At 67.2% G+C, this 41,966-nt stretch carries 42 protein-coding genes, 1 tRNA gene and 1 pseudogene; 29 read left to right on the top strand and 15 right to left on the bottom strand.

Translation table 11 applies throughout. From position 1 onward, the window contains the following. Window positions 1-404 precede the first annotated feature (404 nt). Entirely contained in the window at window positions 405-662 is a 258-nt protein-coding gene (gene rpsR / locus ACFWBU_RS17565) for a 30S ribosomal protein S18 (RefSeq protein WP_072699716.1), read from the bottom strand. Next, window positions 620-829 (bottom strand): annotated as a pseudogene (locus tag ACFWBU_RS17560) (hypothetical protein); the annotation flags it as partial. The pseudogene ACFWBU_RS17560 and the gene rpsR, both read right to left, overlap by 43 nt. Before the next feature lie 72 nt (window positions 830-901). On the opposite strand from ACFWBU_RS17560, the gene ACFWBU_RS17555 reads away from it, so the two are divergent. The 7 genes from ACFWBU_RS17555 (at window position 902) to ACFWBU_RS17525 (ending at window position 7,271) form a co-directional block, all read left to right on the top strand. Beyond that, a complete protein-coding gene (locus ACFWBU_RS17555) occupies window positions 902-1,591 on the top strand; it encodes a response regulator transcription factor (protein WP_169621450.1) in 690 nt (229 codons plus the stop codon). An 8-nt stretch (window positions 1,592-1,599) separates the two neighbouring features. Continuing rightward, window positions 1,600-3,000 (top strand): ATP-binding protein, encoded by a 1,401-nt coding sequence (locus ACFWBU_RS17550; RefSeq protein ID WP_378528843.1) that lies wholly within the window; start codon window positions 1,600-1,602, stop codon window positions 2,998-3,000. Between the two features lie 158 nt (window positions 3,001-3,158). Next, window positions 3,159-4,430, top strand: a complete 1,272-nt coding sequence (locus ACFWBU_RS17545; protein WP_169652579.1) for a trypsin-like peptidase domain-containing protein — start codon at window positions 3,159-3,161, stop codon at window positions 4,428-4,430. 85 nt (window positions 4,431-4,515) lie between these two features. Then, window positions 4,516-5,013, top strand: a complete 498-nt coding sequence (locus tag ACFWBU_RS17540) for a molybdenum cofactor biosynthesis protein B (RefSeq protein ID WP_206037042.1) — start codon at window positions 4,516-4,518, stop codon at window positions 5,011-5,013. A 4-nt stretch (window positions 5,014-5,017) separates the two neighbouring features. Beyond that, a complete protein-coding gene (locus ACFWBU_RS17535) occupies window positions 5,018-5,251 on the top strand; it encodes a hypothetical protein (protein ID WP_346765158.1) in 234 nt (77 codons plus the stop codon). Window positions 5,252-5,829: 578 nt separating this feature from the next. After that, complete coding sequence (locus tag ACFWBU_RS17530) at window positions 5,830-6,579, top strand: MspA family porin (protein ID WP_378528840.1); 750 nt, start codon at window positions 5,830-5,832, stop codon at window positions 6,577-6,579. Between the two features lie 53 nt (window positions 6,580-6,632). Beyond that, on the top strand, window positions 6,633-7,271 hold the full coding sequence (locus ACFWBU_RS17525) for an MspA family porin (RefSeq protein ID WP_378528839.1): 639 nt from the start codon (window positions 6,633-6,635) through the stop codon (window positions 7,269-7,271). Between the two features lie 85 nt (window positions 7,272-7,356). Here ACFWBU_RS17525 and mscL (ACFWBU_RS17520) read toward each other — a convergent pair whose 3' ends face one another. The 4 genes from mscL (ACFWBU_RS17520) to ACFWBU_RS17505 form a co-directional block, all read right to left on the bottom strand. Next, on the bottom strand, window positions 7,357-7,791 hold the full coding sequence (gene mscL, locus ACFWBU_RS17520) for a large conductance mechanosensitive channel protein MscL (RefSeq protein WP_378528838.1): 435 nt from the start codon (window positions 7,789-7,791) through the stop codon (window positions 7,357-7,359). A gap of 196 nt (window positions 7,792-7,987) precedes the next feature. Beyond that, entirely contained in the window at window positions 7,988-8,710 is a 723-nt protein-coding gene (locus ACFWBU_RS17515; protein ID WP_378528837.1) for an SAF domain-containing protein, read from the bottom strand. A gap of 95 nt (window positions 8,711-8,805) precedes the next feature. Further along, window positions 8,806-9,126, bottom strand: coding sequence for an FmdB family zinc ribbon protein (locus ACFWBU_RS17510; RefSeq protein WP_378528836.1), 321 nt, complete (start codon window positions 9,124-9,126; stop codon window positions 8,806-8,808). Window positions 9,127-9,210: 84 nt separating this feature from the next. Next, window positions 9,211-9,813: a 5-formyltetrahydrofolate cyclo-ligase gene (locus ACFWBU_RS17505; protein ID WP_169652555.1), complete on the bottom strand. Its 603-nt coding sequence runs from the start codon at window positions 9,811-9,813 to the stop codon at window positions 9,211-9,213. Window positions 9,814-9,873: 60 nt separating this feature from the next. Between ACFWBU_RS17505 and ACFWBU_RS17500 the strand changes: the two genes are divergently transcribed. From ACFWBU_RS17500 to ACFWBU_RS17480, 5 genes are all read left to right on the top strand, one after another. Beyond that, a complete protein-coding gene (locus ACFWBU_RS17500; protein WP_169621459.1) occupies window positions 9,874-10,785 on the top strand; it encodes a UTP--glucose-1-phosphate uridylyltransferase in 912 nt (303 codons plus the stop codon). A gap of 33 nt (window positions 10,786-10,818) precedes the next feature. After that, on the top strand, window positions 10,819-12,084 hold the full coding sequence (gene glp, locus ACFWBU_RS17495; RefSeq protein ID WP_378528835.1) for a gephyrin-like molybdotransferase Glp: 1,266 nt from the start codon (window positions 10,819-10,821) through the stop codon (window positions 12,082-12,084). Next, window positions 12,084-12,719 (top strand): GNAT family N-acetyltransferase, encoded by a 636-nt coding sequence (locus tag ACFWBU_RS17490; RefSeq protein WP_169621461.1) that lies wholly within the window; start codon window positions 12,084-12,086, stop codon window positions 12,717-12,719. The genes glp and ACFWBU_RS17490 overlap by 1 nt, the downstream gene beginning before the upstream one ends. 235 nt (window positions 12,720-12,954) lie before the next feature. Beyond that, a complete protein-coding gene (gene glpR / locus ACFWBU_RS17485; protein ID WP_169652553.1) occupies window positions 12,955-13,827 on the top strand; it encodes a gephyrin-like molybdotransferase receptor GlpR in 873 nt (290 codons plus the stop codon). A gap of 155 nt (window positions 13,828-13,982) precedes the next feature. Further along, window positions 13,983-14,058, top strand: a tRNA-Ala gene (locus ACFWBU_RS17480). A gap of 105 nt (window positions 14,059-14,163) precedes the next feature. On the opposite strand, the gene ACFWBU_RS17475 is transcribed toward ACFWBU_RS17480, so the two are convergent. Beyond that, window positions 14,164-14,745 (bottom strand): dihydrofolate reductase family protein, encoded by a 582-nt coding sequence (locus tag ACFWBU_RS17475; RefSeq protein ID WP_169652552.1) that lies wholly within the window; start codon window positions 14,743-14,745, stop codon window positions 14,164-14,166. Window positions 14,746-14,903: 158 nt separating this feature from the next. Between ACFWBU_RS17475 and ACFWBU_RS17470 the strand changes: the two genes are divergently transcribed. Together ACFWBU_RS17470 and ACFWBU_RS17465 are read left to right on the top strand one after the other, a co-directional pair. Continuing rightward, complete coding sequence (locus tag ACFWBU_RS17470) at window positions 14,904-15,047, top strand: hypothetical protein (protein ID WP_169621429.1); 144 nt, start codon at window positions 14,904-14,906, stop codon at window positions 15,045-15,047. Between the two features lie 46 nt (window positions 15,048-15,093). Further along, the gene (locus ACFWBU_RS17465) at window positions 15,094-15,969 is read left to right on the top strand and encodes an SDR family oxidoreductase (protein WP_169621463.1); all 876 of its coding nucleotides are present in this window, start codon (window positions 15,094-15,096) and stop codon (window positions 15,967-15,969) included. Here the strand turns inward: ACFWBU_RS17465 and ACFWBU_RS17460 are convergent. Further along, a complete protein-coding gene (locus ACFWBU_RS17460) occupies window positions 15,929-16,414 on the bottom strand; it encodes an FABP family protein (RefSeq protein WP_169621464.1) in 486 nt (161 codons plus the stop codon). The two genes, ACFWBU_RS17465 and ACFWBU_RS17460, sit on opposite strands and share 41 nt — an antisense overlap. A gap of 86 nt (window positions 16,415-16,500) precedes the next feature. Between ACFWBU_RS17460 and arcA the strand changes: the two genes are divergently transcribed. Next, a complete protein-coding gene (arcA, locus tag ACFWBU_RS17455; protein WP_169652549.1) occupies window positions 16,501-17,715 on the top strand; it encodes an arginine deiminase in 1,215 nt (404 codons plus the stop codon). Window positions 17,716-17,742: 27 nt separating this feature from the next. On the opposite strand, the gene arsC is transcribed toward arcA, so the two are convergent. After that, a complete protein-coding gene (gene arsC, locus ACFWBU_RS17450) occupies window positions 17,743-18,090 on the bottom strand; it encodes an arsenate reductase (glutaredoxin) (RefSeq protein WP_378528833.1) in 348 nt (115 codons plus the stop codon). 123 nt (window positions 18,091-18,213) lie between these two features. Between arsC and mscL (ACFWBU_RS17445) the strand changes: the two genes are divergently transcribed. The 4 genes from mscL (ACFWBU_RS17445) (at window position 18,214) to ACFWBU_RS17430 (ending at window position 21,781) form a co-directional block, all read left to right on the top strand. Beyond that, window positions 18,214-18,681: a large conductance mechanosensitive channel protein MscL gene (mscL, locus tag ACFWBU_RS17445; protein ID WP_378528832.1), complete on the top strand. Its 468-nt coding sequence runs from the start codon at window positions 18,214-18,216 to the stop codon at window positions 18,679-18,681. A gap of 48 nt (window positions 18,682-18,729) precedes the next feature. Then, window positions 18,730-19,092, top strand: coding sequence for a GntR family transcriptional regulator (locus ACFWBU_RS17440; RefSeq protein ID WP_169621468.1), 363 nt, complete (start codon window positions 18,730-18,732; stop codon window positions 19,090-19,092). A 130-nt stretch (window positions 19,093-19,222) separates the two neighbouring features. Further along, window positions 19,223-20,827 carry a BCCT family transporter gene (locus ACFWBU_RS17435; RefSeq protein WP_378528831.1) on the top strand — a complete coding sequence of 535 codons (1,605 nt, stop codon included), beginning with the start codon at window positions 19,223-19,225 and terminating at the stop codon, window positions 20,825-20,827. Window positions 20,828-20,971: 144 nt separating this feature from the next. Beyond that, window positions 20,972-21,781: a hypothetical protein gene (locus ACFWBU_RS17430; RefSeq protein WP_206037043.1), complete on the top strand. Its 810-nt coding sequence runs from the start codon at window positions 20,972-20,974 to the stop codon at window positions 21,779-21,781. Window positions 21,782-21,787: 6 nt separating this feature from the next. Here ACFWBU_RS17430 and ACFWBU_RS17425 read toward each other — a convergent pair whose 3' ends face one another. After that, the gene (locus ACFWBU_RS17425) at window positions 21,788-23,341 is read right to left on the bottom strand and encodes a dolichyl-phosphate-mannose--protein mannosyltransferase (RefSeq protein WP_378528830.1); all 1,554 of its coding nucleotides are present in this window, start codon (window positions 23,339-23,341) and stop codon (window positions 21,788-21,790) included. Between the two features lie 23 nt (window positions 23,342-23,364). On the opposite strand from ACFWBU_RS17425, the gene rsmI reads away from it, so the two are divergent. The 3 genes from rsmI to ACFWBU_RS17410 all read left to right on the top strand — a co-directional run bounded on the left by rsmI (window position 23,365) and on the right by ACFWBU_RS17410 (window position 29,929). Then, complete coding sequence (gene rsmI / locus ACFWBU_RS17420) at window positions 23,365-24,231, top strand: 16S rRNA (cytidine(1402)-2'-O)-methyltransferase (protein ID WP_378528829.1); 867 nt, start codon at window positions 23,365-23,367, stop codon at window positions 24,229-24,231. Window positions 24,232-24,294: 63 nt separating this feature from the next. Next, window positions 24,295-25,695, top strand: a complete 1,401-nt coding sequence (locus tag ACFWBU_RS17415) for a sodium:alanine symporter family protein (protein WP_169621472.1) — start codon at window positions 24,295-24,297, stop codon at window positions 25,693-25,695. A gap of 262 nt (window positions 25,696-25,957) precedes the next feature. Continuing rightward, entirely contained in the window at window positions 25,958-29,929 is a 3,972-nt protein-coding gene (locus ACFWBU_RS17410) for a WD40 repeat domain-containing protein (RefSeq protein WP_378528828.1), read from the top strand. Here the strand turns inward: ACFWBU_RS17410 and ACFWBU_RS17405 are convergent. From ACFWBU_RS17405 to metG, 5 genes are all read right to left on the bottom strand, one after another. Next, window positions 29,874-31,160, bottom strand: a complete 1,287-nt coding sequence (locus ACFWBU_RS17405) for an aminodeoxychorismate synthase component I (RefSeq protein ID WP_378528827.1) — start codon at window positions 31,158-31,160, stop codon at window positions 29,874-29,876. The two genes, ACFWBU_RS17410 and ACFWBU_RS17405, sit on opposite strands and share 56 nt — an antisense overlap. A 12-nt stretch (window positions 31,161-31,172) precedes the next feature. Then, window positions 31,173-32,054 (bottom strand): RNA polymerase sigma-70 factor, encoded by an 882-nt coding sequence (locus ACFWBU_RS17400; RefSeq protein ID WP_378528826.1) that lies wholly within the window; start codon window positions 32,052-32,054, stop codon window positions 31,173-31,175. After that, window positions 32,051-33,205, bottom strand: a complete 1,155-nt coding sequence (locus tag ACFWBU_RS17395; protein WP_378528825.1) for an NAD(P)/FAD-dependent oxidoreductase — start codon at window positions 33,203-33,205, stop codon at window positions 32,051-32,053. Before ACFWBU_RS17395 ends, ACFWBU_RS17400 begins: the two co-directional genes overlap by 4 nt. Before the next feature lie 113 nt (window positions 33,206-33,318). Continuing rightward, window positions 33,319-34,461, bottom strand: coding sequence for a DUF2786 domain-containing protein (locus ACFWBU_RS17390; protein ID WP_378528824.1), 1,143 nt, complete (start codon window positions 34,459-34,461; stop codon window positions 33,319-33,321). 64 nt (window positions 34,462-34,525) lie between these two features. Next, the gene (gene metG / locus ACFWBU_RS17385; protein WP_169621477.1) at window positions 34,526-36,082 is read right to left on the bottom strand and encodes a methionine--tRNA ligase; all 1,557 of its coding nucleotides are present in this window, start codon (window positions 36,080-36,082) and stop codon (window positions 34,526-34,528) included. Between the two features lie 21 nt (window positions 36,083-36,103). On the opposite strand from metG, the gene ACFWBU_RS17380 reads away from it, so the two are divergent. From ACFWBU_RS17380 to ACFWBU_RS17350, 7 genes are all read left to right on the top strand, one after another. Next, window positions 36,104-36,934 (top strand): TatD family hydrolase, encoded by an 831-nt coding sequence (locus ACFWBU_RS17380; RefSeq protein WP_378528823.1) that lies wholly within the window; start codon window positions 36,104-36,106, stop codon window positions 36,932-36,934. A gap of 43 nt (window positions 36,935-36,977) precedes the next feature. Continuing rightward, window positions 36,978-38,036 carry a maleylacetate reductase gene (locus ACFWBU_RS17375; protein WP_378528822.1) on the top strand — a complete coding sequence of 353 codons (1,059 nt, stop codon included), beginning with the start codon at window positions 36,978-36,980 and terminating at the stop codon, window positions 38,034-38,036. Between the two features lie 113 nt (window positions 38,037-38,149). Further along, window positions 38,150-38,578: a DoxX family protein gene (locus ACFWBU_RS17370; RefSeq protein ID WP_169621480.1), complete on the top strand. Its 429-nt coding sequence runs from the start codon at window positions 38,150-38,152 to the stop codon at window positions 38,576-38,578. Window positions 38,579-38,893: 315 nt separating this feature from the next. Further along, entirely contained in the window at window positions 38,894-40,039 is a 1,146-nt protein-coding gene (locus tag ACFWBU_RS17365) for a resuscitation-promoting factor (RefSeq protein ID WP_169652538.1), read from the top strand. 59 nt (window positions 40,040-40,098) lie between these two features. Further along, window positions 40,099-40,995 carry a 16S rRNA (adenine(1518)-N(6)/adenine(1519)-N(6))-dimethyltransferase RsmA gene (rsmA, locus tag ACFWBU_RS17360; RefSeq protein ID WP_378528821.1) on the top strand — a complete coding sequence of 299 codons (897 nt, stop codon included), beginning with the start codon at window positions 40,099-40,101 and terminating at the stop codon, window positions 40,993-40,995. Between the two features lie 233 nt (window positions 40,996-41,228). Beyond that, window positions 41,229-41,435 carry a cold-shock protein gene (locus ACFWBU_RS17355; RefSeq protein WP_169621483.1) on the top strand — a complete coding sequence of 69 codons (207 nt, stop codon included), beginning with the start codon at window positions 41,229-41,231 and terminating at the stop codon, window positions 41,433-41,435. A gap of 367 nt (window positions 41,436-41,802) precedes the next feature. Then, on the top strand, window positions 41,803-41,966 hold a 164-nt coding region (locus ACFWBU_RS17350; RefSeq protein ID WP_378528842.1), incomplete at its 3' end, for a cold-shock protein.

The following is a 41,966-nucleotide window of genomic DNA, read 5'->3' as shown; positions in this document are numbered from 1 at the left end:
GCGTGAGCCCGCCGTCGGCGGGGTGTCCCCGACAGCCTGCCCCCAGTGGGGCAGCGGACGGGGTGAATGCCCCCGGTCGTCATGCGCGGGAAGGCTCGGTGTCGGTGGGGACTGGTGAGCCGTCGCGCTATAGGGGGCACTCCGCTGAAACGATCCTCTGTCCTCCCCGGCAGTGCGATTCGTTCCAGCGAACAAAAACCTATCCGGGAATCGGGCCAGGTGCCAACAGGAGTTCCCGAAATTTGGGCGAAATGCAGGCGGTTTACCCGTGTGGCGATGATAATGCCCAGTTTGCCCGATTCACCGCTCGGACGTGGGGTCGGCGCCGAGCACCGTCCGCGCATACGACGACCGCCCCTCCCGTGACTACGGAAGGGGCGGTCGTCGGAATCTGCGGCGTGCGCCTACTTGCTGCTGATGTAGGGGAGGAGAGCCATCTCGCGCGCGTTCTTCACCGCGATGGCCACCTGGCGCTGCTGCTGCGGGGTCAGGCCGGTCACGCGACGGCTGCGGATCTTGCCGCGGTCGGAGATGAACGTGCGGAGCAGGTTCACATCCTTGTAGTCGACGTAATCGATCTTTGCCGCGAAGAGGGGATTCTTCTTGGGCTTGCGTCCCTCTACGGCACGCGACTTCTTGGACGGTCCTCGCTTGACTGCCATATCTCGCTCCTCACCAGCTCGACTTTGTGGACGCCGGGTATTTCCCCGCGGTGGGCGACTTCACGTACGCGCCCTCGTGAGAGCCCGAACTTCCGCAGGTGGCCGCGCGGGCGGCCGTCCGCAGCGTCTCGATTGAGCAATCTTACCGGACGCGACGAGCAGGGCAGACCGCAGTACGATTCCGGCCGCACGGCACGCCCCTCAGTCAATTCTCAGCGGTCCGGTCCACACTGAGAACCATGCGCATCTTGGTGGTCGACGACGACCGGGCAGTGCGGGAATCGCTGCGCCGCTCTCTCAGCTTCAACGGATACACCGTCGACCTCGCGTCGGACGGACAGGAGGCGCTCGAACACGTCGTGGCGTCACGGCCCGACGCCATGGTGCTGGACGTGATGATGCCGCGCGTCGACGGCCTGGAGGTGTGCAGGCGGCTGCGCAGCACCGGCGACGACTTGCCGATCCTCGTCCTCACCGCCCGCGATTCCGTCTCCGAACGGGTGGCGGGACTCGACGCCGGAGCAGACGACTACCTTCCCAAGCCGTTCGCACTCGAGGAACTGCTCGCCCGCCTGCGGGCACTGCTCCGCCGCGCCACCCCGGACCCCGATGCGTCCGCCGAAGAGACGATGCGGTTCGAGGACCTCACACTCAACGCCGCGACCCGCGAGGTCACCCGGGGCGACCGCCGGATCAGTCTCACCCGCACGGAGTTCGCCCTGATGGAAATGCTGATGGCGAACCCGCGACGAGTGTTGTCGCGCAGCCGGATTCTCGAGGAGGTGTGGGGATACGACTTTCCCACCTCGGGTAATGCTCTCGAGGTCTACGTCGGCTACCTGCGCCGGAAAACCGAGGCCGGGGGTGAACCCCGCCTGATCCACACCGTGCGCGGTGTCGGGTACGTGTTGCGCGAGACCGCACCGTGAAGTCGAAGATGCGGCCGCCGATGCTGCTGACGCGGTCGGTGCCCCTGCGCACCCGCGTCACACTGCTCGCGGCAGGCGCTGTCGCCCTCGCCGTGGCGGTCACCTCGATCGCCGCATATGCCGTCGTGGCCCGCGCGCTGTATTCCGACGTCGATCAGCAGCTACGTGCCCGCGCCGAGGCGCTGGTCGAGTCGAGCACGCTCATCACCTACGACCCGCGATACATCGGTGGCGCGCAGCTCTACAGTTCCGACATCAGCGTCGCGTTGATCTACAGCGACCTGAGCCGGTACGTCCCGCCCGGATCGTCGGTACCGGTCGGCGAACCGGAGCTGGCCGTGGCGGAGGGCGAGCGCGAGTCGTCGCTACGGACGGTGGACCAGCAACGCGTCCTCGCCCAGCGCATGCCCGGCGGCAGCACGGTGGTCATCGCACAACGGCTGCGGCCCACCGTGGAAGTGCTGAACCGGATGGCGAGCGTGCTCTTCGTCGTCGGTGGATGTGGCGTCGTGCTGGCCGCGGCCGTGGGAGCGACCGTCGGCCGGACCGGCCTGAGACCGGTCGCGCGGCTGACGGCCGCCGCCGAGCGGGTCGCGCGCACCGACGACCTGAGGCCGATCCGGGTGAGCGGACACGACGAGCTGGCGAGGCTCACCGAGAGTTTCAACATGATGTTGCGGGCGCTCGCCGAGTCGCGCGAACGGCAGAGCAGGCTGGTCGCGGATGCGGGACACGAGCTGAAAACGCCTCTGACCTCGCTGCGCACCAACATGGAACTGCTCATCGCGGCCAGTAGACCCGGTGCGCCGAGTCTGCCCCCCGAGGACATGGCAGAGCTTCGCGAAGACGTCGTCGGGCAGATCGAAGAGTTGTCCACGCTGGTCGGCGACCTGGTGGATCTTGCGCGCGAGGACGCGCCGGAGGCGGTGTTCGAGGCCGTGGACATCGCGGAGGTGGTCGATCGGAGTCTCGAGCGGGCACGACGACGACGGACCGACGTGGTCTTCACCGCGGTCACCGAGCCGTGGTACGTGTTCAGCGACCACGCCGCGCTCACCCGAGCGATGGTCAACGTCCTCGACAACGCGGCGAAATGGAGCCCCGCCGGAGCAGAGGTGTTCGTGCGGATGCGGCAGATCGGCCCCGGCCTGATGGAAATCACGGTGGACGACGCCGGCCCGGGCATCCCGGAAGAAGAACGCGAACTGGTTTTCGAGCGTTTCTACCGCGCGACGAGCGCTCGCTCGATGCCGGGCTCGGGCCTCGGCCTGGCCATCGTCCGGCAGATCGTCATGAAGCACGGCGGCACCATCGCCGTCGACCGTTCGGAGCGAGGTGGGGCGCTGATCCGCATTGTGCTGCCGGGAACCCCCGATCTCGGTGACGACACCGGGACCGACCGGGCGTAGCGGACCGGGCCGTCGCGGACTGACAGGGATTTAGGAGCCGAATATTAAGCCGGTTCTCAGATGAGCAGTCCATCCTGGGAAGCGGACGCCGAAGCGCCACCGCGCTTCGGGCGACCGGACGCTCGTCCTGGTGCTCGAATCGGATGAAGGCGATGACCATGAACGATGACCCCACCCGCGGCGCAGGTTCGCCGCAACCGCACCCCTATGGGCAAGGGCAGCCCACCGGTCCGTACGGGCCGGCGCAACCGACGGGCGCTACCGGCCCGGGCCAGTCGCCGGGGCCGTACGGCCCGGGTCAGCCCACCGGCCCGTATCCACAGGGGCCGTACCCACAGCAGACCCGGGGCACGGGGCGTATGCCCGGCCGTTCGGCGCTGGCGGTCGGCGCGATCGCACTCGCGATCGTCAGTGGCGGCATCGGTGGGGCAGTAGGCGCGTGGGCGGTCAAGGATTCCGGTGGCGGTACCGCGGTGGTCAACTCGCTCGATACGCCCGCGGAGGAGAACGTCACGGTCGTCGAGGCACCCGAGGGCAGCGTCCAGGCGGTCGCCCAGAAAGTGGTGCCGAGTGTGGTGCGGATCGAGGTGATGGGTCGCAACAGCAGCGGTGAAGGCTCGGGCGTCGTTCTCTCCTCGGATGGGTTGATCCTCACGAACAACCACGTCGTCGAGGGTGCGGGCGGCGGAGGACAGCTCACGGTGTACTTCTCCGACGGCACCTCGGCTCCCGCGACGATCGAAGGGGCCGATGCCGTCTCCGATATCGCCGTGATCCGGACCGAGGGCCGCAACGATCTCACCCCGATCGAACTGGGCAACTCCGACAACATCCAGGTGGGACAGGAAGTCGTCGCCGTCGGTTCACCGCTCGGGCTGGAGAGCACGGTCACCGCGGGCATCGTCTCCGCACTCGAACGGCCGGTGTCCACCAGTGGGCAGACGGGTAACCAGAGTTCGGTCATCGACGCGATCCAGACCGACGCCGCGATCAACCCGGGGAACTCGGGCGGCGCGCTCGTCGACATGGAGGGGCGTCTCGTCGGGATCAACACCGCGATCGCCACGGCCGGGTCGCAGTCCGGATCGATCGGGCTGGGCTTCGCCATCCCCGTCAACCAGGCTCGTCGTATCGCCGATCAACTGATCGATACAGGGACGGCGCAGCACGCCGTCATCGGCGTCCAGGTGCCGTCCCAGAGCCAGGACAACGGCGCGCGTGTCGCCGAAGTGGTCGCGGGCGGGCCTGCCGAGCGTGCGGGAATTCCCGCCGGCTCTCTCATCGTCAAGGTCGACGATCGGGTCATTACCGACGGTGATGCGCTGATCGCGGCGATCCGTTCGCATGCTCCTGGCGAGACGGTGAAGATCACCTACCAGGATGCGAACGGGAACCAGAACACCGTCGATGTCGAAACGACGTCGGGGTAGAGCGGCGAGGAGCCGAAAAATGGACATAGCTCACAATTCCGCGCATGCAGCGCGTCCGCCGCAGCCGCGAACTACCGTGGGTGTCATGGAACTCGAAGACCTGAGAATCGGCCGCGCCCTGGTCGTCATCGTCGACGACCGGGTATCCCACGGGGACAGCCCCGACGCGGCCGGTCCGCTCGTCACCGAGCTGCTGGTGGAAGCCGGATACGCGGTGGACGGTGTGGTTACGGTCGCGGCAGACGAGGTCGAGATCCGCAATGCACTCAATACCGCCGTGATCGGCGGTGTCGATCTGGTGATCTCGGTGGGTGGCACCGGTGTCATGCCCCGTGATGTGACTCCCGACGCCACGGCCGACGTCCTCGATCACGAGATCCGCGGCATCACCGAGGCGCTACGTGCGTCCGGTCTGGCGTCCGGCAATGTGCATGCCGGATTGTCGCGCGGGCTCGTGGGGGTGTCCGGCTCGACGCTGGTCGCCAACCTGCCGTCGTCGCGCGCCGCGATCAGGGACGGCATGGCGACGTTGCTGCCGCTGGCGGCACATGTGATTCAGGAATTCTCGCGAGTGGAGGAGTAGGACCATTTCGAACGACGAGTCGTGCGGGACCCCCGCCGACAACGCAGCCGATCGGCCTGCGTCACCGTCCCCGAGCCGCGCCCGGATCGACCGGGCGCGGCTCGCGCGCATCTTCGGCGACGTGCTTCCCGAGACCACCCGTGACGAACGGGGCGGAGGGGAGGAGAGGCGAGAAGGTGGGCGCGATTCCGACGAATGGCTGCGTCAGCAAGTGCCTCCACACCACGGACATGTGTGATCTACCTCACGTTGGCAAGCCTAACCTTGCTCTGAGATGAACCCGTTACAGGCGGCAACGAAACGTTCCCGAAACATTCCGTTCGGTTCGCGTCCTCGTTCACCACCAGGCAGATCCTGTGCCCCCCGACACAATCCCGGGAGGTTTCTGCGCCGCCTGCTCGGGGAATCCCCACTCTCACCTGCTGAAACGCATTCTCGCCCGGACTCGCCTGTCCGGCAGGCGCGCGAACGCTGTCACATTCGCCCGTTGTGGGCGCGAGTACAGAAAGCCTCGTGGAGCGACGGGCTCACAGCCCCGAATGTCCGGCTCGCGTGAATCTCTAGCCGTTGCCCCGCGAAAGGTCACGGTCTAATCTCCCTCTCAGGTTCGATCAGGTCGCGGAGAGGTCTCACACACCGGCTCTTCGATCTCGAATCGGTAACGCAAAACCGTGTGGACGATTGACGCACCGAACGCACCGGCGGGCACTCCGGCGGTGCGTTCGCTGTGGAGAACGCCTTCGCGGGCGACGAGGGCGACCAGCAGTGCCGGACGCGGGTGCGCCACCCGGCACTCAGAGAACGGATGAGGCATTCATGAAGATTCAGACGCGACGCGGTTTCAGAGCCGCCCGCAACGCCACGGTGGCGGCGGCCGCCGTGGCCGGTCTGGTTCTCGGATCGACCGGCGCCGCGAGCGCAGAGGTCAACGACCAGAACCGGATCGTCTCCGACGGCAACGAAGTGATCGTCACGCAGGAGGACACCTTCATCCAGGGTGTTCCCCCCATCGGCGGCAGCCCCCTGAGCCGTGAGTGGTTCCACAACGGCCGTGGCCTCGCCAACATCGTCGGCCCCGACGCTGCAGATTTCGAGGGCACGACCTTCCAGTTCGGTTACCAGGTCGCATGGTCGGCGTCGGTAGACGGTGCGATCGGGTTCAACTGGTCGAGCCCCAGCCTTTCGGCGAAGCTGACCTCCAAGTACGAGGTAGTCGAGGACGCAGAAGGGAATCCCATCACGCTCCGCGACGAAGACGGGAACCCCATTCTGGATGATGACGGTAACGAGATTCCCGCGGTGAAGCTCACAGAGACCGCGACCGGCACGGTGGGGAGCATTCTCCCGCAAGCAACTGCCACCGTCGAGTTGTCGCAGGCCCCCGGCATCGAAGAAATTGTGGTCGCCGAAGGCGAGTTCGACGGCGACTTCAAGGAAGTCCAGATCGCCAACGTTCACGGTGCGGCCACCGGCGTCATCGGCCAGGTTTCGGTTCGCCCCTTCGTGCGCGCCATCACTTCCAACGGCGACAACGTCACGACCTACGGCCAGGTCTGGACCCTCTGAGTCCTGCACTGCCCATCCCACCAGTAGTACCCACCACCAAAAACGGAGTAATCATGGGAATCAAGTCGCGTGGCTTCAAGGCCGCCCGTAACGCCACTGTGGCCGGTGCCGCCGTTCTCGGTCTGGTCCTCGGTGCCTCCGGTGCCGCTTCGGCCGAGGTCAACGATCAGAACCGCATCGTCTCCAACGGCCTCGAGGTCGTGGTGACGCAGGAAGACACCTTCATCCAGGGCACCCCGGCCCTCGGCGGCAGCCCGTTCAACCGCGAGTTCTTCCACAACGGCCGCGGCACCGCCAACATCCTCGGTGAGGGTGCAGCCGACGCGGAGGGCACCACCTTCCAGTTCGGTTACCAGTTCGCATGGGCCGGCAGCATCGACGGCGCCATCGGCGTCACCTACTCCACCCCGGGCCTCGAGCTCGGCCTCAACCCCACTGACGTGGTCGAGGCGACGGTCACCGACGTCCTCCCGCAGGCATACGCCGAGCTCGAGCTGACCCCGGCTCCGGGCATCGAGGAGCTCGTCGTCGCCGAGGGCGAGTTCGACGGTGACTTCAAGTCCGTTCAGTTCGCCAACGTCCACGGCACCGCCTCCGGTGTCCTCGGCGCTGTCCAGGTCCGTCCGTTCGTCCGGGCGATCACCGCAAACGGTGACAACGTCACCACCTACGGTGAGGTCTGGACCGTCTAAGTAGACGTCCGGCACCTGCCGAACCGCACCACAGACTGGGCCCACTCGGAATCCGAGTGGGCCCAGTCTTTTTCGTGCAAGAGAGCTAAGGACGATCAGGTGTGGGCCGGGTGTGTGCGCCGCCCTGGCCCGGTTGGCCTGCCTGTGCCTCGAGGATGTCGCGGATCTGGATGAGCAGATCTTCGGCACTCGCCTCCTTGTCCGCCTCCTCGCTGACGAACTTCTTCTTCGCCGCGTTGGCGGGAAGGATGAGCACGAAGTACACGACCGCGGCGATGATGATGAAGTTGATCGCGGCCGTGATCACCGCACCCACGTTGACGAACGTTGCCGGATTGTCGGCGACGATCTGGAAGCCCCAGCCCAACTCGTTGTCGCCGCCGAGCGCGGCGATCAGAGGCTCGATGACAAACGTGGTGAATGCGGTGACGATCGCGGTGAATGCGGCTCCGATGACCACCGCGACAGCAAGATCGAGGACGTTTCCTCGGAGGAGGAAGTCCTTGAAGCCTTTGAGCATGGTGCTCTCCTTCGTGCGGGGGTTCCGGCAACGAGCATGGGCACGTGCTGTGGATCACATCCACAGCACGACGATAAACCGGACGGGCGTTCGGTACGGCGTACTCGCGCACTTCGCCGTGAGGCGCCCGGCACCACCTCGATGCAGGGGGCAGGGTCACCGTCAGCGCACGGTCAACGTCAGTGCAGGGTCAACGTCAGTGCAGGGTCACCGTGAGCGCACTGACGAGGGACGCCGCTGCTACCGCCGTGGCCTGGCCCGGTTCGAGGGCAACCAGGATCACCCGCTCGTGCCGGTCGCGGGCGGAGTCCGCACGTTGCGCGAGAACGACGATCGCTCCGCGCGCCAGGACATGCGCGTCGGGAACCGCGACATCCGTTCCCCCGGCCACCGTCACGACGTCGACGAGATCGCCTTCGCGCAGAAGTTCGCCCACCCCGGCGTCCGCGAGCCTGATCGGCACCACCCGGGCGTCGTGGTCGCCGGTTGCCGCCGACGCGAGGCGTGGTCCCACCAATCGTGCGTCCACCAGGATTTCACCGTTCGGGACCGGACCGGCGAGCGTGTGGCCCACGGCGTCCGCGGGGTCGGTGAGGGAGCCGGCGACAAGGCTCGAAGCGTCGCGGTCGGTGACGGCGAGGTCGTCGGCGGTGAGTATGCTGCCCGGATTCAGATCCCGCGCAGCAACGACGACGGGCACGCGTTCCGAGTCCGGATTGCCGCGCAGCGCAAGGACTGTCGCGAGAACGGCGAGAACTCCTGCGCCCACCTTCCGGGCGGTACCCGCACGTGCCCAGCCCGGCCGGAATCGTTCGGCAATCCGGTCGGGGAAGGTCGGCTGGAGCGAGGAAGGCCCGGACGGGCGGCCGCGCCCGGGTGGAGTGAACCGGGGCGGAAACGACAACGGACCGACGGGCATGTGCCGACGCTATGCGTTCGGATCTGCCCGCCGGTCTCGCGAAGAGGTGTGCTCGGCGTCCTGGGGATGTGCAGGGCGCCTGGGGAGAACCGCGATCAGCTCGCTGCGGCGGCCGGGGTCGAGGAGGTGCTCGCCGACGACGTGCTCGTCGAGGAAGAGTTCGACGAGGAGGCAGCCGGGGCCGACTCGGAGGTGCTCGACTTCGAGTCGCTCTTCGCGCTCTCGCTTGCAGTGCTGCCGCTGCGGGAATCGGTGCGGTAGAAGCCGCTGCCCTTGAACACGATGCCGACCGAGTTGAACAGCTTGCGCAGCTTGCCGCTGCACTCCGGGCACTCGGTCAGGGAAGCGTCGCTGAACGACTGCACAATGTCGAACTTGTTGTCGCACGCCGTGCAGGCATATGAGTAGGTGGGCACCGCTTGATCCTCCGCCAGTTCGTCGTACCGCGGTATTCGTCAGACCGCAGCTTTGGCACTCTATCGCCGACAGTGCCAACAACGCTAGCGGGTGTGTTGTTCCGCACGGTTGCCCGCACCGAGGCGTACCAGCCCTTTCTCCGGGGTGAGTGCCCAGCCCATGCGGATGTCGTGAGGATCCTCGGGCAACTCTGTGACGAGTTCGTCGTCGCGTACGACGGCAACGATCCTCGCATCGGGCGAGGCCAGGTGGAGAGTCCGGTCGTAGAACCCCGCGCCCCGGCCCAGTCGCACGCCCCGGACATCGACAGCGAGTGCGGGTACGAGCACCGTGTGCGCGTCGCCGACCGTCTCCGGCGGAAGTACGTCGCCGGCGGGTTCCCGTAGCCCGAAACTCGCTGCGACCAGCGAAGACTCGCCGCGATACTCCGCCCACGAGAGCGCCGACCCCTCACGGGTCACCGGCACGAGGACGGTGACACCGGCGGCGACCAGCGCGTCGAGAAGCGCTGTCGAACCGGGCTCCGAACCCACGGGAACGTACGCGCAGACCGTCGAGCCTGCGGGGGCCAGGGATGCGGCCGTGCGCGCGAGTGCTTCGTCTTCGACGTGGCGAAGATCGCTTTCTACGCGGTGTCGCGCGGAGATAATCCGGGTACGCCAGAGTGCTTTGGAAGTGCGGGCCATGCGGGTCGCCTTAAGATCACGGGGCCACCGATCGGTTGGCCGAAGTTAGGGTGGGAGTCTATGACGAACAAAACGGACGGCGCGGCGTGGCGCTTCAAGACCGCGGTTGTCCCGGCGGCGGGCATGGGTACGCGGTTCCTCCCCGCAACGAAGACGGTCCCCAAGGAGCTACTCCCTGTGGTCGACACCCCGGGCATCGAGCTCGTGGCGGGCGAAGCGGCCGAATCCGGCGCGGAGCGCCTGCTGATCGTGACCGCGCCCGGTAAGGACGGTGTCGTCGCGCATTTCGTCGAAGACCTCGTTCTCGAGTCGAAGCTCGAAGAAAAGGGCAAGTACGAACTGCTCGCGAAGGTGCGCAAGGCGCAGGGCCTGCTCGAAGTCGAGTCGGTGATCCAGGAGAAGCCGCTCGGTCTGGGCCACGCGGTGGCGTGCGCGGAAGCAGCGCTCGACGACGACGAAGAAGCAATCGCCGTGCTGCTGCCCGACGATCTCGTGCTGCCCGTCGGTGTCCTCGAGATCATGCAGCGTGTGCGTGCCAAGCGCGGCGGTTCGGTGCTGTGCGCGATCGACGTGCCGAAGGAGCAGGTGAGCGCGTACGGCGTCTTCGACGTCGAGATCGTTCCCGATGCCGTCAACCCCGACGTGCTCAAGGTCCTCGGCATGGTCGAGAAGCCGGATGTCGCAGACGCCCCCTCCACCTTCGCCGCTGCCGGCCGTTATCTGCTCGACCGGGCGATCTTCGACGCACTGCGTCGCATCGAGCCCGGCGCAGGCGGAGAACTCCAGCTCACGGACGCCATTGCCCTGCTGATCGCCGAGGGTCACCCCGTCCATGTGGTCGTGCATCGCGGCACCCGACACGACCTCGGAAATCCCGGCGGGTACCTTCGCGCTGCGGTTGACTCTGCGTTGAACACGGACGAGTACGGTCCCTCGCTCCGCGAGTGGCTGATCGAGCGCCTGGAACAGTGACAGGCGGCACCTGGCTGGAGGTCGAGAAGCGGTATGCGGTCGGTTGAGGATCAACAGGCCAGGGTGACGGCGGCAGCAGTCGCACCCCGGCCGGTCCGAGTGGCCATTTCGGAAGCGCAGGGTTTGCTGTGCGCAGAAGAAGTGGTCACAGAGCGGCCGCTACCCGGCTTCGACCAGGCCGCGATCGACGGTTACGCCGTGCGGAGTGTCGATGTGCGGCTCGCGGAGGGCCGGTCCTCGGAGTCGGGAGACGACGACGGACCCGACGACGTGGTGTTGCCCGTCGTCGGCGAAGTGCGCGCAGGGTCGCGGCAGCCCATCCGGTTGCAGCCCCGCCAGGCCGTCCGCGTGGACACCGGTGCTCCGCTGCCGACACTGGCCGACGCGGTCCTGCCGCTCGACTACACCGACCAGGGGACCGCCCGCATCAAGGTGCTCAAAACGGTGCGCTCGGGCGACTACGTCCGCCGCACCGGCGACGACGTGCAGCCCGGTGACGTCGCGGTGCGCGCCGGCACGATCATCGGTGCCGCGCAGGTGGGATTGCTCGCCGCGGTCGGCCGCGACAAAGTGCTCGTCCATCCCCGGCCCCGGCTCTCGGTGATCTCCGTCGGCGGAGAACTCGTCGACGTCGAGCGCACCCCCGGCCCCGGGCAGGTATACGACGTGAACTCGTATGCGCTGGCGGCCGCGGCACGCGACGCCGGGGCGGACGTGAACCGGGTCGGCATCGCGAGTACCGACCCCAAGCGACTCCGCGAAGTGGTCGAAGGTCAGCTGATCCGTGCCGAGATCGTGGTGATCGCCGGAGCGGTGGGCGGCGGTGCCCTCGAAGACGTCAGGGAGGCCCTGTCCGATCTCGGTGACCTCGAAGTGGAACGGGTTGCGATGCACCCCGGGTCGGTCCAGGGCTTCGGCAGACTCGGCCGCGACGAGGTCCCGACGTTCCTGTTGCCGGCGAACCCCGTCAGTGCGCTCGTCGTCTTCGAGGTGATGGTGCGGCCGCTCATTCGTATTGCGCTCGGACGGCGACAGCCGATGCGCCGCATCGTGGCGGCTCGCACCGTCGCCCCCATCACCTCCATCCCCGGCCGGAAGGGGTACCTCCGCGGGCAACTGCTGCGCGACGAGGCGACCGGGGAGTATCTCGTTCAGGCACTCGGGGGTGCTGCGGGCGCGTCGTCGCATCTCCTCGCGACGCTCGCCGAGGCGAACTGCCTGGTGATCGTGGAACCCGAAACCTCCGAGGTGCGCGCCGGCGACCGGGTGGACGTGGCGTTCCTCGGGCAGCGCGGTTGATGTCGCGACATCCCGGGTGGCCGGCCCGGCTGGGGCCGTTGCGGGTGGCGGGCGGTCTCGTCACCGTGCGCTCGCTCAAACTGCGCGATGCGGCGGCGTGGAGCCGGTTGAGGATGCGCGACCGCGAGCACCTCGAACCGTGGGAGCCCACCGGAGAGTCCCCGTGGGACATGCGGCACCACATCTCGGTGTGGCCCGGCCTGTACCGGAGTCTGCGAGCCGAAGCGCACAGGGGACACATGATCCCGATGGCCATCGAACTCGACGGGCGCTTCTGCGGACAGATCACGGTCGGCAACATCGTGCGCGGGGCGCTGCGCTCTGCGTGGATCGGCTACTGGGTGGAGAAGGACGTCAACGGTCTCGGTGTCGCCACCGCGGCCGTTGCGCTGGGGCTGGATCACTGCTTCGGACCCGTGGGTCTGCACAGGGTCGAGGCGACCGTCCGTCCGGAGAACCTTGCCAGTCGCGCCGTACTCCAGAACGTCGGATTTCGCGAAGAAGGCCTGCTCCAGCGGTATCTCGACGTGCACGGCCGATTCCGTGACCACATGCTGGTTGCGATGACCGTCGAAGAGGTTCCCGGTTCGGTGTCCGACCGCCTGGTTCGGGGTGGCCGCGCGACGTGGTCTTGAAACCTCCGACCGGTGTAACAAATGTAACTCCGAACCTGAGTGATAATCCTCAGGCTTCCGGTGAATTCTGTGACTAGAGTGAACAATGTGTCCTGTGGGAGTGCGTGACTCGAGTGGCAGCAGTAGTCGCCTGAGTCGGCGTTTCTCTACGGGTAATCGTGTACATGCCGCTAGCCTGAGTTAGGTCGGTGGCGCCGACGGACTAGCAGGTGACGACTGGGAGGAGGGCCGCCGGATGCCGAATTCACTCCTGTGGATAGGGCTTGTTGCCGTGTGGTTGTTCGTTCTGGTGCCCATGCTGGTCACCAAGCGTCCACGGATCCGGCAGACGACCGACGCCGCGCTCGCGACAAGGGTTCTGCATCGCGGTGACGACGAGCCGATCGCCCCCCGTGGGCCGGCTGCCGGGCATCGCAGCGACCCGAACTGGCGTCCGAGTCGTGATCACGCGCACGGACACCCAGCGGAGGACCGCATGGACACAGACCTCGAGGACAGGCCCGGAACAGACACCGACGAAGACTTCTCTTCGGACGACGATTTCGCACGTACCCGCCGTCCCGGACGGGCGCCCGCACGCGACTTCGTGCCGCAGCGCCGCGGCCGGGGCGGATTCGACCCGCACGCCGATGCCGTGGCCAGTGCGCAACGCTACGACGCGCGTCAGCGCACGGTCCTTGCCTTGCTGATCGCCGCGATCCTCAGCGCAGCGCTGGCGCTCACCGTGTCGTCGGTGATGTGGTGGATCTGCGGCGCTGGGACCGCGGCGCTCGTCGGCTACCTCTTCTACCTCCGCCGCCAAGTACAGCTCGAGCAGGAGATCCGCCGTCGCCGGCTGGCGCGTCTGCACCGGTCACGGCTCGGCGTCGAGTCGCGCACCGACGAAGAACTCCGGCTGGTCCCCGAGCGTCTGCGCCGGCGGGGGGCCGTGGTCCTCGAAATCGACGACGAAGACCCGGATTTCGACCACCTCGGCTACTACGTGGACGACTCGGGTCACATCGACCCGGGCTACGAGGAGCCCCGTTACGCCGAGCACGGTTATGACGAGCACGGTTACGACGAACGTCCCCGCGACTACTTCGTCCCGCGCGCAGCGGGGCAGTAACCCGAACGCACAGAAGGCCCGCACCGCGTCGGTGCGGGCCTTCCGCTGTGTGCCTGTTGCGCAAGAAAAGGTGCCCTACCTGTGCCGATGGCGCGATTTCGTTTTGGGTGGGGAGGTTTGCTAAGGTTTCCGAGTCGGTTCCGTCAGGAACCTACGGGGCTGTGGCGCAGTTGGTAGCGCGCTTCGTTCGCATCGAAGAGGTCAGGGGTTCGATTCCCCTCAGCTCCACCATTTGGTCGAAGTTCCAACCCTGCTCCCGTGATCGGTGGGCAGGGTTTTTTCGTATCCCCGTGCCCCAGGTCCGCAGGGGACTCGTCCCACATTCGCTCGGATCGATCAGCGGCGCACCCGATAGCGCACGTGGAGCACCCCGTTGCCCCGGATCACCACGTCAGGATCTTCCAGAAGGCGCTGCGCGTCGACCGACCCGAAGTAACGCTTGCCGGTCCCGAACACGACGGGGACGACGTCCATGCGCACCTCGTCGACCAGGCCCGCGGCAAACACCTGGCCACCGACCTCGCCGGCGGCAACCTCGACCACGCGGTCACCCGCAAGTTCCTGCGCCTCGGCCACAGCGGCCTCGATGCTGTCGACGAAGCGAAACGGCGCCGCGGGGTCCCAACCCTCGGGCGCCGCCCGATGGGTCACGACGACCACGTGGTCGACACCGCTCGGAGGCACCCCGTCCCAGCCGTCCGTCATGTCGAAGACGTGCCGGCCGACGATCGTCACCCCTATCGCGTCCCAGTACGGGCGGATGTAGTCGTAGGACGTCTGCGACACGGTGATGACGTCGCTCTCGTCCAGAGGGACGTCGCCGCCGGAGAACCAGGTGAACAGCGGTCCGGGCTGGTCGTGCTCGTCCGCGACGAAACCGTCCACCGACACCGAGCCGTACATGACCACCGTTCCCACAGGACTCTCCTCTGCTGGGATGCCCCCGAATCTAGCGTGTCGCGAGCCGCCTTCTCGTACGAATTCACTCCGGCTCGTCCGAACACCCGGCGAATCGCAACACCCGACCGCTGGCGTGGTGGTGCCCCAACGTTCAGACTGGATCCATGGACCAGAGGATGAGTGATGACGAGCTTCGCCGCGCCATCCGCGTGCTGCGCGAACGCGCAGACCTCGCGCGCAGCGAAGGTCGCACCGACGACTGCACGACGATCGAGCGGACCATCCAGCAGTACCAGGAGGAAATGGCACAGCGCCTCTGATCATCGACTCGGCACCGAATGCCGCCATGGCCGTTAGGGTGTCGCCATGGCGATCAAGGACCTGCGCGGCACCAAGTTTCTGGTAACCGGCGCAGCGAGCGGAATCGGGCGCGCCCTGGCACTCCACGCCGCCGGCGAGGGAGCCGAACTCGTCCTCACCGACGTGGCCGCGGACGGCCTCGAAGCAGTGGTCCGGCAGGTCAGGGACGACGGAGGCGTCGTACTTCATTCGGCTGCGCTCGACATCGCGGATTACGACGCGGTGGCCGCTTTCGCGGACGACGTCCACTCGCGGTGCGGAGCGCTCGACATCGTCGCCAACGTGGCGGGGGTGTCCGTGTGGGGGACCGTCGACCGGCTCGAGCACAAGCACTGGAAATTGATGGTGGACGTCAATCTCATGGGTCCCATCCACGTGATCGAGAGCTTCGTGCCGCCGATGATGGAAGCCGGACGGGGCGGGCATCTCGTCAACGTCTCCTCCGCCGCCGGACTGCTCGCGCTGCCGTGGCATTCCGCGTACAGCGCGAGCAAATTCGGGCTGCGCGGGGTGTCGGAGGTGCTGCGGTTCGACCTCAAGCGCAACGGGATCGGGGTGTCTCTCGTGGTCCCGGGCGCGGTGCGCACACCTCTGGTCGACAGCGTCCAGATCGTGGGTGTCGATCGCGACCGTCCCGAGGTCCGGAAGATCACGCAACGCTTCGTCAAGCACGCGGCCTCGCCCGAGAAGGTGGCCGCGTGCATCGTCACCGGTATCAAGAAGAACCGGTTCCTCGTCTACACCTCGTTCGACACGCGATTCGGATACTGGTGGGCCCGTAAGTTCGCGGCCCCCTACAACCTGGTCATGCAGGCGGCCAACGACTACTTCCGGCGGGTCGTCACCCCTCGCGCCGCAGCTCGGCGCGCAGATGGTGGGTGAGGGGAGTGTCGGCGTGTGCCATCCAGAGGTCGTACCGCAGCGTGTCTCCGTCGAGTACGAACCTCCGCCTGAGCTCTCGGACGGGTTTCGCATCCGGTGACCGCTCGAACACCACCGGTGTGAAGTCGAGCACCCCGTGTGACAGCTGAGAACGCTGGATTTCGACGAAGCCTGTGGGCTGCGAGACGAGAAACTCGATGTCGCCGCCCGACCGCCGGAGGTAGCCGTTTTCGGTGTGCAGCGGACGTCCGTCGTCGCGATGTTTCGTGCGGCTGACATACATGAGAAAAGGCTTGCCGGGCAACGGATTCAGCTCGATCGTCTCCACGTAGGCGAAGTCGTCGACGGTGGGGTAGTGGCCTTCCCCCGCACCGGTCCATCGACCGGCGAACGGTGCCAGTTCACCCAGCGGATCGGGGGAGTCTGGGGACGCGGACTCTGACACGGGCTGGCCTCCTGCTTGCGACGACACGTTCGTGTGATCCTCTCACCGGCCGAGCCGAACCCGCCCGCACTCGCTAGATTCGGAGCATGAATGCTCCGTGGGGTGTCGATTCCGAAGTCGGTGCGCTCCGGGCGGTGATGTTGCACCGGCCCGGCGCGGAACTCGAGCGGCTCACACCTCGGAACAACGACCAGTTGTTGTTCGATGCCCTGCCGTGGGTGGCACGTGCGCAGGAAGAACACGACGCATTCGCCGAACTGTTGCGTAGTCGCGGTGTCGAGGTCCTGCTGCTGGCCGACCTCCTCACCGAGACCCTCGAGGTGAGCGGGGCCGCGCGGGTCCAGAGTATTTCCAGTGCCGTCGACCCGCGTCGTCTCGGGCACCCACTGGCGGAAGAACTCGCGGGGCATCTGCGAGGGGTGCCGGCCCCGGACCTCGCCCGGATACTCATCGCCGGCATGACGTTCGACGAGCTTCCCGCCGAAGGCATGGACGTCGCGCCGTCGCTGGTGCGGATGATGCATCACGGCGCCGACTTCGCGATCGAGCCGCTGCCCAACCTGCTCTTCACGCGCGATTCCTCGTTCTGGATCGGCCCGCGCGTCGCAATCCCGTCGCTCGCGCTGCCCGCGAGGCGACGGGAAACGAATCTCACCGATCTCATCTACGCGTTCCATCCGAAATTCCTCGGTGTGCGCCGCGCGTACGAATCGCACACCGCTCCGGTCGAGGGTGGGGACGTGCTGTTACCGGCACCCGGTGTCATCGCCGTGGGCGTGGGGGAACGCACCAGCCCTGCGGGGGCGGAAGCTCTCGCGCGCAGTGCCTTCGAAGACGGAATTGCGCACACTGTGCTCGCGGTGCCGATCGCGCAGCAGCGCGCGTCGATGCACCTCGACACCGTGTGCACGATGGTCGATGTCGACGCGGTGGTCATGTATCCGGCGATTCGGGAATCTCTGCAGGCATTCACGATTCGCAGCACAGGCGACGGTGGAGTCCGGATATCGGGCGCCCGGCCGTTCCTCGAGGCTGCGGCCGACGCGATGGGGATAGAGAAGATCCGGGTGATCGACACCGGTCTGGACGCCGTGGTGGCCGAGCGCGAGCAGTGGGACGATGGGAACAACACCCTCGCCGTGGCGCCGGGAGTGGTCGTCGCGTACGAACGCAATGTCGAGACGAATACCCGGCTCGAGGATTCCGGCATCGAAGTGCTGCGAATCGCCGGGTCGGAGCTGGGATCCGGCCGCGGCGGCCCGCGATGCATGTCGTGCCCGCTGTCGCGAGCCCCCGCGTAGCTCCCGGGCCGGCCGTCGGCCGTCTCGTCAGATGATGTTGCGTACCCGGTCCACCGGACGGGCCAGAACGGTGCCCTTGTCGGTGACCACCAGCGGCCGCTCGATGAGGATCGGATTCTCCACCATCGCCGTGAGAAGGTCGTCCTCGCTCGAGCCGGCGAGGCCGAGTTCCTTGTACAGCGTTTCCTTGGACCGGATCGCTTCGCTGGGCTTCAGTCCGGCGTCGGCGAGCAGCGTCGTCAGTTCCTCGCGTGAGGGCGGAGTGTCCAGGTACTTCACCACAGTGGGTTCGATCCCCGATTCCTGCAACAGCTTCAGGGTGTTCCGGGACGTGCTGCACCGGGGATTGTGATAGATCGTCGCGTGGGTTGCCATGGCTCGATTCTGCACTGTCGCCCGTCCCCGGGAGCTGCCGGTTTGGGCGCCGTCGCCGCGGCGCTCTACGATTCCGCGGTCACTCCCGTCCACACGGGATCATCGGAAAGGCGTGCGGGACACATGCTCAAAGGCTTCAAGGACTTTCTGCTGCGCGGAAACGTCATCGAACTCGCCGTCGCGGTGGTGGTGGGCGCCGCGTTCACCGCGATCGTGACCGCATTCACCTCGAACATCATCAACCCGCTCATCGCAGCGGTCGGTGGCGACAACGAGATGGGTTTCGGGTTCCGGGTCATCGCGTCGAACGACGCCACCTTCATCGACATCGGTGCGGTGATCGCGGCGGGGATCAACTTCTTCATCATCGCCGCGGTCGTGTACTTCGTCCTGATTCTTCCGGTCAACCTTGCCAAGGCCCGCTTCGCGCCGGACAAGGAACCCGAGGACGAACCCCTGAGCGAGACGGATCTGCTGATCCAGATCCGCGACCTGCTCGAGACGGGCACGTACAGGCAGGGTGGTGACGATTCGCTCGAGCAGGACGGCAAGACGTCGCCGAGGGGCGCTACGAGGGTGAACGCCGGTTAGCTTTCCGTTGTGGCCGTGACGGCAGGGAAGCGCTGCTAACCTGCCAAGATGCTCGATATCGTCATCGACCACGACTCGGCGGTCCCGCCCTTCGAGCAACTGCGCCGACAGATTGTCGAGCTCGTCCACCGCGGGGACCTCATCTCCGGCACGAAATTGCCCACCGTTCGCGGCTTCGCCGAGACCCTCGGGATCGCGCCCAATACGGTCGCGAAGACCTACCGTGAACTCGAGCAATCCGGCGTACTGGAGACGAAGGGCCGGGGCGGCACATTCGTCGCGGCGAACGGCGACCCCACGCGTATCGGAGCCCAGCGCGCGACGAGTGAATACGTGGCCACCGTCCGTGCGCTCGGGGTGTCCGACGAAGAAGTCCTGGCGCTGGTGCACGCAGCGCTCCGCGCCGGCTGACGTTTCTTTCGTGATGTCGGGTTGGTAAACCCCGGCAGAAGTGCCTGGTCAGCGTGTTTCGAGTGTTGCGGTACCGAACAGTTCTTCGAAAGAGGCCTCGTAACCCGGCGGACATTGCAAGGTTTGACGAATGAGTCTGCGTCACGACCGGCGCGTGTCCGAAGAATCCCCGGACCCGGGCGTCGGTACTTCCTCTGCCGAGGTCCGAGATCGGCCGCGAACCGACCGCGTCATATTCGGAGTCGCCGCCGGCCTGGTAGTGGCCATTGTGCTGTGGGGGTTGCTGGACACCGAGAGCTTCGACACGATCACCGGCAACACCCTCGACTGGATCGTCGTCGAGCTGGGCTGGCTGTTCGTGCTCGCGGCGAGCGGGTTCGTGTTCTTCGTCCTGTGGCTCGCACTCAGCAAGTACGGCCGGATTCCCCTCGGCAAAGACGGGGAGACGCCCGAGTTCCGCACCGTCAGCTGGATCGCCATGATGTTCAGTGCGGGCATGGGCATCGGCTTGATGTTCTTCGGCGTCGGTGAGCCACTGAGCCACTACATCGACGAGCCACCGGGCACCGTCGGTGGCACCGGCACCGCAATGGCGACCTCGATGTTCCACTGGGGCCTGCACCCGTGGGCGATCTATGCGGTGGTCGGGCTGGCCATCGCATACGGAACGTTCCGGAGAGGTCGCAAGCAGCTGATCAGTGCTGCGTTCATTCCTCTTCTGGGTCATCGCGCGGAAGGTCCGCTCGGGAAATTCATCGACATCCTCGCCCTGTACGCGACCCTTTTCGGTACCGCGGCGTCGCTCGGTCTCGGCGCGTTGCAGATCGGGTCGGGGTTCGAGGTCACCGGCTGGCTCGAGACGGCCGGCGTTGCCCTGCTCGTCGGGATCGTCGCGATCCTGACCCTGGCCTTCATCGCCTCGGCGGTATCCGGAGTCGCCAAGGGCATCCAGTGGTTGTCGAACATCAACATGGTCCTCGCGGTCGTCCTCGCGCTGTTCGTCTTCGTGTTCGGGCCGACCGTGTTCATCCTCAATCTGATCCCGACGACCCTCGGGGCGTATGCGGCAGACTTCGCCCAGATGTCGGCCCGGACCGCCGCATCCAACGGCCCGGCCGGGGAGTGGCTGTCGAGCTGGACGATCTTCTATTGGGCGTGGTGGGTGTCGTGGGCGCCCTTCGTCGGGATGTTCCTCGCCCGCATCAGCCGCGGCCGGACCATCCGCGAATTCGTCGTCGGGGTGATGCTCGTCCCGAGCGTCGTGAGTCTGCTGTGGTTCGCGGTCTTCGGAGGCGCGGCGATCAGTCAGCAGGAGGACGGACTCGACGTCGCGGGAGCGGAGAACGTGGAAGGACAGTTGTTCGGCATGCTCGGCAACCTTCCGCTGGTCGGTGTCTCCACCGTCGTCGTCATGGTGCTCGTGTCCATCTTCTTCGTCTCCGGCGCGGACGCGGCGTCGATGGTGATGGGAAGTCTCACCCAACGCGGCACCTTGCGGCCGAGTCCCTGGATAGTCGCCTTCTGGGGTGCACTCACCGGTGGCGTCGCGGCGCTGCTGCTGTGGACCGGAGGCGCCAATGCTCTCAACGCCCTCCAGACGATGACCATCATCGCGGCGGTGCCGTTCGTGGTGGTCATGATCGGTTTGTGCGTGTGCCTGTATCGCGACCTGTCCACCGATCCGCTCATCGTGGGTGAACGGGCGCGACGGCACACGTTGCGCCAGATCGACTGACTGCTCCGCCCCGAACAACGACTGCCGTCCCGCGCACCGGACGGCAGTAACGAGTTGCAAGATCATCCGCGCGCCTGCACGGGCATGTCCGTGACCCGCAGTACCGTGACCGCTGCCCGCCTTTGCTCTTCGAGAGGAGTGCGCGTGACCGAGAACGACCGTTTCGATGAGGTCCTGGACCGGGACTGGAACCGGTTCGGTGAGAACCTGGCCGACCGCATAGTTGCTCTGGCCGGCACCGGGTCCATCGGAATCAGCATGGACACCGCGCACGGACCGGCGACCTACGCGCGGATCCAGCCGATGCCCGACGGTCGTGTGCAGGTCGCTGTCGCCGGTGCCGATACCGTCACTCGCTCGGTGGCACACGCCGACGAACTCGCTCGTCACGTCGTGTCCGTGCTGCGAGGCCACCGCAACGTGGTGCATCCGATCTTCCTGCACACCGATGACGCGCTCGCCGACGGCGCCCTGCGCGACCGGGTGAAGGACACGTTGTCTCGTCGTCTGGGCCGCCCGGCGCCGGTGGACGCCGACGGTGACTTCGTGCTCGTCCTCGACTCGCACGCCGTGTTCGTCGTCGTCGACCGTCCCGCGCACCGCGTCCAGTTGTGGGCGCCGCTGCTGCACGGTATCGCCGAACGGTCCGGTGCGGCCGACGCCCTCGTCGATCTCAACCGGGACTGGCCTCACATCAAGGTGGTGCTGGTGGAGGATCGGCTGGTCGCGACGGTCGACATGCTCGGCGATCCGTTCGTTCCCCGCCACTTGAACGACCTTCTCGAAATGCTGAAGGTCTTCCTCGGCACCGTGGATGCGCGGTTCGCGCGCCGATTCGACGGGATGCGTTACATCGGCGAGGTCGACTCGGACCTCATGGATCCCGACCTCATGGACCCCGATGTCATCGATCCCGACATCGAAGAGACGGTCCTGGACGAACCACCGTCATGATCCCGGTCAGCGCCAGCTGGGCAACCACAGCTGCGAGTTCCATTGCTCGATCGAGATGGGCACGGCCGTGAGGATGGGCCACAACCACACGAAGTTCGCGACCACCAAGCCGAGGTAGAGGCACACCGCCAGCAGGCCGACGGTGCGCCGTTTCGGTGAGGCGTGCCGGCCCCCGAGGATGTCGCCGAGGGTGAGAGCCACGGCCATCGCGAGGAAGGGCGCCATCGGGACCGCGTAGAAGTAGTACATCTGACGGTCGAGCGAGGCGAACCACGGCAGCAGCCCGGCGCCGTACCCGGTGAGGACGGCTGCCCAGCGCCAGTCGCGGCGGATGAACATCTGCCACAGTCCCCAGCCGAGAACGGGCAGCGACACCCACCACAACGCCGGGGTACCGATCAGCATCACCGCTTTGACGCACTGCTCGGCACCGCAGCCGGAGACGTTCTCACCGTCGGCGAAGTAGTACAGCATCGGACGCAGGCCCATCGGCCACGTCCACGGCTTCGACTCCCACGGATGCTGGTTGCCCGCCGAATTCGTGAGGCCGGAGTGGAACTGGAGAACGTTCGCGCTGTAGTACCACAGCGACCGCACCGCGTCGGGTACGAACCAGAACGCGCTGTCGTGGCCGATCTGGTTGCCGACCGCGTGCCGGTCGACGCCGGTTTCGCTCGCGAACCACGACCAGTAGGTCGACAGGTACACGAGCAGGGGCACCACCACCAGCGCGTACAGAGCGGGCGGGATGTCGCGCAGCGTCGTCCCGATCCAGGGACGGCGCACCCCGTAGGAACGGCGTGCGGCAAGGTCGAACGCCACGGACATCAGTCCGAAGAACGCGATGAAGTACAGGCCGGACCATTTGGTGCCGATCGCGAGCCCCAGCATCACGCCGGCCCCGAACCGCCACCACCGCACACCGAACCGAGGTCCCCACGCGCTGTCGCCGATCCGGCCCTCCGCCTGCACGCGTCTGATGCGGGCCCGGATGTCGTCGCGATCGACGACCAGGCAACCGAACGCGGCGACGACGAACACCGCCTGGAAGATGTCGAGCATTCCCAGTCGTGACGACACGAACGTGACGCCGTCGACGACCAGGAGCAGCCCCGCGACACCGCCGAGCATCGTCGAGCGGGTCATGCGGCGCACGATGCGCACCACCAGCAGGACGAGCACCACACCGGCGACCGCCGACGAGAAACGCCAGCCCCACCCGTTGTAGCCGAACAGCGCCTCGCCCACCGCGATCAGCTGTTTTCCGACCGGGGGATGCACCACCAGGCCGTAACCGGGGTTGTCTTCGATCCACCCGCCGGTGAGCACCTGCCACCCCTGCGGCGCGTAATGCTTCTCGTCGAAGACGGGTGTCTTCGCGTCGGTCGGGTAGTGGAGCATGGTGAACCGGGTGATCGCCGCGAGCGCGGTGACGAACGCCGTGACTATCCATCCGCGTGCCCGGTCGGTGGGTGCGGGGTCGGGTGGCGGGACGAGCGGCCCGGGGCTGAGGAGGCGACGGTCCGGGGCCGGGGAAGGGCGGTGGTCCGTCACGGTCACGTCCCGATCGTAGGCTGAACCCCATGCAGGCAGTAAATCCGGCGAAGGCCGAGAGCTCCGGACAGGGACGACTCGTGCTGGCAGCCACACCGATGGGCCAGATCGGGGACGCATCGAAACGACTCTGCGACGCCCTCGGTACCGCCGACGTCATCGCGGCCGAGGACACACGCCGCACCCGTTCCCTTGCCGCCGCCCTCGGTGTCACCATCACGGGCCGGGTGGTCAGTTTCTACGACCAGGTCGAGGTGTCGCGACTGCCGGGCCTGGTCGCGGATGTGGAAGCCGGTCTGACGGTGCTTCTGGTCACCGATGCCGGCATGCCGTCGGTCAGCGACCCCGGATACCGGCTCGTGGCGGCCTGCGTCGAGGCGGGCCTGCCGGTGACGTGCCTGCCGGGCCCGTCCGCGGTGACGACAGCGCTCGCACTGTCGGGGTTGCCGGTCGAGCGGTTCTGCTTCGACGGCTTCCCGCCGCGTAAACCAGGACAACGCCGTGCCTGGCTGGCCTCGCTCGCGACCGAGGCACGTGCCGTGGTCTTCTTCGAGGCGCCGCACCGGCTTGCCGCATGTCTGGCCGACGCGGTCGAGGTGCTGGGCGGGGAACGGCGCGCGGCGGTCTGCCGTGAGCTGACCAAGACGTACGAGGAAGTCCGGCGGGGGACCTTGGCGGAACTGGCCGACTGGGCCGTCGAAGGTGCGCGCGGTGAGATCACGGTCGTGCTCGAAGGCGCCGCGGCCGTGCACACCGACCCCGAGGACCTCGTCGACGAGGTGGAACGCCTCGTCGCGGACGGAATGCGACTGAAGGAAGCCTGCGCCGAGGTGGCGGGGAGCAGGGTGTCGAAGCGGGAACTGTACGACGCCGTGCTCGACGCGCGACGCACCTGAGACGAGGAAACCCCGGCGGGTGGGCCTACACTTTCCCGGTCGAATCGAGGACCAGGGGAGTAGATGAACGCGCTGAACGACTTTTTCGTCAAGACAGCGGAGGTGGTCTGGGGTCCGTTCCTGCTGATTCCGCTTCTGTTGGGCACCGGTCTGGTGCTGACCATCCGCCTGCGCGGTGTGCAGTTCCGGAAGCTGTGGCCCGCGTTGCGGCTGGGACTGATCACCCGGCACGATCCCGGTGCCACGGAAGGCGACATCTCGCAGTACCAGGCCTTGACCACCGCCCTGGCGGCCACGGTCGGCGTCGGCAACATCGCCGGTGTGGCCACCGCGATCTACTTCGGCGGGCCGGGCGCCCTGTTCTGGATGTGGATCACCGGCCTTGTCGGTATGGCCAGCAAGTACTCCGAAGCGTTCCTCGGCGTGAAGTACCGCCGCGTGGACGCCAGGGGTGAACAGAACGGCGGACCGCAGCACTACCTCGCGCGGGCGATTCCGAACCGGTTCGGCCTGATCCTGAGCCTGATGTTCGCGGTGTTCGCGGTCCTGGCGAGCTTCGGAATCGGCAACATGACGCAGGCGAACACCGTCGCCACCCAGCTCGACGACACGTTCGGCGTACCCACGTGGACCAGTGGTGTCGTGATGGCGGTGCTCGCGGGTGCGGTGCTGCTCGGCGGCATCAAGTCGATCGGCAAGGTGACCGCCGGTTTCGTGCCGGCGATGATCGTTCTGTACGTCGGCGCCGGCATCCTCGTGCTGGCGATCAACATCGGCGAGCTTCCGTCGGCGTTCGCTCTCGTCTTCTCCGACGCGTTCACCGGCACCGCCGCCACCGGCGGGTTCATCGGCTCGGTGTTCATGGTCGCTCTGCGCTACGGCGTCGCCCGCGGCATCTTCTCGAACGAGTCGGGGATGGGCAGTGCGGCGATCGCGGCCGCCGCAGCCCAGACCACGCATCCCGTGCGCCAGGGTCTCGTGTCCATGACGCAGACCTTCATCGACACGATCGTCGTCGTCACCTTCACCGGCATGGTCATCATCACGACCGGCGCGTGGACCACCGGAGAGCGCGGCTCGACCATGACGTCCACGGCGTTCGAAACCGGCCTCGGCGGGGAGTGGGGCGGCTGGATCGTCGCCGTCTCGGTGGTGTTCTTCGCGTTCTCGACGATTCTCGGTTGGTCGTACTACGGGGAGCGGTGCCTCGAACGTCTCGTGGGTTCGCGGGGCGTGCTGCCGTACCGCGCCGTCTTCGTGGTGGTGGTGTTCATCGGCGCGACCACCGAACTCGAGGTGGTGTGGAACTTCTCCGACGTGATGAACGGGCTCATGGCCCTGCCGAACCTGATCGGACTGCTGGTCCTGTCCGGGATGATCGCGCGGGAGACGAAGGCCTACCTCGACCGCGATCCGTATCTGCTCGGAGAGAACCGAACACTCGAGAAGCCGGACAGCGCGTAACCGGCGTGTCCTCGGGGGGTTTCCTCCGCGCGGACCGGGACTACCCCTCATCAGCCCCTATCAGCGCGGAGGCCCCACCCCACCCGGCAAGGGAGCGACCCCTTGCGTGGCATCCACTTTGCCCGCCTCCCGGCGGGTCGTACAAAGGCCCAACCGCGCGGAACGGGTATCATCCCAGCTCAGCTGCGGTGAGGAATTATTCCGCAGCGGACAGATAGGACCCGATCCGCGAGGAAACGGGAGGTGAAAGGGCGCGGAAAAGATGTCGGAGACCAGCCGAAAACCTGGCGCAGCCCAGCGGCAGTTCTTCGCCGACCAACTCCGCATGCTGTTCGCCGCTGCCGGCCGTCCCGCACTGAAGAAGGTGGTGTCGGAAGCTGCTGCGGTGGCCAGAGCGATGGGCACCGACCGCGTCGTGTCCGTTCAGCGCGTGAGCGACTGGCGGAGCGGGAACCGGTTACCCGCCAGTTTCGAATCGGTCCACCCGGTACTGGTCGTCCTCATCCGCGCGGCTCGCGACCTCAACTCCGAGCCACCCGTCACCGGGTTGTACTCACTGAAACAGTGGGAGTCCTGGTGGACCAACGCCCGGGGACAGTCCGGCGCACCCCGCGCCGAGAAAACGCCGCCGTCGGTGCCGCAGGGCATGCGCCCCTACAAAGGGCTCGCGTCGTATCAGGAGAAGGACGCCCGGCTGTTCTTCGGCCGCACCCAGAGCGTGCGGGCACTCGCCGACGTCGTGACCGCGGCGCACGGTCAGGGCCCGGTCATCGTCACCGGCGCGTCGGGCGTCGGCAAGTCCTCGCTCGTGCGTGCGGGCGTGATCCCGCAGATCTGCGGAGGATCGGACTGCCGATCACTGGTCCTGACCCCGGGCACCCACCCCGTCGCACGGCTGACGGAACTGCTCCCGGGACTCGCCGAGGTCGAGGACCGCACCGACCCCGCCGCCGTGCAAGCGGCGTTGCGCGCCGAACTCGCGCGGATGTCGGCGTCCACGCTGCTCATCGTCGTCGACCAGATCGAAGAGCTGTTCACCCAGTGCACCGACCCTGCCGAGCGCACCGAGTTCCTGCGACTGCTCGAGATCGCCGCGACCGGACACGTCGGTGACGCCCCGGCCATCGTCGTCGCGACGATGCGGTCGGATTTCTACGACAAGGCCGTCACCTGCCCTGTTCTTGCCCGCGCACTCGAACGTCGCACCAAGACCGTGCAGCCTCTCGAACGCTCCGACCTGGTCGAAGTCATCACCGTGCCCGCACGGATGGTGGGCGTGCGACTCGAGGCGGGCCTCGTCGACCTGATCCTGCACGATCTCGGGGGTCTGGCGGACGGCGAGATCAGCGGCAAGGAACTGCCGTTGCTCTCGCACCTGCTCGACACCCTGTGGGACAAACGCTCCGGCGGGGCCCTGACGGTCGCGGCGTATCGCGCGACGGGCGGTGTACGCGGTTCCATCGCCGCGAGTGCGGAACGTGCGTGGGAGAAACTCGACGAAGCCGATCGTGCGCTGGCCCGGGCCATGCTCGTGCACCTCGTGTACGTGACGGCGACGGGCACCGACGTCAAGATCGCCCGCCCGCTGCCCGAACTACTTGCGGTCGCGGGTGGCAACCGCGACGCCGCGGCGCGCGTCGTCGACCATTTCGTGTCTGCTCGCGTGCTGGTCGCGGATGCCGGAAGCGTCGAACTCATCCACGACGCGGTGATCGACGCGTGGCCGCGCCTGAAATCCTGGATCCAGGACGACCGGGCCGATGCCGCGCTGCGGCAGAGGATCGAAGCCGACGCGGTGACCTGGATCGAGAGCGGTCGCAACAAGGGGCTTCTCTATCAGCGCGGGCGTATGGACGTCGTGGCCGAACAGAATCCCAGTCTCGGCGACCCGGGGTCTGCGCCGCGCACGGACGACGTGGTCGCACTCAGTCCGAACGCCGTGGAGTTCCTCGATGCGTCGAGGAGACAGATCGCCTGGCTGGGTAGAAGGCGACGCGCCATCATCGCGGTTCTGGCACTCGCGGCGCTGGTCGCGCTGGTGATGAGCGGGGTCGCCTGGGTGGCGAAGGGGCGCGCGGAGGCAGAACGCAGCACCGCGCAGTTCCAGCAGATCATCGCGTTGTCCGACTCCATGCGTGACGAGGACCCGACCACGTCGTCACACCTCGCGCTGGCGGCCGCTCACCTGCGGCCCGACAGCGACGTGGCGTATTCGCGGCTCATCGCGACCCAGGGGGTTCCCCTCGCCAACACCCTCAGGGGGCATACCGGGCCGGTGTACAGCACCGCCGTCTCCCCGGACGGTTCGGTGCTCGCCTCGGCGAGCGACGACGGTACCGTCCGTCTCTGGTCGCTCGGAAAGGACTCCGGGCCGGCGGTGATCGGCGATCCGCTCCAGCTGTCCTCGAAGTACATGGCGTCGGTGTCCTTCAGTCCGGACGGCCGATACCTCGCCGCCGGTGGCGGCGACGGTGCGGTGTGGATCTTCGATATCTCCGATCACGCCGCACCGAGGCCGGTACTGGACCAGGAGATCTTCGCCTCGGGCGCCGTCCACAACGTGAGGTACGGACCGTCGGGCCGTGTGCTCGCCGTGCCCTACGACGACGGTACGGTCGCGCTCCTCGACACGTCCGATCCGACGTCGGGGCGTTTTCCGGTGGCCTCCGTCCGCGGCCACGAGGGCGCGGTGCGGACCGTTGCCTTCCGGCCGGACGGGGCAGTGATGGCCACATCCAGCGACGATCGCACCGTGCGGCTCTGGGACGTCACCGACCGGGCAGCACCGGTTCCCCTGGGCGAGCCGCTGCGCGGATTCGAGGACGTCGCGCACTCGGTCGGGTTCAGCGGCGACGGCAGGACCCTGGCGGCCAGCAGCGACGACGGCGTGTTGCGCCTGTTCGACACCAGCGATCCGAGGGCCCCATATCCCGTCGGGGTTCCTGTGCGCGCCCACACCGGCGGTGTCTGGAGTATCGCGTTCCTCCCGGACGGCCGGACGCTGGCCAGTGCGTCCTGGGACGGCACCGCGAAACTCTGGGACATCGACCCCGAGGAGCGGTACCTCGACGAAATCAGTCCCGCGCTGACCGGTCACGGCGGCGGTGTCGCGACCCTCGCGATCACTCCGGACGGAGACACGGTGATCACCGGAGGTCAGGACGCCAACCTGCGGGTCTGGACGATGCCGCACACACGGATCTCCGTCGTCGATGCGGCATTGACCAAGCCGTCCGTCAGCCGCGCCGGGGATCTCGTCGCCACCGGCAGCTACGGCCCGACGGTGTCGTTGTGGCGAGTCGACGATGCCGGGGACTGGGACCGCGCGGGAGGCGTGACCCTGCCCCGCCCGCTCGGCGGTGCCTACGTGTGCGCGTTGTCGCCCTCCGGCACCGTTCTCGCGACGGCACCCACCTCCGGCGGGAGCGTCCAACTCTGGGATGTCCGCGATCCCGCCGACCCGCGACCGTTTGCCGATCCTGTTCCGCTGGGCACCCGGTTCACCTCGTCTCTCGCGTTCTCACCGGACGGCGCGACTCTGGTGACCGGTGCCGACGACTTCTCGGTGCAGTTGTGGGACATCGCCGACCCCGCAGCGCCGGTGCCGTGGGGAGATCCGCTCACCGGTCCCGAGAATCTGGTCCGTACCGCCGTGATCAGCCCGGACGGCCGGAGCCTCGTCGTAGCGAGCGCGGACAGCAGCATCTACGCGTGGGATATCGCCGACCCGCGGGCTCCCATCCCCACCACGGTGTCCGGCGGGCACGATGCCGGAGTCAACGCCGCGGCATTCGGGCGCGAAGGGAACGTGCTGGTCACCGGCAGCGACGATCACGGAGTTCTGATGTGGGATCGGGACGTCGCCGGGAACTTCACCGCGCGACCCCAAGCGCTTCGCGGCCACACCGGCACCGTGTACTCGGTATCGATCACCCGTGACGGCACCAAAGCCATCAGCGGCAGCGACGACGGGACGATCCGGTTGTGGGACGTGTCCGACGCGGAGGGCATGCGGGAGGTCGGTGGCCCGATCACCGACACCGGGGTCGGACGCTGGCAGGTGGTGTTCCGGCCCAACGGAACGGTTGTGGCAGCGGGCGGCGACGGGGTGCTCCGGATGTGGAATCTCGACGCGGCCGCTGTCGCGCAGCGGGTCTGCCGCTCTACGTCCGGACGGGTCAGCGACATCCTGCCGCGGTTCGATCTGCCCGCACCCGCTCGCGAGGTGTGCTGAGCGCGAGGATGCTCGCCGCCTTGTCGAGGCATTCCTGCCATTCGGCGTCGGGGTCCGAATCGATCGTGATCCCGCCGCCGACGCCGAGCACGCAGGTTCCCGCACCGAATTCCACGGTGCGGATCGCGACGTTCAATTCGGTGCCCGCGAGCGGACTCGACATGCCGACGGTGCCGCAGTAGACGCCGCGGGAGTGCGGTTCCCACTGCCGGAGCAGGTCACGAGCGCGGATCTTGGGACATCCGGTGACCGACGCCGGCGGGAACGCCGCGTCGAGAAGATCCGCGGTGGTGACGCCGGGCCGCGACCGGGCCGCCACCGTCGAGACCAGGTGCCACACCCCGGGCGCCGGGCGGACCGCCAGTAGTTCTTCGACGGTGACGCTGCCGGTCTCCGCGACCCGGCCCAGGTCGTTGCGAACCAGGTCGACGATCATGATGTTCTCCGCCACGTCCTTCACCGATGCCCGCAGCAGTGCCGGGTCGGCGGACAGCGGGAGCGTGCCCTTGATGGGGCTCGAGCGCAGGGCGTCGCCGTGACGGGAGACGAACAGTTCGGGCGAGAGCGACGCGACGGCGCCCCACGGTCCTTGCAGGTATGCGGCACGCGCGGGTGCGGTCCGCGCGACTGCGGCGGTGAAGAACGCCAACGGGTCTCCCGTCCACGTACCTGTGAAGCGCGTGCAGACGCACGTCTGGTACACCTCGCCGGCGCGGATCGCGTCGAGGCACTGCTCCACACCGCGTCGGTGCGTCTCGCGGTGCGGCGGCGACCAATCGATGTGCCAGAACCTCTCCCGGACCCGGGGTTCCACGACGGCGGCAGCCAGGTCGGACGGGCACGGAGCAGCACCGAGGGTCTCGTACCACCAGCACCCGTCGGCATCGAGCCTGAGCACGGTGTCGGTCCAGCCACCCGCCGCGGCGGGCAGCCCGGAGTGTTCCGGCGACGGACTGGACGCAGACCCGTCCGGGTAGGCGAGATAACCGATCCAGCCGCCGCCGACGGCCGGGCCCCCGGGCGTACGCGCCTCCCGGATATCCGGGCACGCGAAGGCTTCGGAGGGGTCGACCGCGCCGGTGGCCAGGGACGGTGCGATCAGGGCGGCCGAGCCGAACCAGTCGCCCGTCACCGCCGCGGGAGGCGGCACCCCGAGGTTCCGCGCGCGTTCCGCGAGGGAGGCGAGAACCTGAGCGGGAGTGCCACCGCGCCCGAGCCGTTCCATCCGCATGGCTCGAGCTTGTCAGATCGCCCCGGCAGCCCCCGGGTGAGCCCCGAGATGCGCGAGCTTGTCGGGGTTGCGTACCACGTACACGCCCGTGATCAGGTCGTTGTCGATCTCGAACTGGAGGACGAGATCGAGTTCTTCACCCGAGTACACGAGCAGTCCCGGCATGTTGCCGACCGGGACGGCCTCGATTCTCATGTCCGGCAGCGGGTGCCGCACGAGCCCGCCGAACAGCCGCGCCACTCGGGCCGCGCCGATCACCGGAACCCTGGCTGCGGTGGCCTTGCCTCCTCCGTCCGCGATGTACACGACGTCGGGTGCCAGCAGTTGCAACAGAGTGTCGACGTTGCCGGTGGTGGCGGCGGCCAGGAATTCGACGACCACTCGGTTCGCCTCCTCGCCCGCGGGAGTGAACCGGCGGCGGCGCGCACGGACGTGTTCACGCGCTCGGTGGGCAATCTGCCGCACGGTGTCCTCGCGGCGGTCGACGGTCTCGGCGATCTGGACGTGGTCGAATCCGAACACCTCACGCATCACGAACACTGCACGTTCGAGCGGACTCAACGTTTCCAGGACCAGCAGCATCGCCAGCGACACCGACTCGGCGAGTTCGATCGCCCCGGAGGCATCCGGCACTGTGAGCACAGGCTCGGGAAGCCACGGGCCCACGTATTCCTCGCGGCGACGCCGCGCCGAGCGCAGACTGTTGAGCGCCTGACGGGTCACGATCTGAGCCGCGTATGCACGCGGGTTGTCGACCGCGGCCCGATCGGTGCCGGCCCAGCGCATGAAACTGTCCTGGAGGACGTCTTCACTGTCGGCGACGCTCCCGGTGATCTCGTACGCGATCGAGAACAACAGCCCCCGGTGTTCGGTGAAGACGTCCTCTGCCGTCACTGCGCACTCCTCGCGGGTCGAATGAGGCCGCCGCCCTGACCTTCCGCCGATCGGAGGTCGCGGCCCCGAGCCTGTCGTCGCATCGACAGGATCGTCCCACGCAATATCGATTCCTTCACCGGTGCGACGACCCGGCCACGCAGCGAGAACGCGGAGGGGCTGTCGTCACGTGCGGTGAACTGCACCGCGCCGCGTCCGCGTCCGAGCGAGAGACATTGGGCGACGAACCTCAGCGACAGCGGCGAGGGTGAACGGCCTTGCAGGATCTCCCAGACGGTGTCGGCACCGTGCGCGCCGAGCGGCATCGCGGCCTGGCAGCTCATCCGGATATGGTCCCGGCCCGCGACGGTCACTGCGTCGCCGACACCCACCACGGCGGTGCCGTCCGCCGACTGCAGGCCGGCGTCGACGCGCAGCCTGCCGGAGGCGTCCACCGGCAGCCCGCTGCGACGGGCGAGGTCGGGAACCGAGAATCCGCCGGCCCAGACGACGAGCGCAGCGGGGATCGCGGTGCCGTCGTCGAGGAGTACCGCGTCCTCGGTCAGGCGCGTCGCATGCACGCGCGGCCGCACGTCGATACCGAAGCTGTCCAATGTGCGGTTCACGTACTGCCGGGTGCCGTCCGGAAAGCCCGCGCCCGGGTCACCGACGAGGCTGTAGTCGGCCCCGGGATGTTCGGACGCGAGTTCGGCGGCGGCTTCGATGCCGGTGAAGCCCCCACCCACGACCACAACCGGCGCGTGGGCGGGAAGTTCGGCGAGCGCGGTGTGCAGCGCTGTCGCAGATTCGAGGTCGGAGACGGAGAACGCTCTTTCCATCCCGGGCACGGCGCTCGTTGCCGGGCCGCTTCCGACGGCGTACACGACGGCGTTGCACCGCAGTGCCGTGCCGTCGGTGAGCGTTACCGCGTCGGGTTCGATCCGTTCCGCTGTACCCACCCGCAGCGAGGCGCGTGGGTGCAGTAGGCCGGCGAGGTTGTGGGTGGCAGACCCCGAACCGGCGGCCACCTGGTGCAGTCGGGTCCGTTCGACGAACACCGGCCGCGGATTCACCACGGTCACCGACACCTCGGGGTGGCGTGCCAGCCGATTTGCTGCCGTGACGCCCGCGTACCCCGCGCCGACCACCACCACGTCGAATTGCGTTGTCATCTCGTTCGCCCTTCACTGGGTCCGGATGTGTCACCGATGGGACACCGGTGGAGCGCCGTGTGTGACATCCGATCGCGAATCGCTACGCACGCGGGCTCTGGAAGGTGACGGGGTCACCGCCCGATGCGGTGCTGCCAGGCCTCGAGAGACGCGGACTCGGCCGCGTCGCGCCCCGCGTGGAAACCGTCGGCGTCGATCCCGCGGCTTCGGGACGCCCGGGTAGTGGGGAAGAGACGCCGGAACTCGGTGTCCACCGCTTCCGAGCGGCGCGCCAGGATCGGCGCGAGGGAGGTCACCGGAACGTGCGCGTCGGCGGCGGCACCCGCCGTGGCCCGAGCGTCGGCCTCGCGCAGCCTCTCGCCGACCCGCTTCGCGTAGCCGGTGAGGAACGCGCGGCGGAACGCCGTTGCCGACCCGCCGCGCCGGCCGGCGGTTCCGGCGGCACCGAGAGCGCGGGTCGCCTGTACGAGGAGTGAGGTGAAGAGAAGTTCGACCTGTGCAAGATCTGCCACGGTGCCGACGACGGTCGCGATCTGCACGCGGGTGAACCACACGGTGCGGACCCGATTGGCGTCGCCGATCGCGGTGAGCAGCAGCACCTTCTCTTTGATGTACGGGCCGTCGAGGTGGAGACGCCGGCCGCGCACGGGATCGGTGAGACGAGTGGTACCGGTGAGCAGTGCGGAGCCGAGCGCGTACCGCGTCACGAGTTCCTGCGCTTTCGCAGTGAGCGCCTCGGCCTCGTCGGGGAAGTCGGTGGATTCCGCTTTCGACAGCAGACCGCGGATGCGGTCGAGCACGCGTGGATCGGGTGCGGCCTCTGTGGTGTCGCCGGGAGTGCGCAGGGGTGGCCACTGCGAGGGTGGGGCATCGAGCCGGGTGAACGCCGGTAGGTACTTCCAGGTGAAGGCCAGCCCGTCGACCTGGTAGCGGGAGATCTCGGGACATGCGTATCGCAGGCCCGTCCAGAGGTCGGGCGAGAGCGCGGCGAGCCGGGCGGGCACCGGGTGCCGTTCGGCGATGGCCTGCACTTGCCGTACCCAGTCGTCGGGAGCGCGTTCGGCGGCCCGGTTACGGCGCGCATCGAAGAGCACGGTGAGCGCGGCGAGCGGGATGTCGGTGTCGTCGCCCGACCTCGCGGTCAGGTGCAGTATGTCGGCGGGTTGCCAGCCGCGCTCGTAGACATCCCCGAGTTCGGCGAGGAGCACCTCGGCGTGCAGCTCGTCTGTTCGAATGTATGTTCTATCGCTCCGCATGAGCGGAGTGTGGCGCACCCCACCGACAGAACCGGTGGGGCGTCGCGAACCTGCTGGTGAGGGCTCAGTCCTCGTCGACGTAGCGCGGGAACACCGGGGACGGTGCGGGGAGCGCGGTGCCCGGCACGAGCCGCGTGGCGATGTCCGCGAACTGCCGGGCGCCGGGGTCCTGGCCGAGCAGATCGAGGATCTTGGCACCGGAATCGGGCATCACCGGCTGAACGAGGATCCCGACGATACGCACGACCTCGAGCGTGACGTAGAGAACCGTCGCCATGCGCTCGGGATCGGTCTTGCGGAGCACCCACGGCTGCTGCGCGGAGAAGTAGCGGTTGGTTTCGCCGAGCACTCGCCAGATCGCCTCGAGGCCGAGGTGCAGTGCCTGCACGTCGAACTCGGCGCGCACCTCGTCGAGCAGTGCGTCGGCCTGCGCGAGCATCGCCTCGTCTTCCGCGGTGAAAGCACCCGGAGTCGGAGCCTGACCGTCGAGGTTCTTGGCGACCATGGTGAGCGAGCGCTGCGCGAGGTTACCGAGGTCGTTGGCGAGGTCGGCGTTGATGCGGCTCGCGATGGCGTCGTGGCTGTAGCTGCCGTCCTGCCCGTACGAGATCTCACGCAGCAGGAAGAAGCGCAACTGGTCGAGACCGAAGCGCTCGACCATCTCGAGGGGATCGACGACGTTGCCCACCGACTTGGACATCTTCTCGCCCTTGTTGAACAGGAACCCGTGCACGAACACGCGCTTGGGCAGTTCGAGGCCCGCGGACATCAGGAATGCGGGCCAGTAGACGGTGTGGAACCGCGTGATGTCCTTGCCGATGATGTGCAGGTCGGCGGGCCAGTAGCGCCGGTAGGACTCGGATTCGGTATCAGGGAACCCGGCACCGGTGAGGTAGTTGGTGAGGGCATCGACCCACACATACATCACGTGCTCGGGATTGCCGGGGACGGGAACGCCCCAGTCGAACGTGGTGCGCGAGATCGACAGATCCTTGAGCCCGCCGGCGACGAAGCTGACGATCTCGTTGCGCCGGGTCGCGGGGGCGATGAACTCGGGCTGTTCCTCGTACAGCTTCTGCAGCCGGTCCTGATACGCCGACAAGCGGAAGAAGTACGTGGACTCCTCGGTCCATTCGACGGGCGTGCCGGTATCGGTGGAGATGCGCGACCCGTCTTCGAGCAACGTCGTCTCGGCGTCGGTGTAGAAGGCCTCGTCGCGGACGGAGTACCAGCCCGCATAGGTGTCGAGATAGATGTCGCCCGCATCGACCATCCGCTGCCAGATCGCCGCGCTCGCCTCGAGGTGGTCCTGGTCCGTCGTACGGATGAACCTGTCGTACGAGATCTTCAGGGCCTTGTCCATCGCCTCGAAGACGTCGGAGTTGCGCGACGCGAGGTCGGTGACGGAGATTCCTTCTTTCGCCGCCGTCTGCTGCATCTTCAGGCCGTGCTCGTCGGTACCGGTGAGGAAGCGGACGTCGAAGCCGTCGAGACGCTTGAACCGGGCGATCGCATCCGTGGAGATGTACTCGTAGGCGTGCCCGATGTGCGGGACGCCGTTCGGATACGCGATCGCGGTGGTGACATAGAACGGCGGGCGGGAGGAATCAGGCGCAGTCATGGTGGCGCTAGTTTATAGGGCGTGAGCAAAGCCCGTCCCGCCCCCGAACCCCCGCAGCCGCTCGCGCCTCTCGTGGACGCCCACACGCATCTCGATGCGTGCGGAGCGCACGACGCCGCGACCACCGCCGCCATCCTGGATCGGGCCGCCGCGGTGGGAGTCGGGCGGGTGGTCACCGTCGCCGACGATCTCGAGGCCGCGAAGTTCGCGGTCGAGGCCGCCCATTGGGACGAGCGCGTGTTCGCCGCGGTGGCGATCCATCCGACCCGTGCCAACAGCCTCGACGACGCGATGCGCGCCGACATCGAGACGCTCGCCGCCGATCCGCGGTGTGTCGCGGTGGGGGAGACGGGCCTGGATCTGTACTGGCCGGGCAAGCTCGACGGCTGCGCCGAACCCGCGGAACAGGAAGACGCGTTCCGCTGGCACATCGATCTTGCGAAGCGCCTGGGCAAGCCGTTGATGATCCACAACCGTGAGGCCGACGCGGACCTGCTGCGTGTGCTCCACGCCGAGGGCGCACCGGAGACGGTGATCTTCCACTGCTTCTCCTCGGACGCGGACATGGCACGCAAGTGCGTCGACGCCGGGTACGTGCTCAGTTTCTCGGGCACCGTGAGTTTCAAGAACGCGAAGGCCCTGCGGGAGGCCGCACCGCTCGTGCCCGGCGACCTCGTGCTGGTCGAGACCGATGCGCCGTTCCTGACACCGCACCCCTTCCGTGGTGCGCCCAACGAGTCGTACTGCCTGCCGTACACGGTGCGGGCGCTCGCGGAGGTGCGGGGCGAGAGCGCCGAGGAACTCGCACACGCGACCACAGCGAACGCCGAACGGGTATACCGACTTTCGTGAACGACACTCACGTGGGCAGCCGCCGCGTGAGACCGTAGGGTTCATGCGCGCCTTCGTCCACACCTCCCGCCCCTCTCGGGTGATCTTCGGGGCGGGGAGCGCAGCGGGTGTCGCAGACGAGGTTCGGCGACTCGGCGGCACGCGGGTGCTGCTGCTCGGAGGCGCCCATGTGGATGCGCAGGCCACCCTCGTGGAAGAGATTCTCGGTCCGCTGATGGTTGCGCGCTTCGACGGGGCGGAGATGCATACGCCCGTCCTGGTCACCGAGCGCGTGATCGTGAGCATGGCCGAGCACTATGTCGATGCGATCGTCGCGGTGGGCGGTGGCTCGACCACCGGTCTCTCGAAAGCGCTTGCGCTTCGTAGCGGGCTGGACCAGGTCATTCTGCCGACCACCTATGCCGGTTCGGAGGTGACGCCCGTACTGGGCGAGACGTCCGAGGGTGTGAAGGTCACGCGTTCGTCTCGGGAGATTCTGCCGGAGACGGTGATCTACGACGTCGACTTCACCGCAACTATGCCGATTCCCCTGGCCGTGACCAGCGCGATCAACGCTCTGGCACACGCGGTGGAGGCACTGTATTCCGAGCATGCGAACCCTGTCGTCGACGCTCTCGCGGTCGAGTCGATCTCGGCGATCGGTCGCGGTCTGCCCGCGCTGGGGGCCGATCTCGCGGACCGCGAGGGCCGGTCGGATCTGTTGCTCGCCGCGTGGCTGGCCGGAACCTGCCTCGCCTCCGTGGGCATGGGCTTGCATCACAAGATCTGTCACGTCCTCGGCGGATCGTTCGGTCTGCCGCACGCCGCGGTGCACACCGTGATGCTGCCGCACGTCATGGCGTACAACGCGGTGTCGGTCCCGCGCGTGATGGAACGGATCGCCGACGCGCTGGTCACTCCGACGGCACCCGCTGGGGTGTACGACCTGATCGCCGCGGCAGGCGGCCCGACGACCTTGGCCGAACTCGGTATGGCCGAAGCGGACCTCGACGAGGCTGCGCGACTGGCGACGGAGAAGCCCTATCCCAACCCGCGTGAGGTGACCCGTGTGGGTGTGCGGCGTCTGCTGGGAGAGGCCTTCGCGGGCACCAGACCGGAGTGAGGCTTTTCCTTGTAGTTGAACCTACAACCATCTTTTGTTAGCTTGGTTGTCGCGTCAACTATTTGTCGCGTCAAGCGCTGGGGCCGTCGGCTCCGCCCATCGAAAGGCCCCCTGTGAACAGCACGCTCGCTCGCGACATCGGAATCCTGGTCGCCCGTCTCGGCATCGGCATCATCTTCTTGGTCCACGGCCTCCAGAAGCTCAACGTCTGGGGATACGAGGGCACCAAGGCCGGCTTCGAGGGTATGGGTGCGCCGATCCCTGCCGTCACCGCGTTCGTGGCCACGTGGGTGGAGGTGCTCGGCGGGCTCGCGCTGATCCTCGGCGTCCTCGTCCCGGTGTTCGGGGTCCTGCTGTTCCTCGTCATGGCCGGTGCCTTCTTCATCGCGCACGTCGACAACGGCGTGTACGCCGCGGACGGTGGATTCGAACTCGTCACCGCACTCGGGCTCGGGGCGCTGCTGCTCGCCGTCGTCGGGGCGGGTGCATTCAGCGTGGACCGCTTCCTCGCGCCGAAGATTCCGCTGCTCCGCGCCGCGTAACCGCGAGGGCGACGAGAGGCTGCGGGTGCACCACCCGCAGCCTCTTTTGCTGTCCGATTCCCGCAGATTCGGCGGGCTTTGCCGTCGAATGTTCCGTGAAATGCATCGGCATATCGGAAAGCTGTAAGACGCGTCACACGCCTCCCATATCGGACATTCACACCATTGTCGGCACATCGTTTATATGCGGCTTCCAATCACGAAATGTAACCTCGGGAATTTCGTAGTAAACGCAGGTAGAGGGCATCGGGTTGCCATAACAATATCGGTTCGTTACCGTGCTGTAATCACCGTCGTCTTCTGACTGGAATTGTTGTGTCACCTCTCAATAAGATCAACTCTACGAAATCCCCGGTGTTATTCGCCGTGATCGCCGCACTGCTTGTGACGCTTGTGGCAGGTGGGATAACGGCGGTCGTCAAGCATAAAGACTTGACGCTCGACATCGACGGAGAGACCAGGGCCTTCGGGACCATGAGCTCCACCGTCGGCGACATTCTCGAGGACGCCGGTTACGCCGTCGGCGAGCACGATGTCGTCGCGCCCGCTGTCGATGCGAAGGTCTCCGACGGCGACACGCTCGTGCTGCGTCGGGCCCGGGAGATCCAGCTGACCGTGGACGGGGAGAGCCGTTCGGTGTGGACGACGGCACTCACTGTCGACGAGGCGCTCGACCAGTTCCGGCTGGGCGACGACGTCTACGTGTCGGCATCGCGTTCGCATCGTCTGCCCCTCGAAGGTTCTGATCTCGAGGTCGTGAGCCCCAAGAATGTGCGGTTGGCCGACAACGGCGCTCCCGCCGCAGAGGTCCGGGTCGCCGCGCCCACCGTCGGCGATCTCCTCGAGAGCCAGAACCTGTCCCTCGAGCAGGCCGACTCGGTCAATCACCCGCTCGACGCCCCGCTTGCCGAAGGCATGGAAGTGGTGGTGACCCGCGACCGCGTCGAGTCCCGCACCGAGCGCATGCCCATCGGTCAGCCCGAAAACAGGGTCGACGATCCCGGCATGTTCGAAGGTGAGATCGCCCACGACAACCCCGGTACGCCGGGCGAGCGTGAGATCACCTTCGACGTGCACACCGTCAACGGCGTGGAGGTCGGACGCACCGAAACCGCATCGAACGTCCTGACCGAGCCCGCACCCGCCGTGGTGCGCGTGGGCACGAAGCCGAAGCCCGCGCCTCCGGCTCCGCCCGCCGCTCCCGCATCGGGACGCGGTTCGACCTGGGATTCGCTCGCACAGTGCGAGGCCACGGGCAACTGGGCTGCCAACACCGGTAACGGGTTCTACGGCGGTCTCCAGTTCACCCAGCAGACCTGGGCGGCATTCGGCGGAACCCAGTACGCTCCGCGGGCCGATCTCGCGACCCGCGAGCAGCAGATCGCGGTCGCCGAGAAGGTTCAGGCCGGTCAGGGCTGGGGCGCGTGGCCTTCGTGCACCAGCAAGCTCGGGCTGCGCTGAGTGCTCCCGATGACCTCGTGGTGCGCATGACGCCCCGGCCCGTGCGCTAGGTTCGCCTCGTGCCAGCAGATTCTCCAGACGCCACCCCGGCTTCTCCCCGCGGCCTTGCCGCATTGCTCGGACCCGCAGAGGTCCGCGCCCTCGCGGAGGAGTTCGGGGTGCGTCCGACCAAGCAGCTCGGACAGAACTTCGTCCACGACGCCAACACGGTGCGTCGCATCGTCAATGTCGCCGGTGTCGGCCGCGACGATGTGGTGCTCGAGGTCGGGCCGGGCCTGGGTTCTCTCACCCTCGCTCTGCTCGACGTCGTCGATCGGGTGGTGGCCGTCGAACTCGATCCGAGGCTCGCCGAGCGCCTCCCGGGCACGGTCGCGGAGCGTGCGCCCGAACTGGTGGACCGGCTCGACGTCGTGCACATGGACGCGATGAAGGTGCTGCCCCGAGATCTGCCGGCGGCGCCGACCGCGTTGGTGGCGAACCTGCCGTACAACGTCGCAGTGCCCGTTCTTCTACACCTGTTCTCCGAGTTCCCTTCCATCCGTACGGCATTGGTGATGGTGCAGTCCGAAGTGGCTGATCGCCTCGCGGCCGAGCCGGGAGGCCGGATCTACGGGGTGCCGAGTGTGAAGGCGCGGTTCTTCGGAGACGTCCGGAGAGCGGGCGCCGTGGGGCGTGCGGTCTTCTGGCCGGTGCCGAAGGTCGAATCCGGACTGGTTCGCGTCGATCGGTACGCCGAGCCGCCGTGGCCGACCGACACCGCGCATCGGAAGAAGGTGTTTTCTGTGGTCGATGCTGCATTTGCGCAGCGCCGCAAGACATTACGTGCTGCACTGAGCACGTGGGCGGGCTCTCCCGCGGAAGCGGAGCGTCGCCTGGTCACGGCGGGAATCGACCCGTCCACCCGGGGGGAGAAGCTCGACGCCGCCGCGTTCGTGCGACTCGCGTCCGTGGAATAAATATGTGATCCAGCTCACTGATGCTGGTGGGGCGCCGCCCGTATGTGATCTACTGATCTCGGTCGTTGGATATTGTGTTTGTGGTTAGCCCCTCGCACATTTCTGGTTGCGAGCGGATGCGATTAGCCACCACGGAATCGTCTCAATCGTGTAGTGACAGGCCCGGGAGGCACACAGTCTCCCGACGAGACAGGACAGTGTTTACGCGTCCTGCCTGCTTTAAGGAATGCAGAATGACTGAAGGTACCGTGAAGTGGTTCAACGGCGAAAAGGGCTTCGGCTTCATTGCCCCGGCCGACGGCTCCGCTGACGTCTTCGTGCACTTCTCCGAGATCCAGGGCGGCGGCTTCCGCAGCCTCGAGGAGAACCAGCGCGTGAGCTTCGAGATCGGCCAGGGCCAGAAGGGCCCGCAGGCCACCGGCGTCACCGTTATCGGCTGACACCAACTTTCTCCGGCTGGGCCGGCACCCGTTCTCGGGTGCCGGCCCAGCTGTTTTCGTCTGGGGGACAGTCGATTCCGGCGAGGTCTGCCGACTCGCTCGTGGTCTACGACTTCCTCTCGGGTCAGCCGTGTGGCGGTGTGAGCCCACCCACCATGCACTGGCGGGCGTTGTCTATCTGTGATCTAATGGAACTTGGTCGTAGGTAGTGTGTTTGTGGTTAGCCCTCGCACATTTCTGGTTGCGAACGGATGCGGTACCACCCACGGAATCGTTTCAAATCGTGTAGTGACAGACCCGGGAGACATTCAGTCTCCCGACGAGACAGGACAGTTTTTGCGCGTCCTGCCTGCTTTAAGGAAATAAAATGACTGAAGGTACCGTGAAGTGGTTCAACGGCGAAAAGGGCTTCGGCTTCATTGCTCCGGCCGATGGATCCGCTGACGTCTTCGTGCACTTCTCCGAGATCCAGGGCGGCGGCTTCCGCAGCCTCGAGGAGAACCAGCGCGTGAGCTTCGAGATCGGCCAGGG

The sequence above is a fragment of the Rhodococcus sp. NPDC060084 genome, assembly GCF_042730335.1.
GTDB lineage: Bacteria > Actinomycetota > Actinomycetes > Mycobacteriales > Mycobacteriaceae > Rhodococcus.
This window is presented reverse-complemented; position numbering and strand designations above follow the sequence as displayed.

Excerpts from the sequence above, each read along its gene's own strand:
- rpsR (WP_072699716.1), bottom strand. The coding sequence starts at position 662 with ATGGCAGTCAAGCGAGGACCGTCCAAGAAGTCGCGTGCCGTAGAGGGA.
- ACFWBU_RS17555 (WP_169621450.1), top strand. The coding sequence starts at position 902 with ATGCGCATCTTGGTGGTCGACGACGACCGGGCAGTGCGGGAATCGCTG.
- ACFWBU_RS17550 (WP_378528843.1), top strand. The coding sequence starts at position 1,600 with ATGCGGCCGCCGATGCTGCTGACGCGGTCGGTGCCCCTGCGCACCCGC.
- ACFWBU_RS17545 (WP_169652579.1), top strand. The coding sequence starts at position 3,159 with ATGAACGATGACCCCACCCGCGGCGCAGGTTCGCCGCAACCGCACCCC.
- ACFWBU_RS17540 (WP_206037042.1), top strand. The coding sequence starts at position 4,516 with ATGGAACTCGAAGACCTGAGAATCGGCCGCGCCCTGGTCGTCATCGTC.
- ACFWBU_RS17530 (WP_378528840.1), top strand. The coding sequence starts at position 5,830 with ATGAAGATTCAGACGCGACGCGGTTTCAGAGCCGCCCGCAACGCCACG.
- ACFWBU_RS17525 (WP_378528839.1), top strand. The coding sequence starts at position 6,633 with ATGGGAATCAAGTCGCGTGGCTTCAAGGCCGCCCGTAACGCCACTGTG.
- mscL (WP_378528838.1), bottom strand. The coding sequence starts at position 7,791 with ATGCTCAAAGGCTTCAAGGACTTCCTCCTCCGAGGAAACGTCCTCGAT.
- ACFWBU_RS17515 (WP_378528837.1), bottom strand. The coding sequence starts at position 8,710 with ATGCCCGTCGGTCCGTTGTCGTTTCCGCCCCGGTTCACTCCACCCGGG.
- ACFWBU_RS17505 (WP_169652555.1), bottom strand. The coding sequence starts at position 9,813 with ATGGCCCGCACTTCCAAAGCACTCTGGCGTACCCGGATTATCTCCGCG.
- ACFWBU_RS17500 (WP_169621459.1), top strand. The coding sequence starts at position 9,874 with ATGACGAACAAAACGGACGGCGCGGCGTGGCGCTTCAAGACCGCGGTT.
- glp (WP_378528835.1), top strand. The coding sequence starts at position 10,819 with ATGCGGTCGGTTGAGGATCAACAGGCCAGGGTGACGGCGGCAGCAGTC.
- ACFWBU_RS17490 (WP_169621461.1), top strand. The coding sequence starts at position 12,084 with ATGTCGCGACATCCCGGGTGGCCGGCCCGGCTGGGGCCGTTGCGGGTG.
- glpR (WP_169652553.1), top strand. The coding sequence starts at position 12,955 with ATGCCGAATTCACTCCTGTGGATAGGGCTTGTTGCCGTGTGGTTGTTC.
- ACFWBU_RS17470 (WP_169621429.1), top strand. The coding sequence starts at position 14,904 with ATGAGTGATGACGAGCTTCGCCGCGCCATCCGCGTGCTGCGCGAACGC.
- ACFWBU_RS17465 (WP_169621463.1), top strand. The coding sequence starts at position 15,094 with ATGGCGATCAAGGACCTGCGCGGCACCAAGTTTCTGGTAACCGGCGCA.
- arcA (WP_169652549.1), top strand. The coding sequence starts at position 16,501 with ATGAATGCTCCGTGGGGTGTCGATTCCGAAGTCGGTGCGCTCCGGGCG.
- arsC (WP_378528833.1), bottom strand. The coding sequence starts at position 18,090 with ATGGCAACCCACGCGACGATCTATCACAATCCCCGGTGCAGCACGTCC.
- mscL (WP_378528832.1), top strand. The coding sequence starts at position 18,214 with ATGCTCAAAGGCTTCAAGGACTTTCTGCTGCGCGGAAACGTCATCGAA.
- ACFWBU_RS17440 (WP_169621468.1), top strand. The coding sequence starts at position 18,730 with ATGCTCGATATCGTCATCGACCACGACTCGGCGGTCCCGCCCTTCGAG.
- ACFWBU_RS17435 (WP_378528831.1), top strand. The coding sequence starts at position 19,223 with ATGAGTCTGCGTCACGACCGGCGCGTGTCCGAAGAATCCCCGGACCCG.
- rsmI (WP_378528829.1), top strand. The coding sequence starts at position 23,365 with ATGCAGGCAGTAAATCCGGCGAAGGCCGAGAGCTCCGGACAGGGACGA.
- ACFWBU_RS17415 (WP_169621472.1), top strand. The coding sequence starts at position 24,295 with ATGAACGCGCTGAACGACTTTTTCGTCAAGACAGCGGAGGTGGTCTGG.
- ACFWBU_RS17410 (WP_378528828.1), top strand. The coding sequence starts at position 25,958 with ATGTCGGAGACCAGCCGAAAACCTGGCGCAGCCCAGCGGCAGTTCTTC.
- ACFWBU_RS17405 (WP_378528827.1), bottom strand. The coding sequence starts at position 31,160 with ATGCGGATGGAACGGCTCGGGCGCGGTGGCACTCCCGCTCAGGTTCTC.
- ACFWBU_RS17395 (WP_378528825.1), bottom strand. The coding sequence starts at position 33,205 with ATGACAACGCAATTCGACGTGGTGGTGGTCGGCGCGGGGTACGCGGGC.
- ACFWBU_RS17390 (WP_378528824.1), bottom strand. The coding sequence starts at position 34,461 with ATGCGGAGCGATAGAACATACATTCGAACAGACGAGCTGCACGCCGAG.
- metG (WP_169621477.1), bottom strand. The coding sequence starts at position 36,082 with ATGACTGCGCCTGATTCCTCCCGCCCGCCGTTCTATGTCACCACCGCG.
- ACFWBU_RS17375 (WP_378528822.1), top strand. The coding sequence starts at position 36,978 with ATGCGCGCCTTCGTCCACACCTCCCGCCCCTCTCGGGTGATCTTCGGG.
- ACFWBU_RS17355 (WP_169621483.1), top strand. The coding sequence starts at position 41,229 with ATGACTGAAGGTACCGTGAAGTGGTTCAACGGCGAAAAGGGCTTCGGC.